Annotated in this window: 51 protein-coding genes and 1 riboswitch (1 of these 52 running past the window's edge); of the genes, 14 read left to right on the top strand and 37 right to left on the bottom strand. The window is 37.5% G+C overall.

The genetic code is table 11. From position 1 onward, the window contains the following. The first annotated feature begins 141 nt into the window (after nt 1-141). The 4 genes from nagA to AC3WJG_RS10810 are packed head-to-tail and all read left to right on the top strand — an operon-like array spanning nt 142 to nt 3,590. Nucleotides 142-1,326 carry an N-acetylglucosamine-6-phosphate deacetylase gene (gene nagA, locus AC3WJG_RS10795; RefSeq protein ID WP_337133473.1) on the top strand — a complete coding sequence of 395 codons (1,185 nt, stop codon included), beginning with the start codon at nt 142-144 and terminating at the stop codon, nt 1,324-1,326. Nucleotides 1,327-1,328: 2 nt separating this feature from the next. Continuing rightward, on the top strand, nt 1,329-2,066 hold the full coding sequence (gene nagB / locus AC3WJG_RS10800; RefSeq protein ID WP_114324297.1) for a glucosamine-6-phosphate deaminase: 738 nt from the start codon (nt 1,329-1,331) through the stop codon (nt 2,064-2,066). 57 nt (nt 2,067-2,123) lie between these two features. Then, nucleotides 2,124-2,849 (top strand): GntR family transcriptional regulator, encoded by a 726-nt coding sequence (locus AC3WJG_RS10805; protein ID WP_028407832.1) that lies wholly within the window; start codon nt 2,124-2,126, stop codon nt 2,847-2,849. A 15-nt stretch (nt 2,850-2,864) separates the two neighbouring features. Further along, a complete protein-coding gene (locus tag AC3WJG_RS10810; protein ID WP_337133475.1) occupies nt 2,865-3,590 on the top strand; it encodes an SIS domain-containing protein in 726 nt (241 codons plus the stop codon). 216 nt (nt 3,591-3,806) lie between these two features. Here the strand turns inward: AC3WJG_RS10810 and AC3WJG_RS10815 are convergent, their stop codons facing one another. The 4 genes from AC3WJG_RS10815 to AC3WJG_RS10830 form a co-directional block, all read right to left on the bottom strand. Further along, a complete protein-coding gene (locus AC3WJG_RS10815; RefSeq protein ID WP_328249283.1) occupies nt 3,807-4,292 on the bottom strand; it encodes a hypothetical protein in 486 nt (161 codons plus the stop codon). A 475-nt stretch (nt 4,293-4,767) separates the two neighbouring features. Next, complete coding sequence (locus tag AC3WJG_RS10820) at nt 4,768-5,226, bottom strand: GNAT family N-acetyltransferase (protein WP_337050976.1); 459 nt, start codon at nt 5,224-5,226, stop codon at nt 4,768-4,770. Nucleotide 5,227: 1 nt separating this feature from the next. Continuing rightward, nucleotides 5,228-5,506 (bottom strand): YesK family protein, encoded by a 279-nt coding sequence (locus AC3WJG_RS10825; RefSeq protein ID WP_337133477.1) that lies wholly within the window; start codon nt 5,504-5,506, stop codon nt 5,228-5,230. Nucleotides 5,507-5,646: 140 nt separating this feature from the next. Next, nucleotides 5,647-6,156: an SUKH-4 family immunity protein gene (locus tag AC3WJG_RS10830; RefSeq protein WP_225049769.1), complete on the bottom strand. Its 510-nt coding sequence runs from the start codon at nt 6,154-6,156 to the stop codon at nt 5,647-5,649. A 454-nt stretch (nt 6,157-6,610) separates the two neighbouring features. On the opposite strand from AC3WJG_RS10830, the gene AC3WJG_RS10835 reads away from it, so the two are divergent. Then, complete coding sequence (locus tag AC3WJG_RS10835) at nt 6,611-9,802, top strand: S8 family peptidase (RefSeq protein ID WP_337133479.1); 3,192 nt, start codon at nt 6,611-6,613, stop codon at nt 9,800-9,802. Between the two features lie 39 nt (nt 9,803-9,841). Here AC3WJG_RS10835 and corA read toward each other — a convergent pair whose 3' ends face one another. Beyond that, entirely contained in the window at nt 9,842-10,813 is a 972-nt protein-coding gene (gene corA / locus AC3WJG_RS10840) for a magnesium/cobalt transporter CorA (protein WP_013055874.1), read from the bottom strand. Between the two features lie 497 nt (nt 10,814-11,310). Between corA and AC3WJG_RS10845 the strand changes: the two genes are divergently transcribed. Both AC3WJG_RS10845 and AC3WJG_RS10850 read left to right on the top strand, forming a co-directional pair. Beyond that, complete coding sequence (locus AC3WJG_RS10845) at nt 11,311-11,682, top strand: PilZ domain-containing protein (RefSeq protein WP_028407825.1); 372 nt, start codon at nt 11,311-11,313, stop codon at nt 11,680-11,682. A gap of 76 nt (nt 11,683-11,758) precedes the next feature. Then, nucleotides 11,759-12,589, top strand: a complete 831-nt coding sequence (locus AC3WJG_RS10850; protein ID WP_337133481.1) for an LCP family glycopolymer transferase — start codon at nt 11,759-11,761, stop codon at nt 12,587-12,589. 50 nt (nt 12,590-12,639) lie between these two features. Here the strand turns inward: AC3WJG_RS10850 and AC3WJG_RS10855 are convergent, their stop codons facing one another. The 6 genes from AC3WJG_RS10855 to AC3WJG_RS10880 all read right to left on the bottom strand — a co-directional run bounded on the left by AC3WJG_RS10855 (nt 12,640) and on the right by AC3WJG_RS10880 (nt 19,172). Further along, on the bottom strand, nt 12,640-13,284 hold the full coding sequence (locus AC3WJG_RS10855) for a cupin domain-containing protein (RefSeq protein ID WP_274155875.1): 645 nt from the start codon (nt 13,282-13,284) through the stop codon (nt 12,640-12,642). A gap of 109 nt (nt 13,285-13,393) precedes the next feature. Beyond that, nucleotides 13,394-14,716, bottom strand: a complete 1,323-nt coding sequence (locus tag AC3WJG_RS10860; protein WP_337133886.1) for an MATE family efflux transporter — start codon at nt 14,714-14,716, stop codon at nt 13,394-13,396. Nucleotides 14,717-14,778: 62 nt separating this feature from the next. Beyond that, the gene (locus AC3WJG_RS10865; RefSeq protein ID WP_337133482.1) at nt 14,779-15,912 is read right to left on the bottom strand and encodes a DUF2087 domain-containing protein; all 1,134 of its coding nucleotides are present in this window, start codon (nt 15,910-15,912) and stop codon (nt 14,779-14,781) included. Nucleotides 15,913-16,138: 226 nt separating this feature from the next. Then, nucleotides 16,139-16,597, bottom strand: coding sequence for a VOC family protein (locus AC3WJG_RS10870; RefSeq protein WP_337133483.1), 459 nt, complete (start codon nt 16,595-16,597; stop codon nt 16,139-16,141). A 273-nt stretch (nt 16,598-16,870) separates the two neighbouring features. After that, nucleotides 16,871-17,734 (bottom strand): GRP family sugar transporter, encoded by an 864-nt coding sequence (locus AC3WJG_RS10875; protein ID WP_014461163.1) that lies wholly within the window; start codon nt 17,732-17,734, stop codon nt 16,871-16,873. 460 nt (nt 17,735-18,194) lie between these two features. Further along, nucleotides 18,195-19,172, bottom strand: a complete 978-nt coding sequence (locus tag AC3WJG_RS10880; protein WP_289578799.1) for a carbohydrate kinase family protein — start codon at nt 19,170-19,172, stop codon at nt 18,195-18,197. A gap of 455 nt (nt 19,173-19,627) precedes the next feature. Between AC3WJG_RS10880 and AC3WJG_RS10885 the strand changes: the two genes are divergently transcribed. Next, nucleotides 19,628-19,954 carry a cyclic-phosphate processing receiver domain-containing protein gene (locus tag AC3WJG_RS10885; protein WP_034653683.1) on the top strand — a complete coding sequence of 109 codons (327 nt, stop codon included), beginning with the start codon at nt 19,628-19,630 and terminating at the stop codon, nt 19,952-19,954. Nucleotides 19,955-20,170: 216 nt separating this feature from the next. Here the strand turns inward: AC3WJG_RS10885 and AC3WJG_RS10890 are convergent, their stop codons facing one another. From AC3WJG_RS10890 to nirB, 4 genes are all read right to left on the bottom strand, one after another. Further along, on the bottom strand, nt 20,171-21,007 hold the full coding sequence (locus AC3WJG_RS10890) for a formate/nitrite transporter family protein (protein WP_337133486.1): 837 nt from the start codon (nt 21,005-21,007) through the stop codon (nt 20,171-20,173). Nucleotides 21,008-21,031: 24 nt separating this feature from the next. Further along, nucleotides 21,032-21,802 carry a uroporphyrinogen-III C-methyltransferase gene (gene cobA / locus AC3WJG_RS10895; protein ID WP_337133487.1) on the bottom strand — a complete coding sequence of 257 codons (771 nt, stop codon included), beginning with the start codon at nt 21,800-21,802 and terminating at the stop codon, nt 21,032-21,034. Nucleotides 21,803-21,873: 71 nt separating this feature from the next. Next, nucleotides 21,874-22,200 carry a nitrite reductase small subunit NirD gene (gene nirD / locus AC3WJG_RS10900; protein WP_013055862.1) on the bottom strand — a complete coding sequence of 109 codons (327 nt, stop codon included), beginning with the start codon at nt 22,198-22,200 and terminating at the stop codon, nt 21,874-21,876. 18 nt (nt 22,201-22,218) lie between these two features. Then, nucleotides 22,219-24,633, bottom strand: coding sequence for a nitrite reductase large subunit NirB (gene nirB, locus AC3WJG_RS10905; protein ID WP_337133488.1), 2,415 nt, complete (start codon nt 24,631-24,633; stop codon nt 22,219-22,221). Between the two features lie 312 nt (nt 24,634-24,945). After that, a riboswitch (cyclic di-GMP riboswitch) is annotated at nt 24,946-25,030 on the top strand. Between the two features lie 18 nt (nt 25,031-25,048). On the opposite strand from nirB, the gene sinI reads away from it, so the two are divergent. Then, on the top strand, nt 25,049-25,180 hold the full coding sequence (gene sinI, locus AC3WJG_RS10910; protein WP_014461169.1) for a DNA-binding anti-repressor SinI: 132 nt from the start codon (nt 25,049-25,051) through the stop codon (nt 25,178-25,180). Nucleotides 25,181-25,191: 11 nt separating this feature from the next. On the opposite strand, the gene AC3WJG_RS10915 is transcribed toward sinI, so the two are convergent. Further along, nucleotides 25,192-25,365, bottom strand: a complete 174-nt coding sequence (locus tag AC3WJG_RS10915) for an anti-repressor SinI family protein (RefSeq protein WP_337133489.1) — start codon at nt 25,363-25,365, stop codon at nt 25,192-25,194. 277 nt (nt 25,366-25,642) lie between these two features. Here AC3WJG_RS10915 and AC3WJG_RS10920 point away from each other — a divergent pair, with 277 nt between their 5' ends. Beyond that, the gene (locus tag AC3WJG_RS10920) at nt 25,643-25,777 is read left to right on the top strand and encodes a hypothetical protein (RefSeq protein ID WP_337133491.1); all 135 of its coding nucleotides are present in this window, start codon (nt 25,643-25,645) and stop codon (nt 25,775-25,777) included. Between the two features lie 96 nt (nt 25,778-25,873). Here AC3WJG_RS10920 and AC3WJG_RS10925 read toward each other — a convergent pair whose 3' ends face one another. After that, the gene (locus tag AC3WJG_RS10925; protein ID WP_337133492.1) at nt 25,874-26,641 is read right to left on the bottom strand and encodes an SGNH/GDSL hydrolase family protein; all 768 of its coding nucleotides are present in this window, start codon (nt 26,639-26,641) and stop codon (nt 25,874-25,876) included. A gap of 469 nt (nt 26,642-27,110) precedes the next feature. Between AC3WJG_RS10925 and AC3WJG_RS10930 the strand changes: the two genes are divergently transcribed. Continuing rightward, entirely contained in the window at nt 27,111-27,602 is a 492-nt protein-coding gene (locus AC3WJG_RS10930; RefSeq protein ID WP_337133493.1) for a sigma-70 family RNA polymerase sigma factor, read from the top strand. Nucleotides 27,603-27,701: 99 nt separating this feature from the next. Here AC3WJG_RS10930 and AC3WJG_RS10935 read toward each other — a convergent pair whose 3' ends face one another. The 4 genes from AC3WJG_RS10935 to garR form a co-directional block, all read right to left on the bottom strand. Further along, nucleotides 27,702-28,181 (bottom strand): competence protein ComK, encoded by a 480-nt coding sequence (locus AC3WJG_RS10935; protein ID WP_337133494.1) that lies wholly within the window; start codon nt 28,179-28,181, stop codon nt 27,702-27,704. Nucleotides 28,182-28,322: 141 nt separating this feature from the next. Then, a complete protein-coding gene (locus AC3WJG_RS10940; RefSeq protein WP_050691774.1) occupies nt 28,323-29,681 on the bottom strand; it encodes a GntT/GntP/DsdX family permease in 1,359 nt (452 codons plus the stop codon). Between the two features lie 106 nt (nt 29,682-29,787). Continuing rightward, entirely contained in the window at nt 29,788-31,227 is a 1,440-nt protein-coding gene (locus tag AC3WJG_RS10945) for a four-carbon acid sugar kinase family protein (RefSeq protein WP_337133496.1), read from the bottom strand. After that, nucleotides 31,224-32,126 carry a 2-hydroxy-3-oxopropionate reductase gene (garR, locus tag AC3WJG_RS10950; protein ID WP_337133497.1) on the bottom strand — a complete coding sequence of 301 codons (903 nt, stop codon included), beginning with the start codon at nt 32,124-32,126 and terminating at the stop codon, nt 31,224-31,226. The genes AC3WJG_RS10945 and garR overlap by 4 nt, the downstream gene beginning before the upstream one ends. Nucleotides 32,127-32,419: 293 nt before the next feature. On the opposite strand from garR, the gene AC3WJG_RS10955 reads away from it, so the two are divergent. Further along, nucleotides 32,420-33,046, top strand: coding sequence for a GntR family transcriptional regulator (locus AC3WJG_RS10955; protein WP_337133498.1), 627 nt, complete (start codon nt 32,420-32,422; stop codon nt 33,044-33,046). A 23-nt stretch (nt 33,047-33,069) separates the two neighbouring features. Here the strand turns inward: AC3WJG_RS10955 and AC3WJG_RS10960 are convergent, their stop codons facing one another. The 5 genes from AC3WJG_RS10960 to AC3WJG_RS10980 all read right to left on the bottom strand — a co-directional run bounded on the left by AC3WJG_RS10960 (nt 33,070) and on the right by AC3WJG_RS10980 (nt 39,333). Further along, nucleotides 33,070-34,608: an FMN-binding glutamate synthase family protein gene (locus AC3WJG_RS10960; protein WP_337133887.1), complete on the bottom strand. Its 1,539-nt coding sequence runs from the start codon at nt 34,606-34,608 to the stop codon at nt 33,070-33,072. An 85-nt stretch (nt 34,609-34,693) separates the two neighbouring features. Next, complete coding sequence (locus AC3WJG_RS10965; protein WP_337133500.1) at nt 34,694-36,415, bottom strand: pyruvate oxidase; 1,722 nt, start codon at nt 36,413-36,415, stop codon at nt 34,694-34,696. Between the two features lie 100 nt (nt 36,416-36,515). Next, nucleotides 36,516-37,283: a tyrosine-protein phosphatase gene (locus AC3WJG_RS10970; protein WP_335707795.1), complete on the bottom strand. Its 768-nt coding sequence runs from the start codon at nt 37,281-37,283 to the stop codon at nt 36,516-36,518. A gap of 279 nt (nt 37,284-37,562) precedes the next feature. Then, the gene (locus AC3WJG_RS10975; protein WP_337133504.1) at nt 37,563-38,315 is read right to left on the bottom strand and encodes a tyrosine-protein phosphatase; all 753 of its coding nucleotides are present in this window, start codon (nt 38,313-38,315) and stop codon (nt 37,563-37,565) included. A 229-nt stretch (nt 38,316-38,544) separates the two neighbouring features. Continuing rightward, the gene (locus AC3WJG_RS10980) at nt 38,545-39,333 is read right to left on the bottom strand and encodes an SGNH/GDSL hydrolase family protein (protein ID WP_337133506.1); all 789 of its coding nucleotides are present in this window, start codon (nt 39,331-39,333) and stop codon (nt 38,545-38,547) included. Between the two features lie 196 nt (nt 39,334-39,529). On the opposite strand from AC3WJG_RS10980, the gene tagU reads away from it, so the two are divergent. Beyond that, the gene (gene tagU / locus AC3WJG_RS10985) at nt 39,530-40,480 is read left to right on the top strand and encodes a polyisoprenyl-teichoic acid--peptidoglycan teichoic acid transferase TagU (RefSeq protein WP_337133507.1); all 951 of its coding nucleotides are present in this window, start codon (nt 39,530-39,532) and stop codon (nt 40,478-40,480) included. 51 nt (nt 40,481-40,531) lie between these two features. On the opposite strand, the gene galU is transcribed toward tagU, so the two are convergent. The 4 genes from galU to AC3WJG_RS11005 form a co-directional block, all read right to left on the bottom strand. Beyond that, the gene (galU, locus tag AC3WJG_RS10990) at nt 40,532-41,413 is read right to left on the bottom strand and encodes a UTP--glucose-1-phosphate uridylyltransferase GalU (protein ID WP_337133509.1); all 882 of its coding nucleotides are present in this window, start codon (nt 41,411-41,413) and stop codon (nt 40,532-40,534) included. 46 nt (nt 41,414-41,459) lie between these two features. Then, nucleotides 41,460-42,227 carry a tyrosine-protein phosphatase gene (locus tag AC3WJG_RS10995; RefSeq protein WP_337133510.1) on the bottom strand — a complete coding sequence of 256 codons (768 nt, stop codon included), beginning with the start codon at nt 42,225-42,227 and terminating at the stop codon, nt 41,460-41,462. A gap of 212 nt (nt 42,228-42,439) precedes the next feature. Further along, the gene (locus AC3WJG_RS11000) at nt 42,440-43,150 is read right to left on the bottom strand and encodes a CpsD/CapB family tyrosine-protein kinase (protein ID WP_337133512.1); all 711 of its coding nucleotides are present in this window, start codon (nt 43,148-43,150) and stop codon (nt 42,440-42,442) included. Then, a complete protein-coding gene (locus tag AC3WJG_RS11005) occupies nt 43,140-43,898 on the bottom strand; it encodes a YveK family protein (protein WP_337133513.1) in 759 nt (252 codons plus the stop codon). The genes AC3WJG_RS11000 and AC3WJG_RS11005 overlap by 11 nt, the downstream gene beginning before the upstream one ends. 1,741 nt (nt 43,899-45,639) lie before the next feature. Here AC3WJG_RS11005 and AC3WJG_RS11010 point away from each other — a divergent pair. Next, the gene (locus tag AC3WJG_RS11010; RefSeq protein ID WP_337133514.1) at nt 45,640-46,827 is read left to right on the top strand and encodes a nucleotidyltransferase domain-containing protein; all 1,188 of its coding nucleotides are present in this window, start codon (nt 45,640-45,642) and stop codon (nt 46,825-46,827) included. Between the two features lie 913 nt (nt 46,828-47,740). Here AC3WJG_RS11010 and AC3WJG_RS11015 read toward each other — a convergent pair. From AC3WJG_RS11015 to AC3WJG_RS11045, 7 genes are all read right to left on the bottom strand, one after another. Further along, nucleotides 47,741-49,141: a right-handed parallel beta-helix repeat-containing protein gene (locus AC3WJG_RS11015; protein WP_337133515.1), complete on the bottom strand. Its 1,401-nt coding sequence runs from the start codon at nt 49,139-49,141 to the stop codon at nt 47,741-47,743. A 782-nt stretch (nt 49,142-49,923) separates the two neighbouring features. Further along, nucleotides 49,924-50,979 (bottom strand): acyltransferase family protein, encoded by a 1,056-nt coding sequence (locus AC3WJG_RS11020; protein ID WP_337133516.1) that lies wholly within the window; start codon nt 50,977-50,979, stop codon nt 49,924-49,926. Nucleotides 50,980-51,910: 931 nt separating this feature from the next. Then, a complete protein-coding gene (locus AC3WJG_RS11025) occupies nt 51,911-52,942 on the bottom strand; it encodes an SDR family NAD(P)-dependent oxidoreductase (protein ID WP_337133517.1) in 1,032 nt (343 codons plus the stop codon). Beyond that, nucleotides 52,917-54,293 (bottom strand): UDP-glucose dehydrogenase family protein, encoded by a 1,377-nt coding sequence (locus AC3WJG_RS11030; protein WP_337133518.1) that lies wholly within the window; start codon nt 54,291-54,293, stop codon nt 52,917-52,919. The genes AC3WJG_RS11025 and AC3WJG_RS11030 overlap by 26 nt, the downstream gene beginning before the upstream one ends. A 128-nt stretch (nt 54,294-54,421) precedes the next feature. Beyond that, complete coding sequence (locus AC3WJG_RS11035; protein ID WP_337133519.1) at nt 54,422-55,885, bottom strand: lipopolysaccharide biosynthesis protein; 1,464 nt, start codon at nt 55,883-55,885, stop codon at nt 54,422-54,424. A gap of 237 nt (nt 55,886-56,122) precedes the next feature. Next, a complete protein-coding gene (locus tag AC3WJG_RS11040; protein ID WP_337133520.1) occupies nt 56,123-57,109 on the bottom strand; it encodes a glycosyltransferase family 2 protein in 987 nt (328 codons plus the stop codon). Between the two features lie 67 nt (nt 57,110-57,176). Continuing rightward, nucleotides 57,177-57,671, bottom strand: the final stretch of a protein-coding gene (locus AC3WJG_RS11045) for a polysaccharide pyruvyl transferase family protein (protein ID WP_337133522.1). The gene runs 627 nt beyond the window's last position; 495 of the gene's 1,122 nt are visible here — the last part of the coding sequence; its start codon lies beyond the right edge, outside the window; its stop codon occupies nt 57,177-57,179.

The raw sequence follows: 57,671 nt of genomic DNA on the forward strand, positions 1-57,671 counted from the left end.
TTTCTTTTTAAAAACCTTTCTATATCAATGTTAAAAGCCCTTACAAAACTTTCTAGTTCACAAAAAAGAATCAACTGGTATAGACAACTATTCCAAAAAGCGTTACACTTAAATCAATACAACGAGCAAAGGAGTGTATGTATGGATACACATTCATCCATCATTATTTATAATGTAACCGTTTATAGTGAAAATCAGACATTAAAAAACGGGTATATTAAACTAACGAACAAAAAAATCACTGAAATCGGAGAGATACATCAATACGTACGTGAGCCAAAAGACCATGTAATTGAACTTTCTCCTTCCTATAAAGTTATTCCGGGTGCCATTGATGTGCATATTCATGGCGTTAACAATGCCGATGCGATGGACGGTACAGCAGAAGCATTAAAAACAATGGCGCGCACGCTCCCAAAAGAAGGTACAACAAGCTTTTTAGCAACCACTATGACGCAGTCGAATGAAGCGGTTGAAAAAGCGCTTCGCAACGCGGGCGCTTATATCGAAGAACAAACAGATGCGGATGCTGAAGTAGTTGGTATTCACTTAGAAGGTCCGTTTATTTCACCGAAACGTGCGGGTGCACAGCCGCCTACTCACATTCAAGATCCGAATGTGACACTGTTTCAAGAGTGGCAAAAAGCAGCCGGAGGACATATTAAACTTGTTACATTAGCTCCGGAGCAGCCAAACGGCTTAGCGCTTACTTCTTATTTAAAAGAAACACACGTCGTCGCTTCTATTGGCCATTCTGACAGCACATACGATCAAGTTGGTGAAGCCATCGAAGCAGGAGCGTCTCATATTACGCACTTATATAACGGCATGCGCGGTCTTCACCATAGAGAGCCGGGCGTATTAGGGGCCGCGTATTTGAGAGATGAATTATTTGTAGAGCTGATTACAGACGGCATCCACTGCCGACCTGAAATGGTCAAGCTTGCGTACGATCAAATTACAAGTGAACGCATGATTCTTATCACGGATTCTCTTCGTGCCAAATGGCTAAAAAACGGTACGTATGATTTAGGAGGACAGCCTGTTCACGTAAATGACACAACCGCTACACTTGCAGATGGAACATTAGCAGGAAGCATCTTAAAGATGAACGATGCGATTAAAAACACGATGAGCTTTACGAACTGTTCATTAGAAGACATCGTAAAAATGACTGCTGAAAACCCAGCAAAACAGCTTAATCTGTTCGATACAAAAGGAAGCATCAAAATTGGAAAAGATGCGGATATCGTAGTATTAAATGAAAACTTAGATGTTGAAATGACATTTTGCCGAGGCACATTGAGCTTTAAAAAGGAGGACTAACAATGAATATCATCCAAGTGAAAAATTACAGTGAAATGAGTGCAAAAGCAGCTGATATGCTGATTAGCAAACTTCATGAAAAACCAAATATGAATCTGGGACTTGCAACGGGAGGCACGCCGAAAGGATTATATGATCGTTTAATTCAAGATCATAAGGAGCACGGCACGTCTTACAAACACGTGACTTCCTTTAACTTAGATGAATATGTCGGAATGAAGCCGCAAGACCCAAACAGCTATCACTACTATATGGCAGATGCGTTATTTAATCATATTGATATTGACGTAAGCAACACGCACGTTCCTAACGGCCTAGCTGATACGCCTGAAGAAGAATGCCGCCGCTACGATGAAATGATTCAAAATCACGAAGGCATTGACCTTCAGATTCTTGGAATCGGCCAAAACGGACATATTGGCTTTAACGAACCTGGTACGTCATTCAACTCTCCTACTCATATTGTGACGTTAGAAGAGTCAACGCGAAAAGCGAATGCGCGCTACTTTAATTCTCTTGACGAAGTGCCTACTCAGGCTATTACAATGGGAATTGAATCGATTATGAAAAGTAAAGAAATTTTACTTCTTATCTCCGGGGAAGCCAAAGCAGAAGCGATGTATCAGCTGCTTAACGGAGAAATCACAGAAGACTTCCCTGCTTCTATTTTAAAGAAGCATCACTGTGTTACAATTATTGCGGACCAAGAAGCTTTAGCTAAAGTATCGACTACGGTTTAATTTATAGCCTCCTCGTCTTTTTTAGATGAGGAGGTTTACATAAAGGAGAGAACTTAAGTGATTGATAAAAGCTCACCTCTTCCGATTTATTATCAAATTGAAGAACAGTTGAAAAAACAAATTGAAAACGGAGAGTTAAAACCAAATGATTCGCTTCCTTCTGAACGAGAGTTTGCAGAACGATTTGAAATCAGCAGAATGACCGTTCGCCAAGCGATTAACAATTTAGTAAACGACGGTTATTTATACCGTCAAAAAGGCCGCGGCACCTTCGTATCTGAAAAAAAACTGGAGCAGCAGCTCGTTGGATTAACGAGTTTTACAGAAGATATGAAAGCGCGTGGAATGGTACCAAGCAGCAAGCTGCTGAGCTTTGAAATTATTGCGGCTTCAGAAAAAATTGCCGATCAGCTGCACATTTCTCTTCATGCACCTGTTTATGAAATCAAGCGTATTCGTTTAGCTGACGACGTGCCAATGGCGCTTGAAAGCGTGTATGTATCCGCTAACTTAGTCAAAGGCTTAACAGAATCCATTGTTAACGACTCTCTCTATCGCTATATTGAAGAAGAGCTCGGGCTGAAAATTGGTGAAGCCAATCAAACGTTAGAATCCATTTTAGCTTCTGAAACCGAAGTGAAGCATCTTGGAATCAGCTCATATTCACCCGTTTTATTGATTCAAAGAAATACGTATTTGCAAGACGGAACGCCGCTTGAAGTGGTGAAGTCTTCGTACCGAGCAGACCGCTATAAGTTTACGATTAACATGACACGATCTTAACTAAGGAGTTTTTTTATGTCTAGTTTATATCTACAGGAACTAACAAAACTGCTTGCTAAAGTGGAGGCGCATGAACAGCAGGCAATGGAATCCGCAGCCGAGAAAATCTCACAGCAACTAGCTTCTCATCACCTCATTCATTTATTTGGGTGCGGTCATTCTCATATTTTAACGGAAGAAGTGTTTTACCGTTCCGGAGGGCTTGCACCGATTCATCCTATTTTTGTAGAAGAACTGATGCTTCATAAAGGAGCTTCGCGCTCTTCACAGCTAGAGCGTAGAAATGACTATGCAAATACCTTTATGGAAAAAGAAGATATCGTACCAGGCGATATCATGATTGTGATTTCTACGTCGGGCGTAAACCCCGTTCCAATTGATGTAGCTTTAATTGCCAAAGAAAAAGGCGCCTTTGTTATCGGGCTTACCTCTCTTTCTTATGCCACAAGCCGGGCTTCGCGACATAAAAGCGGAACATACCTTCATGATGTCGTGGATCTTGTTATTAATAATCACATTCCAAAAGGAGACGTTCTTCTTCATCAGCAAGACATTTCTTTCGCTTCTGGTTCTACTGTAATTGGAGGCGCTATATTAAACGATGTTTTATCTAAAGCCATCCAAAAATTGCTCAGCCTCGGCATCACACCTCCTGTCTTTTTAAGCGGAAACATAGAAGGTTCAGATGAACATAACCAGCGGTTGATTGATGCTTACAAAGGAAGAATTAATGCTCTATAACAGCCCCTGCGGCTGTTTTTTTGCACAAAAAAAAGATGCTTGAAAGCATCTCATCAAAGTCGGACTGTACGATTTGGACTAGATCTCCTCTTTATCAGTAGAAGTCTTGTTCACAGCACCATAACCTACTTATCCGACATAATTACTATGTTTAACATAAGTATACTCTTTTATACCTTAGGTGTCAAATAAGTTATAAGAAATTTCGTAGTGCATTCATTTGAAGGTTTTTTTACGGTAATGTTCTAGCTGGCTTTTAGCTTCTTTCATAATTGTTGTATGTATGATTTCATCCGTAATGTTAAAATAATTGTCTCCGTACTGATAGTCATCTATCATATCACTAATTTCAAGCCAACCTACTAACTTCGTCGGACAGTCGAGTTCAATGAACATGTTGTATAAGTGATTGGCTTCTGTTAGCGCCCTCTCTTCATGCTGCACAATCGTTTGAAGCCGCGTATAAATCAGGTAATCTGTACATTCCTGTTCACTCGGTTTCAATAAGGAAAGCTCTTTTAAAGTACGCTGAAAATAATCTTCTATTTCAAAGAGATTATAAGGTGGTTGGAGAGAAGCTAAAATAGAAAGAGATAAAGAATCCTGTTCATGCTCCAGCATAGAAAGTGCCCATGGTAAATAATGTTTTTCCTCTGTGACACTCTTTTGATAAATATAATAAAAGAGCTCGCGTGTATCCATAGAACTCCTCCTTTCTTTTTCGTGCCGATACAATTTCGAATAGTTTACCATACCTATAAATTTTACATGTAAATCCCTGCCGAAGCTTTATATAAGTTTTATTGTGCATCTCACAAAAAAGAACCTGCATCAAAACTGATGCAGGTTCTTCCCTTCATATCATGCTAATTATTTCATGTTCATTTGCCCTTGTGAGGCCCTTTCGCTACGTATATCGGTTCAGAACGAGAGTGCCAATTGTCAGATCAGAATATCTGTTTTTCATGTGAGGTAATACGTTTGCTGAAGTTGCTGTTAAGTATTCCAAAACGAAACCAGTCCCTTCATGAAGCTAAGTATTTACCTTTCACAGTAGCCTTAGAAAAATTTCTATCGGCTCTGTACTATTTGTATACCACGTTTCAATTGAACTAAACTAAAAAATTCATTTTAATCAAAAAATTCTTATCACAGGGATACAACCATTAACAGCAAATTACAAATGGAGCTTTAATCCTTCATGAGAAGCAGTAAATCCGAGCTTTTGATAAAAACGCAATGCCTCTGACCGTTCTTTATCGGTTGTTAATTGTATCAACTGACAATTACGTTTTTTCGCTCGTTCAATCGCCCATGTAATCAGCTGATATCCAACCCCTTTACCGCGCTGTGACGAAGCGGTTCGAACTCCTTCAATCGTTGCTCTCCACCCGCCTTGTCGTGCAATGTGGGGCGTGAAGGTTATTTGTTGAACACCTATTACTTCACTATCTTTACATGCGACAATCAGTTCATTATTTGGATCCGCATCAATTGCCTGAAATGCTTGAACATAACAGGCGGGAAGCGGTGATTCGTAGCGCTCTCGTTTGCTTCCAAGCATATCATCAGCAAGCATTTCAACAATTTGATCTAAATCTTCCCGCACCGCTTCTCTAAAGGTTATTTCTCCCATTTCATACAGCACCTTTCCCGTGTCTATTTATGATATTAAAAAGAACGCTGACGAACAAGCTCAGAACCGATGCCAAGAACAAAGCAGCCGCTAAAGCACCAAGACCCATTCCTTCAAAGCCGCCAACTCCAAATATGCTATATAGAAATAGAAATATGCTTATTAGCATGCTGCTAAGTGAAATTCCGTACTGCATGGGTGAGTTCTTTCTATAGAAGAAATACGACGCACCAAAAATCAGAACAAAGAAAGCACCCATTAATCCAAATAAAGAAATCATTTGCACCCTCCTCCTTCTCCATAAAAGGAATTTATATCCATTATATACTATCATTTTTATTTATTCTATCTATATTAATAGCCCTGCAGCCACAACTAAATAGACATGACCAAAACGGCCATGTCTATTTTTCTACTATATTAAAAAGAAAGTTCTTTGAACCAAAAAGAATAAGGGGCTAAGCAAGCTTCATCAATTTCATTCATACGTTTTTTACATCGCTGCAGCACCTCAGCAGGAATGTGTCTCTCTAAGTATGCAGATTCTCCGTTAGCTTGAATCGTTTCTTCTACTAGCTCTTCAAATACATCTAAGCATGCTAAAAACTGCGGAAAAGTTGTATTCACGAAACGCTCGCAGTCATCGTTGGACGTATCGAGCAGCACAACCGAACCGTTTTTTTGATGAAGACAAATTGGATCTCCAGCGCCTGTTGTTCCTAAAAACCAATAGTGCTGGTAGCGAGATGATAACTCAAATGTTTCGCATAATGTTGTTAGCTTTCCTTTGGATGAAACGAACTCTAGAAATGGTGAAGCTTCTTTGGGCAATCCTTTTTCTGTTAGCAACTTCTTTGTCTCTTCATCAATATCAAGGGGTGCAAGCTGTTCGGCATCAAACTTCATTCGTTTTTCCTGTCGTTGCATCACATTTGACAACTTCTTTCACTCCTTTTCACCATTTGCTCTTTCTTTGCTTTTGTTTATTATAAAAGAAATCCAGCTCGTATTATATGCTACAAATGAACTTAATTAGACTGAAAATTTTTCCAATCTTTATTTATATAGCCCGATTTCCTCTTTATAAACACAGGTAAAAAGAAACCGATCAGATTTTCTCCAGTGAATTCTGCTTTGAAAAATAATTCTCATTCCCTTCTTCCCTTTTCAGCGTACTCTCGCCTCTTATAAACAGGCTCAATCTTTATTATTCCAATTTTTTCTACTTTTTGCAACTAGGACTTATCTCACCATTTCTTATGCGAGATTAATAACTTGACAAAATAATAAAATAAGCAACAGTAATTATTTACAAATTTTTAAACTTTATGGTTTAATAGGTATGTAATTCCTGTTTTTTACTATATTTTTTTGGAGGTTTAACATGAAAAAAGGGTCAATTTATCGTTTTATTGCTTTTGCTTTAATGTTCACCTTGTGTTTTAGCCAATTAGGCTTACTGAAAACACAAGCGGCAGGCAATCCACCTGCTAATGAAAAAACATTAAGCATTGGTAAAGCAGCAAAAGGAACATTTACAGAACCAGAACAAACACATTGGTACAAAATTAATCCTTCTAAGCAAGAGGTAGCAAAGTTTTCACACTACCGAATTAAGCTTCAAAGTGATGATGAAGTAAACATCACAGTTTACTCTAGTCTTGAAAATGCCAAAAACAACGTGGCATTTGACCGTTATATGGGATACTCCTACAAAGACGAGCCTGCTCAGCTTGATTTTCCAATCGCCTGGACTGGCCCTTATTATGTGAAAGTTGAGTATTATGGAGATGAAGATATCATCATCGAAGACGATACAGAAGAAGATGGAAAAACACCTTCTGAACCTCAACCGGAATTAAAAACAGAAGTTCCTTACACAATCAGCTATGAAGGCGCTTCACTTCCCCCTTCTCAAATGGAGGCAGAAGAATGCCCGGCTGAATTAAGTACAAGCCAAAAAGAAAATGGAAAAGGTATTTTAAAAGATTTGCGTACGATTCGCGACGCTGTGCTTTCAAAAACAGCAAGCGGAAAAGACCTTTCTTCTCTTTATTACAAAGCCGCTCCGTTTATCAGCTCTAAAATGATTATCGACAAATCAATGCGCGAACAAGTATACAAAGATTTAGTTCAGCTAAAAGGTCTATTTACAGATGTGGCGAAAAACGGCGCATCAAGCACGTACATGATTACAAGTGCTGATCAAAAAGCAATCAATGATTTATACAGCACCGCTTATAAATCCGTTCCGGCTGCTTTAAAGAAAGACTTAGAAAAAGTAGCAGCACAGACAAAATTAAAAGACGTAACGGACTTAAACGTATCGTCTGTATTAGTAAGAGCTAAGTTAGTCAGCGCAAACAGCGTTTCAACAAAAGCTGAAACTCGCTATATTGTTAAATTAAAAGATGGTGCAAATGCTAAATCATTCAAAACAAAAGCACAGTCAAAATCAGCAAGCATTGAATCTATTAATCCATTAAAACAATCAGCTGCTTCTTTTGATAATATGTTTGTTATTCAATTAGATGACAGCAATGCAAAAAGCTTCAGCACGTCATCTGCTCAAGGTAAAATGACGGCAAAACAAATTCAGGCACTTCCTGAAACTGAATTTATCGAGCCGGTTCAAGAGTACCACGCTCTTTCAATGGATTCACAATATCCGTATCAATGGTCATTAAACAATACGGGTAAAAATGACGGTACGCAGCATGCCGATATTCAATACGAATCACTTGAAAAATTACTAAACGGTCAAAAATTAAAAGATACGGTTATTGCCGTTGCGGATACGGGCGTCGATTCATCACTTGCTGATTTAAAAGGCGTAGTGGATACAAAAACAGGCTATAACTACGTGGATCGTTCGTCGAATGCAACAGACGACAACGGACACGGAACTCACGTAGCAGGTATTATCGCAGCCTCTGCAAACAATAACTATTCAATGGCCGGCATTAATTCTCATGCAAAAATTTTACCGGTTAAAATTTTAGACGCATCTGGAAGCGGAGATACAGAACAAATTGCGTACGGTATTAAATACGCGGTTGATCACGGTGCAAAAGTCATTAACTTAAGCCTTGGCGGATCTTACAGCCGCGTGCTTGAATATTCGTTAAAATACGCATACGATCATAACGTAACGGTTGTAGCTGCAAGTGGAAACGACGGTATGGAAGAACTCTCTTACCCTGCTTCATCTGCCTATGCGATTTCAGTAGGCGCATCAAACCGTTTAGATATCGTATCTGACTACTCAAACTACGGAAAAGGATTAGATATTACAGCTCCTGGCTCTGATATTCCAAGTCTTGTTCCAGACGGAAACGTCACTTATTTAAGCGGAACATCAATGGCAACGCCTCACGTGGCAGCCGTTGCGGGATTATTGCTATCACAAAACCCAGGCTTAAAGCCAAAAGACGTTGAAAAACGCCTAACGGATACAGCTAAAGATATTAAATTTGATGAAAAAGATGCTCCTGTATACGATGATGAAGAAAGTCCAGCAGAACCCCCTGCTCCAGGCTACGATTACGTATCAGGATGGGGACGTTTAAATGCGTACAGCGCGGTAAGTGCACAGCAGCTGCAAGCGCAGGTAAATACATTTGTCAGCACGCAAAAAATTGTTACAGGTAAAGCTCAAAGCGGTTCAACTGTTAAAGTAATGAACGGTTCAAAAACACTTGGCACTGCCAAAGCTGATACAAAAAATACGTTCTCTGTGAACATTCCAGCTCAAAAAGCTGATACCGTTTTACAAGTAGTTGTAACAAACGGAAAAGCAAGTACGAGCATTCGTGCAGTTGTTCAAAAAGCACCTGCCAAACCAGCGGTAAAAGCGGTGACGAATAAAGATGAGTACGTAACAGGAACGTCTAAAGCGAATTTTACGGTAAATGTTAAAAACAGCGCTAAGAAAGTGATTGCTTCAGCAAAAGCTGACGCAAAAGGCGCGTTCAAAGTAAAAATTCCAAAACAAAAAGAAAACACAGTCTTGTACATCACGGCTACAAACAGCCAACAGCAAGAAAGTGAAGAAGTAAAAGTAACGGTGCGTGACGTTATTGCTCCAAATGCACCTAAAGTGAATTCAGTCAGCGACGCGGATACGGCTATTAAAGGAACAACAGAAGCAAATACATCTGTTGTAGCGAAAGTGAACAACAAAGAAATCGGCAAAGTAAAAGCCAATGCAAAAGGCCAGTACAGCATAACAATTAAAAAACAAAAAGCAGGTACAGCAATCAGCGTAACAGCAGTAGACGCAGCCAACAACACAAGTAAAGCTACGACTGTAAAAGTGAGCGATAAAACGCCCCCTGCTGCACCAAGCGTCAATGCTGTTACAACAAAAAGCACAGCTGTAACAGGTAAAACAGAAGCAAATGCTACCGTAACGGTAACAGTAAACAAAAAAAGCATTGGCTCTGCTGCTGCTAACAGCAAAGGACAATACTCAGTAAAAATTAAAAAGCAAAAAGAAAAAACAGTCTTAAGCGTAACGGCAAAAGACAAAGCGAATAATACGAGTAAAGCAACAACAAAAACGGTGACAAAATAAAGAAAAAAGGCGCTTGGCTTATGGCCAAGTGCCTTTTTGTTATAAAAGCTGTTTGTTTTTAAAGTATTTCCACATTCCCCACGTTAACACAATTAACATAACAATAATAACAGCAGTAGCCCAGTGGGAATTTTGATATGGAATCGGTACGTTCATCCCAAAAAATCCGGTTACGAACGTCAGCGGAAGCATAATGGTTGAAATCAGCGTTAAGACGTTCAGCTTTTCAGATGAAGTTGCATTGGTAATAGAATAATACGTATCAAGTGCACTGTTTACAAGGTCTCTAAATGTTTCAGCAGAGTCTACAATACGCTCTAAGTGGTCAAGCAAGTCAATGTAGAAAGGAACATTTTCTTCTCGTATGTCGAATTTCCACTTTCCATTCACCGTTAAGAAAATTCGGCGCTGAGGCAGAATAACGCGCCGGATTAAGATAATCGTTCTTTTTAACGCCAAGAACTCTTCCGTCACTCCGCGCACTTCTTTGTTGTAGATTTCATCTTCTAATTCATCAATACGCATGTCAATTCGGTCTAAAATCGGAAAGTATTCGTCCGTGATGCCATCAATCAAAGCATACAGTAAAAAGTCGGCGCCGCGGTTCATAAACTTTGGATAGCGTGAGCAAACAGCATCCATTTTACGAAGCCAGCCCATTTTGTGTTTATGAATCGTCACTACGTAATTGGATCCGACAAAGGCATTTAACTCAAGCGTCGTAATCTCGTCATCACTTTCTTCGTTATAGCGAAGCGCGTGAAAAACGAAAAATTTATAGTCTTCGTAATCATCCATTTTAGCGCGAGGACTGTCGTGTAAGCAGTCTTCAATCGCCAATGGGTGAAAATCGAATAATTTAGCAATTTGAGCAAGCTCTTGTCCGTGGACATCATACAAATCAATCCACAGCAAATTATCAGGATTGCGCAATTTTTCATGCACGTCTCCTAAATCAAGATTCGTTACCATTTCTTTTGTTTCATCATCATATAAGTATGTTTTAATCATTGATTTTTCACCTCACATCATTGAGGCATTAAGGGGTATTTTCCTTCGTTGAAATGAGAGGAATATATACACCTTTGTTGCCCCTATCTTGTTTTGCAGTAACCTTCATCGAAATGGGGTCATCAGTGCCCATTCATCTCACCTCCTAATTAGTTGAAGGAACGCTGACTTGTAATACAGCTACTTCACAAAGTTTAATTTTAACATACAATCTAACTCTAGCGTAGCGCTTTTTTCAAAACCTTTTCCTCACCTTTTAAAGTTTCAAACAAAACTTCCGATACTATAAAAGCAGTTATAATCGGCAATCGATAACTAATAAAGCTTGAATCCTCCCGCAAAGGTCTAGAATATCTACCATGGCCGGTCTTTGGTCATGGTAGATATTCTACACCGATAAACATTATATGTGTGATGGGGAAAAACGTGTAGGAATTTTTGGACTTTCATCGAATACTTACTTAACAAACTTAGATTACGAAAAGGACTGATGATACATGCATTTTAAACGTGAAGAACCGTTTCGCTTTTTATTTGAGACCCCCATTGTTGGAACGTTTTCCATTGCTAAATACGACAACAAAGAAATCGATTCTAAGCCAGGTCCTTTGTCCGTTATCGACCTTTCACCAAAAGGAATCAAAATAATCACGCCGCTTGATTTACCTATTTTCAACCATCAAATTCAGCTAAAAATCAGCTTTTATTTAAATGAAAAACCCATCCATATTACCGGACTTTGCGTGTGGAAAGAAAAACGGCACACCGAATACCTTTATGGCATCGAAGCGTTTAACGATGTGGAAGAACAAGCGATTTTAATCACAGAGCTCAAAACCTATGCCAAGAAAAAGCAAGATAAGCAATAAAAATAGCGCTCATTTGTTTTACTCCCCTTTTAAGATGGCAATACTACGAACGACTTCGATAGAAAAAGGTGAGACGATGAGCAGCAAAGCAAAAAAAGAGTGGATTGGCGGTCTCGTACTATTTTTACTCGTCAGTTTTGTCAGCATCACATTTGCAGGCTATCATACGGTGAAAGCCGCCGTTGAACAAACATATGTACCGCTTGAGCTTGGTAACAAAACACACGTCAATTTAAAAAAAGGGCAACCGTTTTCCCTGCTTTTAATTCAAGAGAACCATCAAAATACGTCATTTGTATATATGACTGTCAATAAACAGCATGAATCAATAAAAATGACCCACTTGCCAGGGTCAACTCAGCTCGGCAATAAAACACTGCGAACCATTTATCACCGAGGAAATATGAATGCTGTCGTAAAGAACGTCGAAACGTATGCAAAGCTTCCTGTTGATTATTATGTCAAAATGGATCAGCAGTCAGTCGTCGATGCTGTAAATAAATTAGGCGGCATTATCGTCACAAACAAACGTGCTTTTGAACAGAGCAACATTGTTTTTCCAAAAGGATCAATTCGCCTTAACGGAAAAGAAGCGCTTGTTTTTTTAAAGGAGCGTAATGAGCAAGACATCTTTACTGCGCATGAAAGACAGCTGTCCGTCGCGAAAGCTATTTTCAGCCAAGCAGCTACGATTCCCAATGTTGCAAAGCTGCATTCTCTTGTATTTACGCTCGCTGATCACATTGAAACCAATGCAACCTTTAATGATATCAAACGGATTCAAAAAACCTACAAACCGGCCGTTTCTCACGTAGACAAGCAGCAGTTTCCGCAAAACGAATGGAATCAAAAACAAGTCACAACGCGGCTGTATAAGCATTTAGAACGTAAGGAGCTGTTTTTATAAAAAACGCTTCATGAAAAAACCATTGACCATAGGCTCAATGGTTTTTTATGCTACTTATCTTCAGCAGGCACTACTTTTTCATTTATTTTAACCACAATTCTTTCATCCCGTTCATCTTTGAGATAGCTCTTTTGATAAAAAGAATGATCATTAGGCGGTCCAATGATAACCGTATCCGTAATCGGAGCAACGGCTTCTGCTACTTCGCTTGCGCTTACTCCGTATGCTTTTTGAAACACGATCGGAGGCGTTAAGCGCAGCACGTCGGATCCTTCTGTAGACTCAAATTGATCATTGTTAAAAAAGAGATGAAGATGCGCTTCTTCCGATAAGGGCTCAATCCAATGCCACCAGCCCATCGGTATAAAAACAACTTCCCCTTCTTTTATCCGGTAATTGTGCATGCTGCTTGTATCAGGGTCCAAGATAGACACCTGCACTTCACCTGAAACGACGACATCTAATTCCCAAGCATTTGGATGCCAGTGCGGCTCTCTCATATGCCCTTTTGTCATATATAAATCAACAAACGCTCCTCCGAGCATGGCAGGCAACTGAGTTGAGGTTAGTTGATACGCTATATTTTGATCATTTCGTTTGAACAGGACGTTTTGCTTATAGTTCACTGACAGATTAGGCGTTCCTGAGCTTTTTTTGATATTTGAATTATCCGGCACAAATCCAGATTTACTCATAGTGTCATACCCTCTTTTCATTAAAAAGTTATATGCACTATCCTATTAAAACTTTTAGCTAAGGGTGTTTTAATTAGAAAAAATAAAAACGAGCGTTTCCGCTCGTTTTTTATCCGACAAGACGTTCAATTTTCTTTTTCTTCCATACAAATTGATAATAGCTGTACTGCAGGATTAAGCTGACCACAAACGCCGCTGGATACCCAATCCAAATCCCTTTGATTTCAAGAGACGTAAACTGCGATAACACGTAGGCTATGGGCACTTCCACACACCAAATAGCCATAATGCTAAAGACCGTAGGCCAAAGCACCGTACCGCTTGCTCGCATCGTAGCGGTAATAATTTGCGCATGACCGAAAATCAAATAGCTCCAAAGCGTGATCACTAACAGCTCTTCAGCAATACGGAGCGTATGCTGACTTGTTAAAAACAGAGCTAAAATTTGATTGGAAAAGAGATAAATAAGTAAAATCAACACGCTGCCAATGACGTAATTCAGCATAATTCCAGAGCGAATCACTTCTTTTAAACGCTCAAATTTATTGGCGCCAATCGACTGCGCCGCAAAAATAGAAACGGCAATTCCTAAACTGATCGCCGGCATTTGTACATAGCTTGCCACTTGGTTCACCGCTCCGTACGCGGCTGTAGCATGCGAGCCAAATCCATTTACAAACGTAATGACCGCAATTTCAGAAAGAGAAACTAAAATCATATTGATACTCGCTGGAATCCCTAAACGCATAAGCAGCTTTAAAAGCGTTCCGTCCATTTTTAATGAAATAGATGAGTCAAACTTTAGCGGATGATTTTTCTTACGCAAATAGATAATCATAATAATGAACGTTAATACGGTTGAAAACACCGTTGCGTACGCAGCTCCGTACACACCAAGCTTTGGCGCTCCGATCCATCCGAAAATTAAAACCGGAAGAAAAATGAGGTTTAAGACCGTACTCACAACTAAAAAGTAAAAAGGCGTTTTGGAGTCTCCGGTTCCGCGCATAAACGTCGTATAAACAAAGTATAAAAACAAAACAGGAATTGCCACAAACAAAATGCGCGCATAGTGCACCGTTACGTCAATAATATTAGCCGGCGTTCCCATAATCCGAAGAATATCCGGAGCAAATATGCTTCCCAAAACAGCAAGCACAATTCCGACTAAAAAGGTAAACATGAGCGTGGTACCGATAATTTCTTTCACTCGTTTTTCATTTTGTGCCCCGTACGCCTGCCCGATTAAAATCGAACTTCCTGAACCAATTCCAATTGAAAACGACACGAGCAGAAAAAACAGAGGAAAAAAAGCGGAAATAGCGGCTAATGCATCAACGCCAAGCGCTCTTCCGACAATAATACTTCCCGCCAGCTGCCCAACGGACTGCATGGCGTTGCTTAACATGAGCGGAATCAAAAACACAAGCATCAGTTTACTGACGGATTTTTCTGATTCCACTACTTCACTTTTAACATGTTGATTCTTCACACCTATTTCTCCTTTGTATCAGCTTTAGGCGAATGATAGCCTTTTTCGCCGTAAGGCTGCAGCTTCTCTAACCATTTCGCTTCCAGTTTCAGCAAATCCTTTTTTGAAAGTGCTTTTTCTTCTTCTCTTTTAATCGTTTCCAGCATCTCAATTGAAAAAGCATCCGCTCCGTACGTATTCCACTCGTTTTGAAGCTCTTTATTTTGATGAGTGTTCGTTTTTAACGTGAACTTTACGCCGTTTAACGTTTTAACGTTAGGCGTAGAGCCAATGTACATCTTATCGTTGTGAAGGTTTTTTATTTGATACACGCCGCCTTCTGTTTTTACTTCTTTCGCTAGCTGCTTCATTTGCTTTTTATAGTCTTTTGAGTCCATACTCATCCCCGTCTCTCCTTTTCTCCAGTAGCTGCTTCCATCTGCGCTGCGTTCTAAGAAACCGTACTCAATCAAATAGCGTCGCAGCACGGCGTAGTCGTCATAAAAAGGTGTTAACCTATCATTTACTTCTTTTTCGGTATACGTGCTACCAAACTCAAAATGCCCGCTTAATTCTTCAAGAACAACAAGACGGTGTTTTTCTTGCAAGTGAAAAGTACGAAGCGGTCCGTTTAAACCTTGCGGGAAATTCTTCGCTAAAATTTTTTCTCGTTCTTCATCACTTATGCTGTAGCGCTGACTTCTTTTAGGCGCTGCAGTTGATGCCGGTAGCTTCTTCTCTTCTTCTCCGTCGTTCAACAGTTCCATCAGCGTTAAAAACACTTTGGCCTGACGCTCCTTTTTCTTTAACGTAAAGCGGTGATTCCGAATGGTCGATGAACTGCCGATTCCCATTTCTTTTTGAATATCACTATCGCTTTTTCCTTCCTTAAAAAACTTCACTAAATTTTTTTGATGATCAGAAAGGCCGGTTACCTCTTTATCTAGCTCTATTAAATGATGAAACACAGACCCGTGCTGCTGTTCCACATGAAGCTTCATATAACGTTTTGCTTCATAAAAAACACCTTCCACCGGATAAATAATGCCTTTTTCAATGCTTTCACCGCACAGTAAGCAGTGATAGTGCTCTTCGCTTTCCCCGTATCCTTTTTTCATCTCTTCAAAAGATGATTCCCAAAACAAATCGTTTACCATATAAATAGACACCCTTCTATTTTGTTTATTAATTTATAAACAAATATATTATATGTTTATAAATATGTCAATTCTACGTTTATGATACATAAAAAGATGGAGACATAACGAAATGACTCCAATCAACTGCTAGAAGGAACAAAACAGATCAAACCTACGTTAACCATAACAAAAAAAACGAACCGCTAATCAAACACGTTGATCAATGGTTCGTTTTTCACTTGAGCTAAAATAATTTCGTCTCGGACTCTTTGTTCCATTCACTTAAATACGGAAAATCCTTAGATACGACAGGCTTATCATTCAAAAGCGTAATCAACTCCAAGCGGTTGCCGTCAGGGTCATTAAAATACACGCACGCCGCCGGCATCCACGTATGAACAATCGGCTCTGTTTGCGGCTTTCCAAACGACGTTTCTTCTGGTTCAATTCCTTTTGAACGCAGCCATGTTAACGATTCATGAATATCTGCTGCTTCAATTCCAAAAGCAAAATGACTTCTTTTCAGCGCTTTTTCATCCGTTTCCCAAAGCCCAAGCATCTGCTTTTGTTCACCTACAAAGAAAAAAGCACAGCGCCGCTCTTCAATTTTATGACCAAACGTCAGCCCAAGACGTCTATAAAACTCAATCGAATCCTCCAAACTCCGAACCTGCACATGCGTCTCATAAATACTCTTAATCATAGCCTTCCCTCCATCCTTTCCTACTACTATAAGCCATCTCACACCAAACAGCTTCCTAACAAAGAATGAAAAATCATCAGTCTTAAGAATGAGAAACCCCAACAGAAACATGCAGCCTTGAAATTCAGAAGAGCACTAAGATTTGTTTTTAACTAAGATTTTGACCTTCACTAAGGTTTTGAGGCTACCCCGCAAGGGGTGCCTCAAAACCTTAGGTCTAGAAAAACCCCCATGGCTGCACTCTAGCCATGGGGGTTTTTCTACATCGATATATTAAGCGTGGGCTTTTGCGAGGCCGATACAAATACCGCCTGAAATAATCAGCACACTCGCAAGAGATACATAGAACAATTGACGCTTTGTTTTCTTTTCTCCCAAGAAGACAATACCGCCAAAAATTGAAATAACGATACCCATTTGCGATAATGAAAAGCTTGTTGCTACGCCTAGTCTTGATTGAGATAAGAATAAGAACATATTTCCAGATGCCCAGATTAGGCCTGGTAAGATATTACGAATCGTATATTTGTTAAATGGCTTATGTTTGTATGTAATGATTAAACCGCCAATTAACATACCAATTGCTTGCGGGAATAGTGCTGCCCATGCGTCTACGTTGAAAATACGTGCAATAACGACGTAAACTAAGAATCCGAGACTTGAAATGATAAGAGTGATAACCCCTTTTTTCGTTTGTCCTGGAGTTCCTTGTGCTCCTTCTTTTTTACCGTCTAATGAAGAAAGCACAACGCCTGCTAGTATTAAAAGAATCGCAATAGATCCAAGTACAATCGTTTGAAGCGTTGACCATTCTTTAAATACAATAACACCAAAAAGAGCTGTTGATACTAATTGCATACCCGTTGAAATCGGCATTGACTTTGAAACCCCAAGGTATGGAACACTTTTAAACTGATTGCTTTGACCTACTGACCAGAACAAACCTGAAACAATCCCAACAATAACAAGCGTTGGCGTTAACACCGGCTGAACAATCATAAACTGAACAAATGAAAGAATTAAAGCTCCAATAATTGTTCCAAGCGTTTGACTGTAAGGTCCACCGCCCATCTTCATACTAACTAAAATCATGCTTCCCCACGCAACGGAAGGAAGAACACCTAGCAAAATATCCATCTTTCTCTTAACCTACTTTCCTATTTCTAATCTATGTACATCGTATGTAACGACCTGCTGCTTTTCTTTCATCAAGGGCAAAGAACCAAGCACTTATACTCCCTCGAATATCCCCCCAAAGGTCTACCTATGCGGATGCTGCCTACCCCGCAAGGGGGGCAGCAACCGCTTAGGTATAGAACATTTAATAGGATCGCTCTTTGATCCTATTAAACGTTCTACATCGATAAATATATAACGTTTTCATAAATGGTGGTAAAACTGCTATTCCTTGCTGCTCGTATTATACTAACACGAACATTTATTATTTAGCTAGAAATTTTTTTGATTATTTTTTAAAAACAGAAAAAATTTTTTTCTTCTTGCTCCGCAGCTCGCTCCTCTCTCTTATGTGATCTGCAACCAGCAGAAACGGACGCCTCTGCTGATTGAAAATAAGAAGAGATAAAGCCTTTTCATTTTAGTTAGCTACAGGCTTACAAAATTGCTCTACTACTTCTTTGGCTGGAATCGAACTGATCGCACCTTTTCCAGTTGTCGTTAAGGCACCGCTTGCATTTGCAAAGCGCAAAATAGCATCGTGGTCGCGGTCAAGAATAGCCGTTAAGTTTTCTTGTGACACATCGCGGCTTAATAGCTGATAAAGGAATCCGCCAATAAACGCATCTCCTGCACCTGTTGTATCAACAACCGCTACTTTGTAACCGTTTGATTCATAGACAGCTTCTTTTGTATAAAGCGTTGCGCCTTCTGCACCTTTTGTGAACACGACTACTTGAACGTCACCTGTAAATAGAGACTGAATCGCTTGCTGTTCATCTTCAATTCCTGTGATAAACGCTAGCTCGTCGTCAGAAATTTTGACAATGTGCGCTTGAGGAATAAATTCTAAAATCGTTTGACGGCATAGCTCATGGTCTTTCCACAGCGGAAGACGTACATTTGGATCAAAGCTGATAACTCCGCCTTTTTCTTTCATGCTTTTAATCGCTTTCATATGAGCGTATTTCATAGGGCTTTCAACTAAATCAACCGAACAGAAATGAAGAAGATCGTTGCTTGCAAACCAATCAGGGTTAATTTCGTCTTCTGTTAGCAATAAATCTGCTGAAGGATTACGATAGAAGCTGAAATCTCTTTCTCCGTCTTCACGCAGTGAAACGAAAGCTAAAGCTGTGTTTGCTTCTTCTGTACGATAGACCATATCAGTACCTACTCCTACTTCACGAAGCGTGTCTACTAGAAAGTCTCCAAACGCATCTTCTCCAACTTTTGTAATAAGCGCTGACTCATTACCGTATGTAGCAACAACTGCTGCAACGTTTGCCGGCGCTCCGCCTGGCACACGCGTAAACGATTCCACTTCTTTCAATTGAAGACCTTTTTGAGCTGGAATCATATCAATTAATACTTCACCGATACTAAATAACTTACCCATTCTATTCACCTTACTTTTCTTTTTTGTCATATTGTCATACTATGTTCCAAAAAATCCTTAAATCAAATTATACGTCCCAAACATCTTTTTCGTAAAGAGAAATTTCCAATTTATTTTAAAAAAATCGCAAATTATCGTTTTTTTCTCACAATCTTTTATTCATTAAACCTTTTCCATCCCTTGTCAAATCTAGGATTTAAATGACCTTGTTAAACAAAGATCACAGAATAAAAAAAGTTAATTTCCAGTTTAAACTGTTTATCTATTCACTTTTCGTTCGACATCTCTTTCCTTATTTCCTGTTTATTCGCCGTGAATATGCAAATAATGATAAAAATTCGTGTTTTTACCCCTATTTAAGAAGGAATAGCTTAAAACGTGTCGAATAGACTTAGGTAGGTATATGACATTATGTATGTTACACTAAATACAAGGCAAGGAAGGGAGAATCAGTCATGAAAATCAATGTTTTTCTAGACGACTATCGCAAGTGCCCTGACGGTCATGTTTTAGCCGAAACGATTGACGAATGTATTGATCTGCTAAGATCATTCGATGTTGAACATTTGTCACTCGATCACGATTTACTCAGCAAGACACGGAATGGATTAATGCTCGTGCATTTTATGGTAAAGCATCATTTATATGCCGATCGAATTACGATTCACTCCGCTAATCATTTAGGCAGCAAAGCAATGTACAACTGCTTTAAAGATGCTCAAAAAGAGCATAAAATGCCAAACAACATTAAAATTCTAAGATGCCCTCTGCCTCTTCGATGATATCTGCACCCTCACACATTCATTTCAACAGAATCTGTCCGGATTCAATTCTCACAGACTTCCTGTTTCTATAAAATGAAGAACAATACTGCTTGTTCGATACGTATAGATGTGAATACGCTTTAAGCAGTTTATATTATATAGAAGAAAACCGCTCTAAAATACCGTTATGTTAGCTTTAAAAGCAGACTATATGGTACAAAGAGCGGTTTTTTGCTATTTAGACAGTTTAGCAGAATCCAAATCAGCTGAGAGAGGAGCCGGCTGCTTTTTAGCTTCTTTTAGCTGCCTAGCGTTCACAAACCAGTAAATGCTTCCTACAAACACTCCTCCCCCCACGATGTTTCCGAGCGTAACAGGAATTAAATTATGCAATAGTCCAGCAGCCGAAATCGTATCTGGATGCGGAAGCAATAAAGCTAGGCCAAGAAACGTCATATTTGCCACGCTGTGCTCGTATCCTGAAGCAACAAATGCAAAAAGCATCCAAAAAATAAGCATGATTTTTGCCGCATCGCTTTTAGTGCGCGAAGCCGTCCAAATCGCCAGACAAACAAGCCAGTTGCAAAGGATGCCGCGGAAAAATAATTCACTGACCGGCAAATTCATTTTTTTAGCTGCCAGCGTCATGAGTAAATGGTTCGGTTCAATTCCTTTAAACAAACCGGTTCCGGTAATTAACAAACAAAGCCCAAACGCTCCTATCGCATTTCCGATAAAACACCACGTCCAGTTTTTGAACGTATCTTTCCATGTCGTGACTCCCGATAGCGTACTGACCGTATAAACCATATGATTCCCCGTAAACAATTCAGCTCCTGCAAATACAACAAGCAGGAGAGCAACAGCAAATGATAATCCCATCACAAGAGAAACGACCGGTAAAGAAGCAGAAGCTAAAGGCGCTCCTACCGATAGAGCTAATATAACGCCAAGTCCCACGTAAGCACCCGCAAGCACAGCTAACAGCAAATAACTCGGCAAATAATCATTCACAAGCTTCGTTTTTTCACGGGCTAACTCATTCATTGACTGCAGTGAATTCTTAAGCAAAAGCGTTTCCTCCTTTTATTCATACTAGACGCATACTTTTTCTTCTGTTTTTTCCAAAAACCAAGAAAGAGCAGAAGCTTGCTTCACCACTTCACCAATCACAATCATCGCGGGGTTGCTGACTTGCTGCTCCGCAGCCGTATCTACGATTGTGCCAAGCGTGCCTGTAACCGTGCGCTGATAAACCGACGTGCCTTGTTCAATAAGAGCGACCGGCGTATTCGCGCTTTTTCCCGCCTCTAAAAGCTGACGGCAAATATACGGTAAGTTTTTAACGCCCATATAAATCGCAAGCGTATCAACTCCTTTTGCTAAATGCTCCCAGCGAATACTTTCCGGCTTGCCGCTCAAACAGTGTCCCGTCACAACCGCAAACGAACGGCTGAGCTCACGATGCGTCACAGGAATTCCAGCATAGGCCGGTGCCGCGATGCCTGCTGTAATACCTGGAACGACTTCAAACGGAATTCCGTTTTGAACGAGTATTTCTGCTTCTTCTCCACCTCTTCCGAAAATAAACGGATCTCCGCCTTTTAACCGGACGACGGTGTTTCCTTTTCTTGCGTAGCATACAAGCAAATCATGAATATCATCTTGAGAAACGCAGTGATCACCAGGCTTTTTCCCGCAGTAGACGAGTTCGGCTCCTTCTTTTGCATACTGAAGAAGAACAGGGTTCACTAAGCGGTCATATAAAATAACATCTGCTTTTTCTAAACATTTGGCTGCTTTTATCGTTAGTAAATCTGGATCTCCTGGTCCGGCTCCTACAATGTACACTTTTCCTGTTCTCATTTTTGCTTCGCTCCTTTTAGTGTGTCCCCTTGAATTTTTGTGGCGCGTTGAAAATCAACGCGCCACGTTACTTATTCTTCAATTAAAAGATACAGCAAATCTCCTTCAACAGACGCTTCGTACGTGTCTACACAGCCGCTATCAGGCTCTTGTACGTTACCGTCATGCAGGCAAATTTTCCAGTCGTGCATCGGACAAAACACCGAGTCGCCGCTCACGATCCCTTCACTTAGCACCCCGCCTTTATGCGGACAGCGATTTTCAATTGCCCGTATTTTTCCGCTTGATAGCTTAAACACCGCAATTTCTTTTCCATTTACTTTCACTGTTTTACCAAGGCTTACTGGAAAATCATGAATCGACCCTACGCATACTTTTGTAATATTTTTATTCACCATCTTTATTTCCCCCCAGCTTTATGATGTGACAACTGTTTCGAACAGCTCTTTTTTCGTCTTTTTGCTTTCGACGATTTCTTTCCAAGGATCACGGTACGTAGATAACGCTTCGTCCATACGCATATTCAGCTCTCTTCTCGTCTCAGCGTCATCAAGCACTGACTGAATGTGCGAAAGTCCCATGCGCTCAATCCATGCAGACGTACGTTCTAAATAATTAGCCGTTTCTCGGTAATACTGTAAATACGCTCCTGTGATGTCCATCAATTCTTTGTCTGTTTTTACTTTATACAACAAATCTCCGCCGCGAAGATGCGTACCTCCATTTCCGCCCACGTAAATTTCCCAGCCGCCGTCAATTCCAATAAAGCCGATATCTTTAATACCTGACTCAGCACAGCTTCTCGGACAAGCAGATACAGCCATTTTCACTTTATGAGGCGTCCATAGTCCTTCAAATTTTTTCTCAAGCGCAATTCCAACGCCCATTGAATCCTGCGTGCCAAAACGGCAAAACTGTTCCCCGACGCATGTTTTTACGGTCCGCAGCGACTTGCCGTACGCGTAGCCAGAAGGCATATCTAACTCTTCCCATACGCTAGGCAAATCTTCTTTTTTGACACCAAACAAATCAAGACGCTGTCCACCCGTCACTTTTACAAGCGGAATTTCATACTTATCAACAACATCTGCAATTTTTCGTAAATCTTCTGCGTTTGTGACGCCTCCGTACATGCGAGGAACAACAGAATACGTGCCGTCTTTTTGAATATTTGCGTGCATGCGTTCATTCACAAATCGTGATTCGCGTTCATCAACGTATCCGGTTGGATTCACCATACCTAAATAATAGTTCAGCGCCGGACGGCATTTCGAACAGCCTTCTTCATTGTTCCAGCCGAGTACATTCATCACTTCACGCGTATGCGAAAGGCCTTTTGCTTTGATTTCTTCGACAACTTCATCTCGTGACAGAGTCGTACAGCCGCAAATCGCTTCTTTTTGAGCCGCTGCGTCAAAGTCAGCGCCAAGCGTATGCTGAAGCACTTCCGCTACAAGCGGTTTACATCCTCCGCAAGAACGAGAGGCACTTGTACAAGCTTTGATTTCATCAACTGATGAGCATCCTTGTTTTTGGATAGCTTCCACAATCGTACCTTTTGTGACGCCGTTACAGCCGCAAATAATATCATCCGCGCTCATGCTTGCTACTAAGCTTTCACCCGCGTTACCGCCAGACGGCTGTAAAATCGACACTTTCGCGACATCCGATACATCTTCTTGCTTTTGAATCATTGAAAACAGTCGATTTCCGTCGCTGCTGTCTCCAAAAAGAACGGCTCCTACGATTTGATTGCCTCGTAAAACAAGCTTTTTATAAATGCCGTCTTGTTCATCGAACACTTTGATCGCTTTTTTCTCTTCATCTTCCGTGAAGTCTCCTGCTGAAAATACTTCAACACCTGATACTTTTAGCTGCGTGGATAAAATCGATCCTTCATAAGGCACTTTTTCTGCCCCGCAAATCGCTTTGGCTAATGCTTTTCCTTGTTCATACAAAGGTGCCACTAATCCGTATACCATTCCTCTATGCTCTGCACACTCTCCAACCGCGTAGATGCTTGGGATGTCCGTTTGCATATAGTCATTTACAACAATTCCACTGTTTACATTAAGTCCCGCTTCTTTTGCAAGCTGGACATTTGGCTTAATTCCGACGGCCATCACGACTAAATCAGCGTCTAAAAACGTCCCGTCTTGAAAAGATAATCCTTCAACTCGCTCATCGCCGACGATTTCCGCCGTTTGTTTTTCAAGGAAAAACTTCATGCCTTGTTTTTCTAATTCATTTTGAAGCAATTTGCCGGCTGTTGGATCAAGCTGACGTTCCATTAAATACGGAGCTAAATGAATCACAGATACGTCCATCCCCAAATTTAACAGTCCGCGCGCTGCTTCTAATCCGAGCAGTCCGCCTCCAATAACCGCTGCTTTTTTATACTGCTGAGATGCCTGCAGCATTTCATCCGTGTCTTTTATATCTCGAAAAGCGGTAACTCCTTTTTTATCAGACCCTGGAATCGGAAGAATAAAAGGAAGAGAGCCCGTTGCTAAAATTAATTCATCATATGATTCTACTCTGCCGCTGTTTGTCGCTACTTCTTTTTTTACTGAATCGATACTCGTAACCGTTTCGTTCGTATATAATGTAATATTGTTTTCTTGATACCAGTTCCAATCGTTTAACGTAATGTCTTCAACATTCGTATCTCCTTGCAGCACTTTTGACAGTAAAATACGATTATAGTTCGGATGCGGCTCGCTTCCGAAAATCGTAATTTCAAACGCTTCGTTTGAAACCTTCAATACTTCTTCAATCGCTCGAACTCCAGCCATTCCATTTCCAATCAATACGAGTTTCTTTTTTTGCATCTTCCATTCCTCCCCTGACGTCTATACCTGCTTGTTTCAAAGATATATTTTCTATGCATCTTTAAAGATATATTTAAGATATATGAATTTTCTAAATCGTTCAACTTATATGTTAGATTATCTAACATATAAGTTTTATGTATGCGATTACAAAGTTGGAATATAAAGAAAAAACATTTATACGAAAAGTCTCCCATAGGGAATGGAATGCTTTTGAAGTTGCCTAAAATAACGGAAACTTAGTCTCAAAAACTGATTTTTTACATGTTTTTACAGACTAAGTATAGTAGAATATAACTTAAATTATATTATTACAGAAAAAGGCAAACTAATTGAAAAGTTAGGACGCAAAACTACAGATCTACGGTTTTTACACTATGATGGCTGAGTTTCCTTTATTAAAGGAGCAGACTTGATGGAAAAGCTGAATAAAGTATTTGATAACGAACTAGATAAAGAATGGCTACAACTTATTTATGAAGCAAAACAGCTGGGCTTATCTAGCAAAGAAATTAAGGATTTTTTACAACAAAATAAAGAACGATAATAAAAAAACCATTAGAACCTAGGTTCTAATGGTTTTTTGCTGCTACGTATACTTTTGTTTTCTAGAGATTTTTGTTTAAGAAACTCTTCAAACTGATTCTTCGTTATATTTGAATCCATTGCTTCCTTAACAAGGGCCATCCATTCTGGAGGAAGCAATCTATCATTTTTTTCATCAATATCCATTTTATCCCTTCTTTCAACCTTTCTAATTATAAATCAAATTCTGTTGCAATATAACCCTCATACCTATTTTTTTACGTTAATTTAATAAAATTATACTAAACTCCCTAAACTATTATGTCAGTAAAACAGACATTATTCTAGAGAAAAAACGCATTTTTGTTTCTGATAAAGAACATTTTTTTATTTTGTTCGTTATTAAGGTTTACCAACCGAGGATTTTTTTGTATAATTAACTCAAATTTTGTAATATTAATCCATTTTATTCAGGAGGAACATAATGCCCTTATCTTATTCTTTAAAACGAATTAAAACACCTTTGCAGTTTTTTGGTATTACGCTTTATAAATGCCCAAGCACCGGCTCTTATTATTATAAAAGCAGAACAAACAGGCACTTAAAAAAAGTAAAATAACACAATAACGTGAATGAAGTTTTCTATCTTTATCATAGAAAGCTTCGTTCAGCTATTTTTACCTAGTAGCTGCTTAGTATAACATCAGAAAATCTATTATTTAATCTCTTTTTTAGTATCGGTGAACCAATTCACTAAATAGTCTCCCCACACTTCACCTCCTTTATTTGTTAACCTTCCGTCGTTTTTATTAATATACTCTCCTAAATGAAACGGCCAAATGAGCGAATGATTTAGATAATGCACCCAATTTTTTTCTGCCACTCCCCGAATAGCTTCTACCCCTTCTTCATAGGATTCCGTCTGGGAAATATACGGCTGAGACGGCTGAAGGATCAGGGTTTTTTTCAAGTCTTTAAGCTGATAAATCAGCTCGTCTGTATTTTTAAGCGTATCGTCTAACGTAAGCTTCTGATAATCATTTTTAAGAGGTGCTTCAAATAAAATAATATTTGGCTGAAGTTGATTAATTTGATCCGCAATGTGTGAGGATAAAAGCTCACCAGTTGTTTGGCTGCCGTATGAGATTGTTTTAACAGTGAATACATCACTTCCATATGTAGCTTCTAGCTCTTTCTTTAACTGCTGTGGCCAGCCCGTTTCCTTCGCAGAAGTAGCAAGCACAAGAGTCAAAGGTTTTTTAGTTGCAATCGCCGACTCGATTTGCCCTGTAATAAAGTCTGGAAGATTTCTTGTATAAGTAGACACATCAGAAAACTGTTTTTCTTTATGCACAACATTCGCTTTCGTGTCACTTGCTTGAACCTGTGCCTCCGCTCTCTCCTGCCAGTGCTGTGTCCCTCCATATATAACCGCCCCGCACAAAACAGCCGCTGCCACATTTACCCCAACCATCGCCTTCATTCAATCTCCCCTTTACCCCTTTTTAAAAACAACTATATTCTCTCCACCAAACTCACATTCAATAGAATACATAAATAGATAACAAGAAAACACTTCACTGAATGTACCCTAGAAGGTTCACCTATGCGGCAGGCGCAAACCCGCAAGGGAGGGTGACTGCCGCTTAGGTCTAGCAACTCTACCATCACTGCTCTTCCGTGATGGTAGAGTTGCTACATCGATAATAGATATAGAAATAATTATAGATTAGTAGAAATTGGAATGGGGGACCTTTCGTACGTAAAATCTCTACAAATACACGTATACTTCGCATATTTCCTAGCGAAACGTGAAGTTTCCGGGGAAATTACGTCACGTTTCTTAAAAAGAAAACATAATGTACGTTCATTCGCGCATATGACATGTCCCTTGTACAGTAGAGATACCGGCGGAATACAGCAAAAACGCGTTTTTGAAAAAGGAATGCTATATGCAAAAAAGCTCGTTTGATCAAGTCGCTTCATCTTTCCATCCATTAATTGTGTCAATGATTAAGAGATTTCACATTTACAAAGACTTTGATGAATATTATCAGGTTGCTTTGATTGGTTTATGGAGAGCACACCAAAAATTTGATGAAAGCAAAGGTTCTTTTTCCGCCTATGCCTACACAACCGTGCGCGGTACGATCCTTTCTTATTTAAAAGGAAATGCATTGCGTGAAGAACGAGAAACTCCTGCTGAATATGGTTTACTTGCATTAAATGAAGACCCTGCTCCTATTGTTCCATTAGAAGCTGATACAATTAACCAATATATTGAACATCTCACCCCTAGAGAAAAAATCTATGTAATAGAATACTTGCTTGAAGGATATTCTTATAAAGAAATTGCATACAAATATCACGTATCAACAGGAGCCGTTAAGAACTGGGGAAAGACAGCCCGTAAAAAACTAAAGGTCCTGCTTCTTCAAGAATAAAAGAATAAGATAGAGGAAGCTTGTTTAAGCTTCCTCTCAACACACCGGGACCAAAATATTGACCGTATGTAAACAAGTGCGTTTGATAAAACGAACAGATTAAGAAAAAAAAAGCTGACTTTCTAAGCAATAGTTTCGAATAACGGCTGCTCTCGCTAGCTTTTTTTCTAAACTGTAATAGGAAAGTTTGACAGTAATGAACGTGTCATCTTTGAAGTAAATCACCGTAGAATTTGAACTAACTGAAGCAAGCGTATGTGAAGTATGAACATGAGAGGAAAAAATCCAGGCGCAGCTATAGTCGTTTGGTGAAGATGTCGGAAACGCAATGATAGCTTGTGAACGACTAATGACAAGAGGTGTAAGCTGTTTGTACGGAAACATTTTTCGCACGGCAGCAATGGAGCCCTTAAACGTACTTAATTCTCGAATACACGCTTCTTCTAATAATTGCTTACAGGTCTTGCTTAACATGTATTCTCCTGCTTCATCTAGCACCTTCGTTCGGTAAATAGGATCATTCACCGGAACCAGTGCTTTTGTTGTCAAACTAATTCGATAATTTTCATTACTTGTCATACATCTACCCCCTTTTGCTACTTTATCACTATTCTATACTATCGAAATAAGGAAAATCTAGTATTTTTTTCTCATTATTTGAAATTTTTTATATTTTCATATTAACAAGTAAAAAAAGCGCTGAAGCCAGCGCTTTTTCTCTTAAATGAAAATGTCTAAAATAAGAACCATTGCAAACGCCGCAAATGATAGAATTGTTTCCATCACTGTCCACGTTTTTAACGTTTGAGCCACTGACATATTGAAGAATTCTTTGATTAACCAGAAGCCAGAATCATTTACGTGCGATAGCATCACAGAACCTGCGCCTGTTGCCAGTACTAGCAGCTCTGGGCTTACGTTTGGCATGGTTGCTGCAATTGGTGCGACAATACCTGCTGCTGTTGTCATTGCTACTGTTGCTGAACCCACTGCTGCACGAATTAACCCTGCAATCACAAACGCCAGTACGATAGGAGAAAGATGTGCATCTTGAGCAAATCCTGCAATCGCGTCACCTACACCGCTTGCTGTTAAAATTTTGTTAAAACCGCCCCCTGCACCGATGATTAAAATGATCGAAGCAACGGGTCCAAGACATTCATTTGTGAATTTTAATAAATCATCTTTGTTGTATCCTCTTGCAAAACCGAACGAATAAAAAGCAAATACTAACGCAATCAACAGCGCTACGATTGGACTTCCGATAAAGTTTGTTACGTAGCGAATCGTACTTGTTTCTGGATAAACAAACCCAGTGATCGTTGCTAAAAGCATTAATAGGACTGGAAGTAAAATCGTGAATAACGTAATTCCGAAGCCAGGAAGATCTTTATGCTTTGACTCTGTGAACTGCTCCATAATTTCACCCGTTGGTTCTACGTGAACACGGCGTGAAATGAACGATCCGTAAATAGGACCCGCCACGGCTGCAGCTGGAAATGCTACAACTAATGAATACAAAATTGTTTTACCTAAATCTGCTTTAAAGATATCCACTGCTAGCATCGCTGCCGGATGCGGAGGTACTAAACTGTGAACAACGGCTAAACCGGCAATTAATGATAAACCAATTTTAATAAGTGACGTACCCGTATGCTTGGCAATTACAAACACAAGCGGAATTAATAGTACAACACCAACTTGGAAAAAGACCGGGATACCGCAAATAACGGCTACAACCATCATTGCCCAGTGTACGTTCTTTTCACCGAATACTTTAATTAACGTGCGGGCAATACGCTCGGCTCCGCCTGACTCTGCCATCATTTTACCTAACATCGTTCCAAGACCAAGAACAATCGCGATAAATCCTAAGACGCTCGCTACTCCTTCTTGGAAAGCCGTTACGATATCAGGCAGCTTCATTCCTGAAATAAGACCCATAAACAAAGCCGCGAGAATTAGTGCTACGAACGGATTTGTTTTAAATTTAGCAATTAAAAAGATAAGTCCGACAATCGATACAATTGCATACAGCAAAAGACTTGCTTCATGACTTAATCCGAATACTGAATTCATATGTTCATCCCCTTAGTGTGACCATTTTTCATGTACGTACATCCAAATAATGTATACGCTTTCAAATATTTTCTAAAGTGAACGCACCTCGTACGTTCACTTCTTCCTATTTACTTAGTAATTCGACCGTTTCACGAAGCGTTGTTTTAGCTCCGACGTTTCCAGGGAAAATGATGTACGCAATGCCTGGAAACTTGCTTTCCTCTCCCGTTACCCATACCGGAATGCCTGGTTTGATTTGTCCAGCAACCGTCGCGCGCTTTACGGATAAGCCGTTTACGCCGATATCGCTTGACGTAATGCCGCCTTTTGCAACGATAAAGTTTGGACGAACGTTCAAGCGGCGAACAATGCTTGTAACCGCATCTGAAATTTTCACCGATAATTTAAGCTCTTCTTCTTTTTTCCCTTCGCCAAGATCTAAGCGCTCGCGTCTTGTATACACAGCTACCGTTTGACCTTGTGAAATAAGCTTCTCTGCTTCATTGATAATACGGTTCACTTCTTCTTCAAACTTTTCAGGTTCTAAGACAAGATGACAATCAAATTCAATAAATTCAATGAAGCTGCATTTCTTTAACTCTTCTAACTGCTCTGTTGTTTTTTTAACGTGCGAACCAACCATAATTAATCCGCCGTTTGACGACTTTTCTTTAATGAGCTCTTCTTTTGTTAACAAATCTTTATCGCTCACGCCTCCCATCACCTTTGTTAGAGCCGCAGCGCTTCGATACATAAAGTGCTTTCCAAGCTTCATCGCGCGAAGAAGCGCAATCGTCACAACTTTCACGTCTACATAATCCACTGCGTTCACAATCACTTTGTTAAAGTCTTTCACTTCCATTAACTGATTTGTAATCGTTACTAAATCAAGTGCACGAATGCTCCTAAGCGAAATATACGTCGTATGACTTGCTTTGAATTTCCCTTCTGACTTTTCTTCTACCCATTCGCCTAAATGAGACTTCCTGTAGCCAAACGTACGGTCTTTTGCAAACTCCGTTTCTCCTGCCGGCACTAAGTAGTCTTCATCCTGCACGTAGTGAATGTTATCAACTGTGAATCGTCCGCCTTCTTTAAAGAAAGGAAAAATCACTTCGCCGTCAAGCACTTGATTTGAGTGCTGTTCAACGGTTTTCTTTAATACTTCCGTTTCTAACGGGTAGTGACCGCGAAGAGTCGAATCACCTCTGCTGATAATTAAAAACTCTTTATCTACTTCAGCCGCTACCTCTGTAATAACAGCAGCAATGTCCGCGTGGGCTTTTTCCGTTTCAGAAGCGGTAAATCCGCGTGAATTTGTTAGAATAAAAAACATGGAGTTTTCTTCTAAAAATCCTTGCTTGATGCTCTCTTTGCCCCAGTCTGTGTACACGGAAATACCATTAACCGTTTGAACACCCGTTGGATCATCGTCTAACACAATGATTTTTTGGTTGAACGTCAGAAGCTCATCGTCGAGCATTTTTTGGACAAGTGCTTCATCGACCGCTGGAATGTTTTTAAACACATCGCTTACAAGGCGTTTTTCCTGTTGTTTAATCATGCTTCCACCTTCTTTTTCACTTCAACGTTTGCTAACTTTTCATAGTACTGTACAATTCCGCCGTGATCATCGCTTGCTTTTCCGTCTACTTTTAACGCGTGGAAAATTTCCACAAGCTGACTTGAAAGCGGAAGCGGTACGCCAATGTCATGAGCCGTTTCCATCACGTTTGTCATATCTTTTAAGTTAATATCAATGCGTCCGCCTGCTACAAAGTTGCGGTCTAAAATAAGCGGCACTTTTGCATCTAATACAGCGCTTCCTGCTAATCCGCCGCGAATCGCTTGATACATTTTTTCAACGTCAATGCCTGCTTTGGCTGCTAATACAAGTGCTTCAGACATTGCTGCAATGTTTAAGTTTACAATGACTTGATTTGCAAGCTTAGCCGTTACGCCGCTTCCATTGTCTCCAACAAGCGTTATTTCTGCTCCCATCGCATGAAGAATAGATGAAACGCTTTCAAAGATTTGTTCATTTCCCCCGACCATAATCGCAAGCGTGCCGTCAATTGCTTTTGGCTCTCCGCCGCTAACCGGAGCGTCTAGCATGTGAATTCCTTTTTGTGCAAGTTCAGCGGCAATTTCTTTTGATGCTACCGGCGAAATGGAACTCATATCGATGATAACGCTTCCTTCTTTTGCGCTATGAATTAACCCTTCTTCTCCAAGCACTACGCTTTTTACATGATGTGAAGCCGGAAGCATCGTGATCATCACGTCGCTGTTCACTGCAACTTCAGCAAGGCTTTCTGCTCCAAATCCTCCTGCTGCTTTCACTTCTTCTACTGCTGCTTTATTAATATCGTAAACCGTTACCTCAAAGCCTGCTTTTAATAAATTGAGCGTCATCGGTTTTCCCATAATTCCAAGTCCAATAAATCCAACGCGTTTTGTCATTTTCGTTTCCTCCCCTTGTTGTATACGTTTTCAAATACGTTTTAAAAAAGAATGTATACGTTAAAATATTTTTTGTATACATTTCTGATAATTTTGTATACACTCATCATATTCGCATTTTATTTATTTGTCTAGCCTTTTTTTTAATGAAATTTATTTCCAAAACCGAAACTTTCCGTCCCACCTTTTCACAAGTTATAGTATGATTTGGGTATACGCGTACAAAATGATAAAAAATAAAGAGAGAAAGAGACGAGATTTCCTCGTGTCGAATGCTAGAGGTGAAGTAGAGTATGTTAAGAAATCAAGGTTCTCGTTCGTCTCATCACCCTTCTTATGAGATGATTCGAGATAAAATTTTAAACGGTGAGCTTGAAGGCGGTACAAAAATCGTCGAAGAAAAATTAGCGAGCGAGCTTGGATTCAGCCGAACGCCGATTCGTGATTCCATTAGACGCTTAGAATATGAAGGACTGATTGTTCGAAAAAAAGTGGTGTCGCCGACAGAAAAAGATCTACGCAACTTGTTTGAAGTGCGAATGCTGCTAGAAGGCTCAGCTTCTAAAGCTGCTGCAACTTTTTTATCTGACAGCGAATTAGAAGAATTAAAGGAATGCGTAGACATCGGAAGAAACGGCTCGTTTGAAGAAATCATGAGCGCGAATGAACGTTTTCACGCCACCATTGTGAACGCAAGCAACAATGACGTAATGATTAATATTATCGACCGCATGCAGTCGATCATTTACTTATTCCGTCACACTGTGGTGTTTTACAACCGCCCGTTTTTAATTGACGAACATGAAGACATTTATAAAGCTATTAAAGAACGCAATGCTGAAAAAGCTGAAGCGCTAATGCAAGAGCATCTTCAAAAAGACTTAGAGTTTTGCCTGCATTTGCTTCAGCGAAGACAATAAAAAAGCTGCCAATCGGCAGCTTTTTATACATACATCTTTTCTTTTACAGAAATATCAGCTAACTGTCCGCTGCTGTTTTTGAACACCACGTGTTTTTTTGAAAACTTCGTTGGCGAATCAATACCGGCAGCTGCGGCTAAATTAAACAATCCTTCACGTAATGACAGCACGTAGTTGCACACGCGGTATGATTTTTCTTCAATAATAAGCGCTTTTTGCAGCTTCGGATCTGTTGTGGCTACGCCTACTGGACAACGGTTGTTGTGACAAACCTGCGCTTGAATACAGCCAACAGAGAACATAAAACCTCTGGCAATATTAACGCAGTCGGCACCTAATGATAAAGCCGTCGCAATTTTATCAGCCGTTAACAGCTTGCCCGATGCAAAAAGTTTTACTTCATCACGAACGCCATACTTTTTAAGCAGTTCATCCACAAAAGGAAGTCCTGAAAACAGAGGTACGCCCGCTCCGTCCGCTAATTCCTGAAACGATGCGCCTGTTCCGCCTTCTGCTCCGTCGATTGTAATAAAATCAGGACCGCTTCCCGTCTCTTTCATATACGCCGCCATTTCTTCAAGATCATTTGTGTTTCCCACAACCATTTTAATGCCTACTGGCTTGCCGCCTACATCTCGAAGCTTTTCAATAAACCCAAACATTTCAGGATACGAAGCGAACTCTTTGAAACGGTTTGGACTGTCTACCGATTCTCCTGGCTTTAAGTTGCGGATTTCGGCAATTTCTTCCGTTACTTTTGAACCGTCCACGTGACCGCCTCGCGTTTTAGCTCCTTGGGCAAGCTTAATTTCAAACGCTTTGATTTGTTTCATTTCACTTTTCTTTTTAAATTCTTCCCAGGAAAATTCGCCTTCTTTTGTCCGAACGCCAAAAAGCCCGGGCCCAATTTGAAAAATGATATCGACGTTTCCTTTTAAATGATACGGTGACAGTCCGCCTTCTCCCGTGTTCATCCACGTGCCGCCTGCTCGACCTAACCCTAGGGATAAAGCGGTAATCGCATGGTCGCCAAGCGCACCAAAGCTCATGCCTGATTGACCGATTAATCCTTTTACAACAAACGGATTCTTGCATGAAGGCCCTATAACGACCGCTTCTTCATCTCGCAAATAAAACGGATCTGCTTCTTTTTCTTCTCGGTGCTCTCTTCGGCTGAATAAGTTATCCGCGTCCATTTTATATACTTTCGTTTTAATTTTTTGCGTGTTATCCGCTTTCATTTCGTCGCGCTGCTTTGGAAACACCGCATTTCGAATATAGTAGCCCGGTTCGTTAAAATCACGCTCTGAGCCAAATCCCATCATTCGGTTGAGGTATTTACCTGACTTAACGGTTTGCTCGTATTGATTTCTAGAAAACGGCTTGCCTTCATTATTATTCAAAAATAAATACTGACGCAGTTCAGGCCCCATTTTCTCAAAAATATAGCGCATCTTCCCGAGCAGCGGATAGTTTCTCAAAACCGAATGCTCTTCTTGTTTTTCATCTTTCATCCAAAGAATAATAGCGATAATAACCGGCACTATAATCACAAGCATCATGACCGCACCAAAAATAAGTAAAATGATTTCAAACACTCCCACGATATCCCTCCTAAAAAGACTCTCCTGTAAGGAGAGTCACTGATTAAAGCATTCTGCTTAGTCCTTTTCGAAGCGGCGGCATTTCGAGCTCATGTTCTTTAAAGAACTTTTTCATGATGTGCTTCGAATAATTGGCCGCTTGTCCGAATGAAATTTTGCCTGGAAGCGGCGGTTCATCAGCAACAACGACATCAATCACTACAGGAACATTCGCAAGCGCTGCTTTTTCAAATGCTGTTTCGAGCTCTTCGTATTTTTCAACGCGGTAGCCGATTCCTCCGCATGATTCAGCGAACTTCGCAAAGTTCATTTCACCAAGCTGCGTTTGGTAATCCAAGTGACCTTGAATAGCTTGTTCATATTTAATCATCCCGATTTCACTGTTATTAAGGACGACGACAACAATTGGCAGCTTGTACTTCACAGCAGTCACAAAGTCTTGCATGACCATCGTAAAGCCTCCGTCACCGCATACGGCTACTGATTGTTTTTCAGGATGAGCAAGCTTTCCTGCAATCGCAGCTGGAAGTCCGCAACCCATCGTTGCCAGCCAGCTTGAAATCACAAATTTTTGATTTGTCATGCGGAAATGTCTCGCCATCCATACCGTCACGTTTCCGACATCAACAGATACAATCGCATCATCATCAACGATTTTTTGCAGCTTAGGAATAACTTGCTGCGGCTTGATTGGCGTGCTCACTTCATTTTCTTCTTTTTCTACGTGCTTCCACCAGTTTTCCATATTAACTTGACACTCTTCTAAGAAACGGCGGTTTTCTTGATAATCTAAATTATGCGCAAGCTGCGACAGGGTCGTTTTAGAGTCTCCGACTAATCCAATCGATACAGGATAGCGTCTGCCGATTTGTGTGGCGTCAGAGTCCAGCTGAATCGCTTCAACCCCGTCCGGTAAAAACTCACGGTACGGAAACGATGTTCCCACCATAATCAATAAGTCGGTTTCTTCCATCGCTTCATACGCCGGTTTTGTCCCAATTTGCCCGAGCTGACCTAGGTTATAAGGATGATGATCAGGCAGTATTCCTTTGCCCGGAAGCGTAAAGATAATCGGCGCCGCAATTTTTTCCGCAAACTGCGCTAACTCAAGCTTGGCGTGCTTGGCACCTGTTCCTGCTAAAATAACTGGTTTCTTAGCGTATTTAATCGCTAGAAGCGCTTTAGCTACATCTTCTGGATCACTGTGAGAAATGGATTTTGACACATTAGCAACTGGCGTTTTTTCATCAATTTTAATTGTTGAAGACGGAATATCATCTGGAATAACTAATACCGCGACGCCTTTTTTCGCGTAAGCCGTTCGAATGGCTTGCTGCAACAGATGCGGAAACGATTCAGGCGAATCTACTCGGTGATTAAACACAGACACATCGTCAAAAACACGTTCTAAATTCACTTCTTGAAATGATTCATTACCAAGCTTCGCACGAGGCACCTGTCCCGCTAGCACTAGCACTGGTGCACCATCTGCTTTGGCATCATACAATCCGTTTAACAAGTGAATCGCACCCGGCCCCCCAATTGAGAGACACACGCCGATTTTACCCGTGATTTTAGCGTAAGAAGATGCCGCAAGTGCGCCTACTTCCTCGTGACGGACTTGAATAAACTCAATTTCATCTTTTTCACTCCGCAGATTGTCCATAAAATGATTGATTGAATCTCCCGGCATACCGAAAATGTGATCGATCTTCCATTCTTTTAATACCGACATAGCTGCTTTTCCAGCTGTAGTTTTTATCATATTCAGCCTTCCTTTCTTTAACTTTGTTTCTATTCCATACCACAATGAAAGAAAGACAAAACAAGGGACTTTCCCGTTTTTATGGAAAAGTCCCTTGTTTTTAGCTAAATAATTTAAATAAACTAAATTTTTTCATCGGCTCAGGCTCTAATTGATGCACCGGACGACCGTCGATAATTGCTTCTGCATTTTCGATAAAAAAATAAAGTTCTGACGCACCATACATATCGGAAATATAATCATACGCTTTTGAAAGTGAATAGTCGTGGTAATTGCGAGCATGAACGCCAGAGGCAATCACGTGGGCGAAGCGGTATTTAATAAACGTACAGGCCGCTTTTCTTTCTTTTTTTCCGTTTAAACCGAGAATACTAGCAGCGCTTAGCTGAACGAGCACGCCTTTTTTAACGAGCTCATACAAACGCTCAGGATGATCTCGGAAAATTGGATGACATTCTGGTGAACGTAGAATAGGCACAACGCCTTTTGTGAGAAGATCATACAGCGTTTTTTCAAAATAAGGTGAGATATCATAGTCAGGCAGTGAAAGAAACAAATATTTATCGGTGTGATTAAGCGTAAGAAGCTGATTTCGCTCATAGTTTCGCAGAAGTTGAGGCGATAAAGGGACAAGCTGACCTGGTAATACTTGTAGAGGAACACATGAATTTGTAAGCCATTCATTAGCTGCATTTACATAGAGAAATAAATGGTGTTTCATAAACTCTTGATCGCTGTCATAAAGCGGCGTCGCCACAACGGACTGAACGCCTTGATCCGCTAAGGAGCGTGCCATCTTCAAAAAGCCGTCTACTTCCTCAGGTCCGCTATCGATATTAGGCAATATGTACGTATGAATATCAATCACTTTATTTCCCTCCCTGCGTTTTGTATAGCTCTATTCTACGACGATTTTAAATGTGAAACTATGTATTCTTCTCGACATTTACCACCACGAACCCCGGAAAACCGCGCACTTTCCTGTCATCTACTTAACTAACAATATTTTACTATCACTCTATGTGAAAACGCAAACATAATTTGTAAAATAACTCCAAATAATGATGATAAAAGAAGGGATTTAAATAGGTCTTTGTATGCAAATACCCTGATTAAACAGAAGTTAATCAGGGTACAAAGGGAAAAGTTAAAAAATTCCTAGAAATTTTGTTTTTTTGATGCGCTCAGGCTCTTGTTTATAAACAGCCTTCCCGCTCGCAATGGCTTCAGCATTTTCCATAAAATGATAGAGCTTGCTGTTGCCGTATTTTTTAGAAACGGCAGAATAGGCTTTTTGCAGGCCGTACTGCTGATAGTTTTCACGATTTACACCTGATGCAATAACGTGTGCTAATCCGTGATCAATGAACTGATAAGCTGCTTTTTTAGCTTTACTGCCGTTGCCGCCTAGCACACTTTGTGCAGACAGCTGAACGACTGCTCCATTTTTTACGAGCATATATAAGTTCGCAGGATTCTCTATAAATAACGGATGGCGTTCAGGTTCATTTAAGACCGGCACTACTCCCTTTAGCTGCAGCTCATATGCAATATTTTCTACTACTTCAATTTCCATATCTTGCGGAATCTCCAAAAACATATATTTTTCATTTTCATTTATAGTCATCTTATAGAAATCTTGATTAAACAAAGTCATATGATTGGTTGCAGTTACTTTTTGTCCCGGTAAAATGGTTAGCAAAATAGAAGCTTTTCGCAGGTATTCATTCGCAAACTCTACCGCTGATGTACAGCTTGAAGCAGGCTCTTCATATTTGGGCGTCGCAACCACTTTTGTTACTCCTTGCTTCACTAATGCATCTGCCATCTGCAAAAGTTCATCTTGGCTCTTAGGTCCATTTTCCATCTCCGGTAAAATGTATGTATGTAAGTCAATCATTCGTTTGTCTCCTCTTTCTATGTCTCATTTCATGGGTAATATTCCATAAATTATATTATAACACACGTACTGTACGAACTTTTCCACATACAGGAAGACATCTTCTTATGTGCATGTTTGAAGTCTTAAAAGCTATATTTTCGTCTTAAAATGCACAATATAGTCATTTTTAGTTCATTATACCTATAAAAAAATAAGCAGATTAGCCGAAGGGGCCTTCTGCTTTTTCTTATGATTCTGATGATGAATTAGTAAAATACCTTTCCAAATACTGAGCCCATCGTTTTTCTCCGTCGTCGTTAGGCTGACCAGGAGTTGTTGCTAAAAACGTTAAAATATCTTTGGAGCGATAGTCAGGCCAAGTCGTCCAATGATTAAGATATTCATATCCGTTTTCTTTAGAAAATTTCTCTAGTGCCTTTACGTCGTTGGGGTAGTTTTCTGCATTATATACTGGGGCTGATGGCTGTAGAATCGTAACTAGCTCACTGTTCTGATCTTTTAAACGGCTTATAATGACGTTAATATTTTCTAGCGTATTATCGATACCCACTACTCCATTATCATTTAATAGGAACGGCTCAAATAACAAAACGTTTGGCTTTTCATCCAAAATTTGTTTATAAGTTCCGTTGTTTATAAATTTCAACGTCGTCATATCTGTATATTCATATACTTGTGTATCCATTAAATCTTCACCATAAGTGCTTTTCAGGTTTTCCTTCAGTAAAGTACCCCAGGTTTTCTGTACCTTTTCTTTAGGAGCAGAGCCTACAATCACTAGCTTCATAGGTTTTTTCGTTTTTTCTGCTTGCTCTATTTTTGCTATTACCGATTTCGGAAGGTTTTGCGCATACTTTTTCCAAGAAGCTTCTTCACCTTCTGTATAATTAGAACCTTCTATTTTAGTTGGCCTTACCGCTGACTGCTCAGAAGCTTGATGATTCCAATACATTTTACCTGTGACTAAAGATGCTATAAGCACAAGAAAAGCTAGAATATTAATCCATATTTTCATAAATTGTCTCCTCTACTATATCTTTCTTTTTTGCTTTTATTATAATATAATTTGAGAATAAGTGGATAAAAATAAGTCAATATGTCATGTTTTTATAGGCTTACTGTTATGTATAAAAAACAGATAAGAATTAATGAAGTACATAAGTAGTTCATTTGTTTTATCAATATATTAAGTAAAGGAAGAGAAACCGATTATGACAGAGCCTCAAACTCGACGACGTAAAAGAAGAAAACCAAAGAAAAAACGCACTTTAAAAATTACAATGGCCATTATTTTAGTACTAATTCTTGGCATAGGTGCTTATGCCTACAGCATTTGGCATTCAGTTGAAAAGACTTTTACACAAACGCACGAGCCATTAAACCGTGATGTTTCAGAGAAACGCTCAGAAAAGGTGTCATTTAGTAAGCGTGATCCTATCTCCATCCTGCTTCTAGGAGTAGATCAACGCGCTGGAGATCGCGGCCGTTCAGATTCGTTAATCTTAATGACCGTAAATCCAAAAGACCAATCAATGAAAATGGTTAGTATCCCTCGTGATACGCGTACGGAAATTGTAGGAAAAGGCACTACAGATAAAATTAATCATGCCTATGCATTTGGAGGCGTAGATATGGCTGTTAATACTGTAGAGAAATTTTTAGACGTGCCTGTGGACTATTACGTACAGGTTAACATGGAAAGCTTTAAAGACATCGTAGACGCGGTTGGAGGAGTTACAGTTAATAACGACTTGAACTTTGATTATGATGGATACAGCTTTAAAAAAGGAAACCTTACGCTTGATGGAAAAGAAGCTCTTGCTTACTCACGTATGCGTAAACAAGATCCTCGAGGAGACTTTGGCCGTCAAATGCGTCAACGCCAAATCATTGAAGGAGTTATTGAAGAAGGAGCAAGCGTTCAATCCCTTGCTAATTACGGTACAATTCTAGATACAATTGGAACAAACGTTAGAACAAACCTTACATTTGATGATATGAAACAAATTCAATCTAATTACAAGGATGCACGTCGTAACGTAGAACAGCTGCAAGTGGATGGTAAAGGTGAAAAAATCGACGGCATTTACTATTATGCCGTATCAGATGCTACGCGCGAAGCGCTTTCTAGCAAGTTAAAACAACATTTAACTATTAACTAATAAAAAAAGTGATGAAGGAAACTTCATCACTTTTTTTATTAAAAATGAATGTTATACGCGTACTTTTTCTTGCTTCAACAATTCTTCCATAAATACAAGGAGATTTTCACGTAAATCTTCGTGCTGAAGAGCAAATTCCAAAGATGTTTGAATAAAGCCTAACTTTTCTCCTACGTCATAACGTTTTCCTTCAAAATCGTAGGCAAATACGCGCTGAATTTCATTTAGCTTTTGAATCGCATCCGTTAACTGAATTTCACCGCCCGCTCCTACTTCCTGCTCCTCTAAGAACTTAAAGATTTCCGGTGTAAACACATAGCGACCCATAATTGCTAGATTAGAAGGTGCAGTTCCTGGCGCTGGCTTTTCAACAAACGAATTAACCTGGTAACGGCGGCCTTTACTTGAAGTTGGATCAACAATACCATAGCGGTGTGTTTCATTATCAGCAACAGTTTGAACACCAATAACAGATGATAATGTTTGTTCGTATTCATCCATCAACTGACGTAATCCCGGCGTTTCTGCTTGTACGATATCATCTCCTAGCAATACCGCAAAAGGCTCATTGCCAATAAAGTTACGCGCACACCACACTGCGTGCCCTAATCCTTTTGGATCTTTTTGGCGAATGTAGTGAATTTCCACATTTGAAGACTGACGAACTTTCTCTAGCAGCTCAAATTTTCCTTTTTCAGCTAAGTTTTGCTCTAGCTCAGGTGCATTGTCAAAATGATCTTCAATTGCACGCTTGCCTTTACCCGTTACGATGATAATATCTTCAATACCTGATTCAATTGCTTCTTCGATAATATATTGAATCGTTGGCTTATCGACGATTGGAAGCATCTCTTTTGGCATTGCTTTTGTTGCTGGTAAAAAACGAGTTCCTAATCCTGCTGCTGGAATGATGGCTTTTTTTATTTTTTGCATGTTCATTTCTCCTTTTAGATAAGTAGTTTAGTATAAATAAAGCACTTTAAAAGATGCCTAAAAACTTTTTCTTTTTAATCATCTCTGGCGGCTCTTTATAGCACATTTGACCTTGTATAACATATTGAGCATTCTCTAGAAACGTATATACTGTATCCTGTCCATGCTCCCTTTCTATGACTTCTAAAGCTTCTCTCATATAAAACGAGCGGCCTCCAAGATTATGGGCATCAGAGGATACAAAGTGCACGAGATTTGCTTGGATTAACTGATGAGAAAACTTTTTAATTTTTTTCCCAAAACGCCCCGTCACGCTTCCAGCTGTTAGTTGAGCAAGCGCTCCGTTTGTTATAAATTTATAAAGCAGTTCAGGCTCCTCGAGCAAACGACTATTCCTTTCGGGATGCACAATAATTGGAATTAGCCCTTTTGATTGAACGTCAAACAACAATTGTTCTGCATAATGCGGCACCTGACTCGATGGAAATTCTATAAATAAATATTTCCTTGTATCATTGAGCGTCAAAATTTTATCTGCTCGATAATCTTCAAGAATTTCACCGTAAAGCCGTATTTCCTGTCCAGGTAAGATTGTTAGAGAAACCTTTTCCTGCTTCAATAGCTCATTTAAATTCTGAACATATTTTACGATATCTTTTTTCTCATTAAGATAGTGACCATTCTGATGATGAGGTGTAGCTACAATTGTATGAATACCTTCTGAAACGGCTTTTCGGGCCATTTTTAAACTAATTTTTTCGTCTAAGGCGCCATCATCTATCCCCGGTAGAATGTGACAATGCAAATCAATCATCTATCATCCTCCTTTCCAATACCCTACCTAAAGACCTAATTAAAGTAGTGTTATAGTAGCATATTTTTTTCTTTATTTCTATGTGTTTTTTGTTAAATTCTTCATATTGTTGATAGATTACATTTGCTAACTTCATACATAAACAAGACCCCGAAACAATTAGGTTCCGAGGTCTTATTGCATATGACCAAAATCTAAAGTACATTGAAAAATCAGTTATTACCATAATAGTAATAATAGTTTCCACTGTCTGCTTTACGATTGTTTAAAACTGCTCCAAGTAGCTTTGACTTGGCATGAACTAGTAATTCTTTTGCTTTTAAAGCCGGCTCTTTTTCTGCTTTTCCGCTGCTGACCACTAAAATAGAAGCATCTACTTGATTAGCTAAAATTTGAGCATCGGCAACTGCTAAAATAGGCGGCGTATCAAAGATAATCATATCAAACTGCTGCTTCATTTCTTTTAATAGTGCTTCCATTTGAAAAGAGGCAAGAAGTTCAGACGGATTCGGTGGGACAGGACCACTTGTTAAAACATACAAATCACTAACTTCTGTTGCCTGAACCGTGTGTGCCAAACTAGACTGTCTAGTTAGAACGTTTGTAAGCCCACTGTGGTTTTCTAGGCGAAATGTGTAATGAGCCGTCGGTTTACGTAAATCTGCATCTACTAATAATACTTTTAGGCCCTGCTGAGCATAAACTACTGCTAAATTTGAAGCAGTTGTTGATTTCCCTTCAGCTGTTCCACTTGAAGTTAAAAGCAGCGACTTTATATCTTGATCCACACCGGAAAATTGAATATTTGTACGAATTGTTCGGTACTGTTCTGCAACTGGATCTTTCGGGCTACTATGAGCAAGCAATCTTCGCTTTAAGGTTAGAGCTTTATCATTTTTATTTTCTTTCCCTTTACGAGCCAAATGTCTCACCTCTCTTTGGTACACGAGCCTTCATATTGGGATGCTGAGCGCTTGTAGTTTTAGGTACATCCTTGATATTCGTAATAACGCCAATTACTGGAACCCCTAAAATACTTTCAATATCTTGCTCTGTTTTAATTGTATTATCTAAATATTCTAATAAGAATGCTAGTCCTACACCTGCTATTAATCCTACAACTAATGCAATTGTCATGTTTAAGGTAGGCTGTGGTTTGACTGGACTTTTGCTAGCTGCTAGCTCAGCCTTCGATAAAATACTAACATTATCAATATCCATATTCATAATCTTAGGCACTTTTTGTTGAAAAACAGATGCTGTCGTATTAGCAATTTCGGTTGCACGTTTTGCATTTGTATCTTGAACTGTAATTAAAGCGACCTGGGAATTTTCAGCACTGGTCACTTGGATTTGTCCACTTAAAGATTTAGCTGAGCTATTTAATTTTAGTTGCTCGATAACTGTATCTAAAATAGCAGGGCTTTTAATAATATCATTGTACGTATTAATTAATTGGACATTGGTTTGCATAGCACCTGCATTATACAATTGCTGCTCTGACTTAGCCTGATTTACAAGAATTTGTGTGCTAGTTTGATATACAGGTGTTAATACAAAAAAGCTAATAACTGCGCTAATTGTTGTTGCGATAATTGCTATTAATGCAATAAGCCATAAACGCTTACGCAATAGCTGAAACAAGTCTCGCAAACTAATTGTTTCTTCCATGATTGACCTCCGAACGTAGTAGCTTGTAGTAAAATAGACATCTATTTTATTATACTTGACAAAATATACAATTACTATATGGTTTCGTCAATATAGTAATTATTTTACTACTATTTTTCTGTATAAAGACTTTATTAAATATTAAAGTTGAGTTAAATTGGGTAATAATTGAAATTTATATTTAACTATAAACAAGAAAACACATAAGATTTTATTCTAAAGATTTTTTACATAATAACGATTAATCATTAAAAGAATATCGTTCTTAATTAAGGTTTACTTATTTTAATTTGTTCTTTATAATGTTTCATTAGTATAGTATGAGAAAATGATTATACTTTTAAAATTAGGGGGAAAATGGAGTATGAGAAATATACTTTTTGTTCTTTATTAAGAACTTTCGGTACGTGTTATACTATGAAATAAGAAAGAATAATTTTAATATCTAATAATTCCCCTAATAAAAATGTACCTATATATTAACTCAATATTACTGATAGAGTTGATTACTTATTAACACTGCTTGAAAGCAGTAGCTAATATACAAACAAAAAATGTGGAATTTGTAATAAATATCAAATAGAATATGATAAAAGCCACTGGACATGATTGTAAGAAAAAATAGCAGTTGCAGTAGACCAAATGATTACGAATTATAAGGGCGGCTTATTAAATAAGTCGAGTATTAAAGGACTTACTTTCATGCTGCTGCATTGGATAAATTAGTTTATATTTAGGAGGCCCCCTACCCATAGAACTTTTATTTTTTCAAGAATGGTGAAAGATCTGCTTTGTATACTGCTATTTCTCCTTTATTTCCTCCAGCTTATGTAAAAAAATGATAGTGATAAGTAAAACATATTATATCTTAAAGAGTTCTTAGCCGTATCAATAGATTTTAAGTCTACAGATTAACCTTTAACAGTTTTTAAAAATATTAAACAAATTCTTTTTGCATATCCAATGACTATAGATAAAAATCAAATGAAACTCAGTAGATATTGGACCCCACTTTTGAAAGGAAATTAAATTTAGAACATAAAGAATCTTTTAAGTGTTTTTCAAGCCATAGTAAATTTAGGCTAAATGACTTTAAAAGCTAGTCACCAAAATTAGGGACCAAGTGAACAATCCTCTTCTAGTAAAACTATAGTTAAATGTGTAGGAAGAAGTAACAGGTACAACTATCTTCGCTTTGAGGTTGAGAATTATTCATTAAAATTGATTAGTGTCTTAACATATTAGAAATGCCTCATAATTTTTATATAAACAGTTTTCTCTTAAAGCAATTTATAAATATGTTTCTAAATGAGTAAGGATCTCTACCAAATAATTAAAGCAGATATATATGAAAGCTTATTGGCAATCTAACTTATTTAATTAATGAGCTTATGGCTAATTATGATTTGAAGAAAGAAAAGTGAAGAAGTTGTTTCTTTCAAAATACCAATGAAAAAAATCTAGTTAACATAAAGGCTATAAAAAGTAAGGTCTATTAAAGTCCTTTCTCAAAGATTTTCTTCACTATAAGAAAGCAGATAAAAGGACCTTTTAATATCAAAGAATTATTAGACTTTGATATTAAAAAATTGGTTACTGTAAATGATTGAGGGGGTACCTTACATAAGCACAACGAGTAATGAGAAAAGTAATCGCATATATCTAACTAAAAATTGACTTAATATATATTATTGAATCAATTTCCCACGAATTTTGCCAGCAAGGAAAGTAGGAAAAAGTTATGAGAAAAAAAGTACTGGTAAATCACAAACCTAAATCTAAAGAGTTAAGTCTTTTATTGCGCTTGTTGAAAGCTGAAGAAGAAATTAATATCAATAGTAGTAATGAGCTTATGCTTTTAAATAATATTAATTGGTGTTTTTTCCTAGAATTAGTAGATCATCATCGTTGTTATCCGTTAGTTTATTCTAAACTGAAAAACATTGATGAAAATTTAGTCCCCTCTCATGTCATTGAAGCATTGTACCATGAATACAAAAAAAACACTTTTAAAATGCTTCAGTTAACGGGAGAAATGGAGCATCTGAGTAAAGTATTTGACAAGAAACATATTCCTCTTCTCTTCTTAAAAGGTCCAACAGTTGCTTATGACCTATTTGGAGATATTTCCTTGAGAATGTCAAAAGATTTAGATATTTTAGTTCAAGAGAAAGACTTAGAGGGAACAGACAAGATACTTTTAAGTCTTGGTTATAAAAAAGAAGAAGTACAAACCATACTAAATGAAATAAAATGGCGTCATCATCATATTGAATATTACCATCCAGAGAAAAAGATACTAGTTGAAATTCACTGGAGATTGCATCCCCGTTCGCTGAAAGGAGCAAGTTTTAAAGAACTGTGGAGAAGAAAAAGAAAAAGTACATTAACTGATCAGCCAATATATTTTATGGGAAAAGAAGATTTGCTTTTATATCTTATCTCTCATGGGTCTCGTCACGGCTGGTTTCGCCTACGGTGGTTAAAAGATATTGATCGCATAGTAAGAATTCATAATATTGATTACAAACATTTTAATTCACTTGTTAGAAAATATAGACAAAAACATTTAGTAGGACAGGCTTTCCAGATAGCAAACACACTTCTAGATACACCTTTACACGAAAATATTCAAAATTTGGCAGTAACAAGGCGTGCTATAAGTTTAGCTAATAAGGCTCTTCCCTATGTTAATGAAATGGTCCAATTCCATAGGGGTACTATGCCAAGAGAATTAGCTAAATCTTATAGAAACTATCTACTTTCTATAAAAACTAATCGCCAAAGATTAATGTATTTTATTATATTATTCTATCCTAATCCCCTAGATGAAAAAACTATAAAACTACCTAAAAGACTATATTCTTTATATTTCTTACTGCGCCCTTTTTTACTGTTTTGGAGGAAGTTTAAAAAAACACATTATTGAAATAAAATTCTTTTTTAACGATAAAGGCAAGTATAGTTTGTAGAATAAATTAATAGGAATTATTATTGAACTATAGAAATAAATTATTAAAGATAACATACTAATTAATACCTTTAATTCATTTTTATAGTTCTTCAATATCTAAAATTATCTTTGGGTTTAAAATCTTAGATGCTACTTATAACTTAACTGTAAGAAACATTTTATAGAAAAGAATTAATGTATAGTTTAATTGTCTCATTTGGAAAGGGGAATCTTTTTTAAATTACGGCCTAACCTTTTTAATTTATTAACTCGCCGTGCCTCACGTCGAGCTTTATTATTCTACTTGAATTTCTGGTGTTTTGTTCTATTTTCGAATCTATTTGAAAAAATATTCCCTTTCAATAAAATTGCCAATAAAAAAGCTTATTTATATCAATATCTAAAAAAGAAATTGCAACTGCAATAATTGAAGAAAATTAATAGATTTCCTAAGAACTCTATATTTAATTTTTCATCAAGGACAGATAATGCATTTAAACTTATATTCTTTTGAAGATCTAGAATAAGAATAGAGTGCATTCCCACCTAAGAAAAATTCAGACAGATAATTTTGATCTTAGAAAGAATAGATTTACAAGCAAATAATACTACGAATGCTCTAAAAATCTAGACTATCGAACATCATTATCGTGAATTTAAGATAAAAAATATCAAATCGTCGCTGGTACTAAAAATAAGACATTCTAAATGCAGTTAAGGTTGGTCCAACTACTCCTTCCAAAACATACGCGTGCACAAAAGCTAGTGGAACTGGATATAGTAATACCTTTTACTATATCCAGTTCCACTAGCTTCGTTTTGCTTAACATTATTTAATTGCTCCAACGACAACACTAACATATGTTAGATTTTTAAAAAGTAGCTCTGTTTAAGTTACTGGTTGTACCATTATTTCTGATGTATTAGTACCACTGGCTTTTTTTTCACCTGTTATATTACCTCTGTAATAATTATTGTACCCTAATACAACATTAGTGACTGATGTTTTGTTACTAACCAATAAACCATATCTTTGTGTGGGAGTAGCTTGAGTATCAATAAACTGACACTGATTAAATGTAATACGATCAATTACATTTCTATTATCAAAATTATCTATAATACATCCATCGTATTTATTTGCCGATTCTTTTCCATTGTTTTTAAAGACACAAAAATCAAATAGTATATTTTTAGTGCCCATTCCCCCGTTCAATCTCTGTCGTGTGGTTGTTAAATTTGCGCCATGACTATAGGAATCTAAAAAGTTACATGTATATAAAGAGATATTGTTGTTATCTCTGGCCATCATTAAGCCGTTTCTATTACTACTCATTGTACAACCTCTTAACGTAACATCTATTGCATGCGTTATGGAAACTCCATAATCTCTATTGTTATTAAACTCAGAATTTACAACATTAATTTTACTTGTTTTTTCATCAATACCAAGTATTTGTAACCCACTTCTATTACCTGTGCATTTGATATTATCAAGAACAATATTCTTAGTGTAGTTATTAGGATTGGGTTCAATATCTATACCCGCTTCAGGTAAAGTTCCTACTGTATTAATGAATGCGCTATCGCGTATAACTACTCCATCAGCATAAGTTATAGATATTCCCTGCCTTCTGTTTTGGTCACATACAACATTGTAAATTTTACTATTCGTAGAAGCATACGCTCCTCCCATGTAAATACCGTCCCCCCACATTTTTGATATCTGAATGTTTCTTAAGACCGTGTTTGCGGCCTGAGAGCCTATAACAATACCGTGACCATGTTCCCCCCTTGTTCCCAAATGGGTATCTTTATCACCTTCTAAATATCCACCTTCTATAGTAACGTCACTCACATAAACTATGTCGAATATTCGATATGAATCGCTGTTGTTTGGGATAACTTTAAGTTTTGTATTTGGGGACAATATTATTGTTTGTTTAGATTTAGGTTTTATTCCTGTTACAGCATTGATCATATAAGTACCATTAGGAATATAAATTATCCCGCCGTTTGGAATACTATTAATTGCCGCTTGAATAGCCGATGTATCATCTGCAATCCCATTACCCTCAGCTCTGAAATCTTCTTTAACATCTATCCATACATTAGTTTTCTTTTTTGGTGCCTTTTCTGCCAATTCTGACGTATAACTACTTAAACCTTTCTGTAAATCACCCATTTTATCATCAATCTTAGAAAAGTTAGGGTTCAATTCAGCGCGCTTTAAATAGTCATCGGGTGCCCATATATCTAAGTGTAAATTTGGTGTCTTATTTGATGTCATCTTTTTCCCCCTCCTGGTACACTTATTTGCTAATCCCCTTAGAAATGTGTCTTTCTAATTCGCTAAAGTTTATGCGGTTACTCGTTTTCATATACCTTTTTAATATAATAAAAAAGCCGCTCCTTAAAGGGCAGCAGTTATGTTTATTCGTTTATTTTTTCTTTATTGAGAATCTGATATGTATACTACTTCAACAATCCGAATTCTTCAGAAGTCAACAAAATGACTTAAAATATATCTTTTAACCATTTTAGGCTGGGAATTTAGAGAGTGTAAGTGAATCCTTAACCCTTATAAAGAATACAATAACTTTTACGAATAATGAAGAAAAGAGTTAAAAGAGTATACAGATATCGTTCTGTAGAAAAAATAACTTCAAGTAATTCTGATAAGTTTATTATTTCTTTAGTCTTATTTCTTCATTAGAAATATAAAATGCTTAGAGTGGTTAAGAAGCTAATGTTACTAAATCTTATTTAAGCAACATAGAGCGTAACCTTAATACCAATCTAACGATTAAATTCGTAGAGAAAGGACGACTAGTTATTAGACCTCGCACTTCTGCGAAGTTTGTGCACAGAATCTGAGAGAGCTTTAATATTTTGTTCATCGTTAAAACCATTTTAAAGCAAAATAAAAACGCCCAGCAACAATATGCGAGCGTTTAAGATACATTTTTATCAATGCTAGTGATAGATAATTTTACGATTAGTTGGCTTTGACATTAAAAAATCGTTGTTACACAGTATCATCTAATTATGGCATGGTTTTATTAGTAAACCTCATTTGCTAACCACGTTTTTTCCTGAATCAATATTTGATTTTTTAATTGAGATAGTAGTCCCCTTAAATAAAAATGACAATAATGGAATTTTATTTATACCAAGACCTAAACATAAAGAAATTGAAATTGCAATAATTGAAGAAATTAATGGGTTTCCTAAGAACCCTATATTTACTTTTTCATTAAGGACAGATACTGCATTTAAACCTATACTTCCGTGAAAACCTAGAATAAGAATAGATTGCATTCCCATATAAGAAAAAGTTAGAGAGACAATTTTAATCTTAGAAAGAATATATTTACACAAAAATAATACTACGAATGCTCCAGAAATTCCCCCAACATAAAACAAAAAAAGATTTCCATATATTCTATTATTCATGTCAACATGTGTGTTGTATATTAAAGAAATAATAAATACAACTAGTGATAAAAACGTAGCTGAAATCATTATTTTATGATTATATAAAACACGAATTTCTTTCAATACCCCCCCTAAATAAACAAAAGGTAGTGCGACTAGAGCAACATCTAGCCCCCACGGCATCCAGGAGATTTTACTGATAAGATATCCAGCAATACCGATTAATGAAAATATTATTATTTTAGCCGGTAAAGAATTTTTGATTAGTAATTTTTGAATCAAAACGAAAATTACTAATGTACAAAATAAACAAGGCAAAAACCAAATAGGTATATTACCTATGATCCAATTACCGTTCCCATAAATCATTCCAAAAATTGGCTTACCCCATTGAACATCAACATTTTGAATTGAGGATAAAAAATACCAAACTATCGCTGACATTAAACAAAAAACAAAATAAGGTAATATTAAGGTTCTAATTTTATCTACCAACAATAATTTGAAATTATTCAGGTATTTAGAATTACTAAATAAATATCCTGACACTAAAAAAAATAAAGGCATTCTAAATGCACTTAAAGTCTGTCCAAGCATTCCTTCTGAAGCACCCGCATGTCCGAAAACCACCAAAAATATAGTAATACCTTTTACTATATCTAGTTCAACTAGTCTTTTTTTATTTAACATTATTTAATACCTCCAATAACAATACCAACTTTACATGTATATAAAGAGATATTGTTATTATCTATAGCCATCATTAAGCTGTTTCTATTACCCATGCAATTAATATTATCAAGAACAATATTCTTAGTGTAGTTATTAAGATTTGGCTCAATATCTATACCCGCTTCAAGTAAAGTTCCTGACGTATCGATAAATTCACTATCACGTATAACTACTCCATCAGCATAAGTTATAGATACTCCCTGCCTTCTGTTTTGGTCACATAAAAAATGTGAATTTCACCATATATAGAACCGTATGCTCGTCCCACGTAAATACCGTCCTCCTACATTTTAGATATCTGAATGTCTCTTAAGACCGTGTTTGCGGCCTGAGAGCCTGTAACAATACTGTGACCATATTCCCCTGTTGTTCCCGATGGGTATCTTTATCACCTTATAAATATACACCTTCTATAGTAACATCACTGACATAAACTATGTCGAATATTTGATATGAACCGTTGTTGTTTAGAATAACTTCAAGTAATCGTAGTAATTTTATTATAGAATAAAATTCAATAATAAACGGATGAAAATAACTTTATTCGTTTATTATTATTTTATCGCCTTAATCTTATTTCTTTATTGAAGGTATAAAATGCTTAAAAAGGTATTAAAATATTTTCTCATATAACTTACTAATTGAGTCAATCACATAATATTTAAATCAACAAATAAACATAAATGATAAAGAAATACAGAAACAATACTGTTCACTTATAAGTGAACAGTATTGACTTTATGAGATTGTTAAGTTTGTTTAAATTGATAAGGTTATGACTTATGAAAGTGATCTAATTAAATAATAAAAAATTTATAAAATTTCCATATAATAACAAACAGCTATCCAAAAATTTTATGATCTGAAAGATTAAATGAACGGAAATAATCTATTTTACTTTGTAATAATCCACATACCAATTAGAAAATCTTTGTAAACCTTCTTTTATCGATGTCTCTGGCTTAAACTTTACAGCCTGTTGTAATAAATCTGTAGATGCATAAGTAGCTGGCACATCACCTGGCTTGATAGATTCAAATATTTTCTCAAATAGCACCTGTCTGCCTAGAGCATTACCCAAACACTTTTCCAAGGTATCAATAAAAACCATCAGTTTCTCTGGATTATTGTTTCCGATATTGAACACTTTATGAGGCACATTGTTTTCTTCAACAGAAGGATTTGGAAGTAAGAGCTCAATTCCTTCTACAATGTCATCAATGTATGTGAAATCTCTATATAAGTCTTTCTCAAAATCACCGTTATTGTATATTTGGATTGGCTCATTTGCGAAATACTTGTTTGCAAATCCAAAGTACGCCATATCTGGCCGGCCCAATGGACCATACACTGTGAAGAATCGAAGTCCTGTAGCTGGAATATTATACAAATGGCTATAAGTATGAGCCATCAGCTCATTGGATTTTTTGGTTGCTGCATAAAGCGATACTGGATGATCAACAAAATCTGTTTCTTCAAATGGAACCTTCTTATTGGAACCATATACAGAACTTGAAGAAGCATAAATTAGATGATCTACTGGATAATGTCTGCAAGCTTCAAGAATATTGTAGAAACCAATAACATTACTTTGCATATACACACTAGGATTTTCAATTGAGTAGCGCACCCCTGCTTGAGCAGCTAAGTTTACAACAATTTCTGGTTTATATTCTTTAAACACATTAGTAAGAGCTTCTTGATCTGAAATATCTACTTTTAGGAACGTAAATTTTTCGTATGGTTCTAATTGCTCAAGACGAGTATGTTTAAGATTTACATCATAATAATCATTAACATTATCAATTCCAATAACTGTGCATCCTTGCTCTAGTAATTTCTTTGATAAGAAGTAGCCAATAAACCCTGCTGCTCCTGTGATAAGATATGTTTTATTAAGATCTAACTGATTGTAGGTCACGTTGGTTTAGCTCCTTCATGGTTTGTCTTTCTACTATTTTTCTTCCAATAGAATGATACTCTACTTGTGCTTGTTCCATTTCATCTACACTATAGATATTTCGTCCATCGTAAACTAAAGGAGTTCTCATTAATTCCTTATACATGCTTGGCTTAACTTCTTTTATTTCACCCCACTCTGTAAAAATGAAACAAACATTGGCATCTTTAATTGCCTCTTCTACATTAAACACATAAGTAATACTTCCTTTACTATAACGACCTTCAGGATGTACTTTCGCAAAGTTGTCTGCTCCAACTGGATCAAAAGCATAAATGTCTGCGCCTTGGTCTAATAATAAAGGTATATTCTCAAGAGAAGCGGCTTCGCGTAAATCGTCTGTTCCCGGTTTGAATGTTAAACCTAATATAGCAACTTTTAGACCATTAAATGTAATAAATCGACGACTTGCTTTTTTATAAAGCATGGTCTTTTGATCTTTATTTACATCAATAGCAGCTTGTACTGTTTTCAGCTCGTAACCATTTTGTTTTGCGAGGTAATCTAATGCTTTTGTATCTTTAGGAAAGCATGATCCGCCAAATCCAATGCCTGCATTTAAAAACTTACTGCCAATACGCTTGTCAAAGCTCATCCCTTTTGCAACGTCTTGGATATCAGCTCCGACTAACTCACAAAGGTTCGCAATATCATTCATATAGGAAATTTTTAATGCTAAAAAGTCATTTGAAGCATATTTAATCATCTCAGCAGATCTTCTGTTTACTGAGACAATCGGAAGATTAAATGGTTTATAAATATTTTGTAAAATTTTTTCAGCCCATCTACTTTCTGTGCCGATGATAACCCTTTCTGCATGTAACGTATCATGCACTGCAGACCCTTGCGCTAAGAACTCTGGGTTTGATGCAACTTCTACTCTCACATCATTGATTAAGAAATCTTGAATAAATTGTTCTACTTTATCATTCGTTCCGACTGGCACTGTTGACTTAACTATAACTAAGCAATTTTTTTCTACCGACTCAGCAATTTGTCTTGCAACTGTGGCAATATAAGAAAGGTCTGCAGATCCATCTGGTTTTTCCGGCGTTCCCACCCCAATAAAGATAGCGTCTGCCTCTTTATATGCAGATTCATAGTCTGTTGTGTAATTAAGGTTCCCACATCCATAGTTTTTTATCATTAAATCTTGTAAGTCTGCTTCATAGATTGGTGAAATGCCAGATTTCATTAATTCTACCTTGTTTTGGTCAATATCTACACAAGTTACTTGATGACCCATTTCAGCAAAACATACGCCTGCTACTAGACCAACATACCCTGTTCCTGCAACTGCTATTTTATACATAATTTCATTACCTACCTTCATATACTACATATAAGGAATGTCTTATATATCTCTCTACCTATATTAGTTTTAAAGTACCAAGATGATTTTTTGTGATATAACTATTCCAGAAATATAGATGTTATATATTATATTTTAGATTTATAACGTTTATATAATAATTCCCTAATTATGTTTTTGATATAGATGTAACTTTCGAGCTTTAACAAATGTGCAAGCCCTAGATACACAACTAGACCTATTACAATTTGAATAAGCAATATCATTAAAGTACTATAACTAAATAATGTTACACTAAAAACTGTGCACCCCATTATTATTGATAATAATAGAGGCGGAACAATATCTTTCATTTGTTCTTTATATCCGTAGTTTAGTAATTTCCTACTAGGATAAGAATTAATGAATGTAAAGAACACAGAACTAAGAGCTCCACCTAAAGCTATGGCATATATTCCGAAGAATGAGGTGAAAATTAATATTGAAACACCTATAATTTTCTTATAAATCTCTAGCTTAAGGAAAATATCACTGCGACCTAAAGCATTAAATGCTTGTAAATTGGCTGTTTGAATAGGTTGGAAAGCATAAAACAAGCAATATATTTGTAGAAATGTAACAGCAGGTAACCATTTATCACCAAGAATAATTGATATAAAAGACTCTGCGCTCGCTGCTAAACCAGCCATAGCAGGAAGTATAAGAAAAGCACTTGTCTTTATAGATCTCCGCATCATCCTTTTCATTTTTTCAAGGTCCGCTTGATGAGAGGAATATGCCGGTAACATGACTGTTTGAATGGAACTATCAATATTAGAAACTATTAAACTAGGAAACTGTTTTCCTCGGTTAAAAAAACCTAATATATCCGACATATATTTCTTACCAATAACTAAAGCGAATACCTCATTGTATATAGTATTTATTAAATTAGAGACCATAAGTTTCCATCCGAATGAAAATAGTATTTTTAATCGTTCAAAAGAAAAAGCGAAAGTAGGACGCCACTTTACACTAAACCACATAACTAGACAAATGATTATACTGCTGGATAATTGCTGTGCAACAATTGACCAAGGACCAAACTGATAATAGGCCAAAGTGATACCTATAGTCCCGGAGATTATAGTTGCAATAAAGTTACTTATAAAGAGAAATCTAAATTGCATTTTTTTAATAACTATAGCACTTTGTATCGCATTTAAAGAGAAAGGAAGTAATGTAAGGGATAAAACTCTTATAACAGGAATTAGTTCATTCATAGCAAAAAATTTTGCAATTAAAGGTGCAATTAAGTATAGAATAGTGTATAAGAGGGAAGCAATCAGAAGACTAACATATAGTACTGTAGAAAAATCTTCCTCTTTTACATCTTTTCGTTGGATAAGTGCTGTGCCTAATCCACTTTGGACAAAAACGTTTGCTATAGTAATAAATACTGTAATGAGAGCTATCAATCCAAAATCGGATGGAGCAAGTGAGCGAGCCAATACTATAGAAATAATAAGCGAAATCCCTTGCGTTCCTAACCTTTCTGAAAATTTCCACAAAAGACTGTTAATTATCTTTTTCCTCTGATTATTGCTATTCATTTAAAGTTCTTCCTTCAGTAATATTATATAAAGCTCTTTAAGTGAATCAATTTCATAACTACTAAATCAAAAGATGAAAAACGAACGAATAGTGAAAATTAAGAAGCCGTAATATTCACCTTTGAATAAGCAATGTTGGCGATATTGATTTTTAAGTTCGTTTGTATTGATAAGATCCTGACTTATGAAATTGACTCAACTGTATAGATTCTAAGCTTGATCAATAAAAGTAAAGATCTACCTTAGTTTCTCTAGTAAAAATTTAAATTTGAAAAAGTTAAAAATAAGTTTAGTATTTCTAATTCTTAATAAATTATTAAATATGCGATAGTCTCCTCTTGAGTGTTTTGCATTTTTAACTGCTAAAACAATATCTGCTTGGTTTATATACTTTTTAATTATTCTAATTGCATCTTTTTTATCCATAAGCTTACATACATCTCTATAATATGCGTGAACACCTAGAACACTTTTGTTGTATAAAAATGTTTGTTTGTATCGTTGACCGTAAAGTTTATCGCAAAATTCAAATACTTTCTTTTGATTACTGAGAAAGACATCTAGCCTGTCCTCCCTAAATTTCCGGTTTAAAGATTGTTCGTTATCAAGACACACATTGTATAAACAATCGGGAATTGATAGTACAGTGTTAGTATTTTTTAAATAGTCTAAGTTAAACCTTAAATCTTCTCCAGCTGTAGTTTTCGTATCAAAACATTCTGTTATCAGTTCCTTTTTATATAATTTGTTACAAGGCGAAGCTAATATCTTAAAAAGTTCAAAGAAATCCTCAGGATTTGTATGCACTGAATACTTTTTCTCTGGTAAATGAGGGGTTCTCAGAAGTTTTTCATGTTTAATTACATTTAAACCACAGACAATTTCATCCACTTCTTGAGACTCCATGTATTTTACTAAAGTTGCACAGGCATTACTCTCCAACCAATCATCACTATCGACAAATTGAATGTATTTGCCTTTAGCCATCTTTAGTCCAACATTTCTTGCTACAGAAGGTCCTTGATTTTTCTGATGTATTACTTTAATTCTACTATCTAAATTTGAATATTTTTCGCATATATCTCCACTCTTATCAGGCGATCCATCATTAATCAATATAATTTCAAGTTCTTTATAATTCTGTTTAGTTACACTCTCCAGACAACGAGACAACCACTTCTCAGATTTATATACCGGAATAATAATAGTTACTAATGAATTCATTAATTAGCTCCCTTTTGTTTTCTATTAAAAAGAAACGTAATCAACATTATCTTTTCAATATATATTTTCAATTTAAAACTTCCTTAGAGTCTTGAATATTCATTTTTTCAATAGACTCTTCTAGAAATTCATAAGATTTCGCTTTCTCATTATCCAATCTTTTTAAAACATTTTTATAATCTATTGAATTATAAGTTTGGGTCTCACCATTGACAATCTGACGTTCCCCTAAGTTTAGCTTTGCTACTAAAGTTTCTATTCTAGAATTATTATTTTGAGGTTTAACATCTAATTCAAAAAAGAAATCCTTCTCAAATAGTATAGAGAAGCATATTCCATGAAAAGAACTCGATAAAACAAACTTTGCATTTTCAACGTAGTTCAGAAATTCTGTTGGCGAGCAGTCCCTAATGTTTTTTACTCCTTTCTTAGGTATAGGTGAATTATGTATACATATGACTTCGCAATTGTATTTTCTCCCTAATTTTTTTGCAAATTCAATAATTGAAGGAGTAGCTGCAATAATATAGACTAAAATATATTCTTTATTATTGCTTTTCTT

The sequence above is a fragment of the Priestia sp. FW507-14D1A genome, assembly GCF_058781295.1.

What these genes read in the sequence shown, in the direction of transcription:
- AC3WJG_RS10860 (WP_337133886.1), bottom strand. Translation starts at nt 14,716, where the DNA reads ATGCTTGTGTTTTTGATTCCGCTCATGTTAAGCAACGCCATGCAGTCC.
- AC3WJG_RS10960 (WP_337133887.1), bottom strand. Translation starts at nt 34,608, where the DNA reads ATGATGCTTGTGATTATAGTGCCGGTTATTATCGCTATTATTCTTTGG.
- AC3WJG_RS11030 (WP_337133518.1), bottom strand. Translation starts at nt 54,293, where the DNA reads ATGTATAAAATAGCAGTTGCAGGAACAGGGTATGTTGGTCTAGTAGCA.
- nirB (WP_337133488.1), bottom strand. Translation starts at nt 24,633, where the DNA reads ATGCAAAAAAAGAAACTCGTATTGATTGGAAATGGAATGGCTGGAGTT.
- AC3WJG_RS11020 (WP_337133516.1), bottom strand. Translation starts at nt 50,979, where the DNA reads ATGTTAAATAAAAAAAGACTAGTTGAACTAGATATAGTAAAAGGTATT.
- cobA (WP_337133487.1), bottom strand. Translation starts at nt 21,802, where the DNA reads ATGAGAACAGGAAAAGTGTACATTGTAGGAGCCGGACCAGGAGATCCA.
- AC3WJG_RS10940 (WP_050691774.1), bottom strand. Translation starts at nt 29,681, where the DNA reads ATGAATTCAGTATTCGGATTAAGTCATGAAGCAAGTCTTTTGCTGTAT.
- AC3WJG_RS10855 (WP_274155875.1), bottom strand. Translation starts at nt 13,284, where the DNA reads ATGAGTAAATCTGGATTTGTGCCGGATAATTCAAATATCAAAAAAAGC.
- AC3WJG_RS10955 (WP_337133498.1), top strand. Translation starts at nt 32,420, where the DNA reads ATGTTAAGAAATCAAGGTTCTCGTTCGTCTCATCACCCTTCTTATGAG.
- corA (WP_013055874.1), bottom strand. Translation starts at nt 10,813, where the DNA reads ATGATTAAAACATACTTATATGATGATGAAACAAAAGAAATGGTAACG.
- AC3WJG_RS10995 (WP_337133510.1), bottom strand. Translation starts at nt 42,227, where the DNA reads ATGATTGATTTGCATTGTCACATTCTACCGGGGATAGATGATGGCGCC.
- AC3WJG_RS10930 (WP_337133493.1), top strand. Translation starts at nt 27,111, where the DNA reads ATGCAAAAAAGCTCGTTTGATCAAGTCGCTTCATCTTTCCATCCATTA.
- AC3WJG_RS10925 (WP_337133492.1), bottom strand. Translation starts at nt 26,641, where the DNA reads ATGAAGGCGATGGTTGGGGTAAATGTGGCAGCGGCTGTTTTGTGCGGG.
- AC3WJG_RS11040 (WP_337133520.1), bottom strand. Translation starts at nt 57,109, where the DNA reads ATGAATTCATTAGTAACTATTATTATTCCGGTATATAAATCTGAGAAG.
- AC3WJG_RS10885 (WP_034653683.1), top strand. Translation starts at nt 19,628, where the DNA reads ATGAAAATCAATGTTTTTCTAGACGACTATCGCAAGTGCCCTGACGGT.
- AC3WJG_RS10980 (WP_337133506.1), bottom strand. Translation starts at nt 39,333, where the DNA reads ATGAAAATATGGATTAATATTCTAGCTTTTCTTGTGCTTATAGCATCT.
- nirD (WP_013055862.1), bottom strand. Translation starts at nt 22,200, where the DNA reads ATGGTGAATAAAAATATTACAAAAGTATGCGTAGGGTCGATTCATGAT.
- AC3WJG_RS10845 (WP_028407825.1), top strand. Translation starts at nt 11,311, where the DNA reads ATGCATTTTAAACGTGAAGAACCGTTTCGCTTTTTATTTGAGACCCCC.
- garR (WP_337133497.1), bottom strand. Translation starts at nt 32,126, where the DNA reads ATGACAAAACGCGTTGGATTTATTGGACTTGGAATTATGGGAAAACCG.
- AC3WJG_RS11015 (WP_337133515.1), bottom strand. Translation starts at nt 49,141, where the DNA reads ATGACATCAAATAAGACACCAAATTTACACTTAGATATATGGGCACCC.
- AC3WJG_RS11035 (WP_337133519.1), bottom strand. Translation starts at nt 55,885, where the DNA reads ATGAATAGCAATAATCAGAGGAAAAAGATAATTAACAGTCTTTTGTGG.
- tagU (WP_337133507.1), top strand. Translation starts at nt 39,530, where the DNA reads ATGACAGAGCCTCAAACTCGACGACGTAAAAGAAGAAAACCAAAGAAA.
- AC3WJG_RS10875 (WP_014461163.1), bottom strand. Translation starts at nt 17,734, where the DNA reads ATGGATATTTTGCTAGGTGTTCTTCCTTCCGTTGCGTGGGGAAGCATG.
- AC3WJG_RS10870 (WP_337133483.1), bottom strand. Translation starts at nt 16,597, where the DNA reads ATGATTAAGAGTATTTATGAGACGCATGTGCAGGTTCGGAGTTTGGAG.
- AC3WJG_RS10975 (WP_337133504.1), bottom strand. Translation starts at nt 38,315, where the DNA reads ATGATTGACTTACATACATACATTTTACCGGAGATGGAAAATGGACCT.
- galU (WP_337133509.1), bottom strand. Translation starts at nt 41,413, where the DNA reads ATGCAAAAAATAAAAAAAGCCATCATTCCAGCAGCAGGATTAGGAACT.
- AC3WJG_RS10920 (WP_337133491.1), top strand. Translation starts at nt 25,643, where the DNA reads ATGCCCTTATCTTATTCTTTAAAACGAATTAAAACACCTTTGCAGTTT.
- AC3WJG_RS10835 (WP_337133479.1), top strand. Translation starts at nt 6,611, where the DNA reads ATGAAAAAAGGGTCAATTTATCGTTTTATTGCTTTTGCTTTAATGTTC.
- AC3WJG_RS10935 (WP_337133494.1), bottom strand. Translation starts at nt 28,181, where the DNA reads ATGACAAGTAATGAAAATTATCGAATTAGTTTGACAACAAAAGCACTG.
- sinI (WP_014461169.1), top strand. Translation starts at nt 25,049, where the DNA reads ATGGAAAAGCTGAATAAAGTATTTGATAACGAACTAGATAAAGAATGG.
- AC3WJG_RS10825 (WP_337133477.1), bottom strand. Translation starts at nt 5,506, where the DNA reads ATGATTTCTTTATTTGGATTAATGGGTGCTTTCTTTGTTCTGATTTTT.
- AC3WJG_RS10850 (WP_337133481.1), top strand. Translation starts at nt 11,759, where the DNA reads ATGAGCAGCAAAGCAAAAAAAGAGTGGATTGGCGGTCTCGTACTATTT.
- AC3WJG_RS10965 (WP_337133500.1), bottom strand. Translation starts at nt 36,415, where the DNA reads ATGATAAAAACTACAGCTGGAAAAGCAGCTATGTCGGTATTAAAAGAA.
- AC3WJG_RS10810 (WP_337133475.1), top strand. Translation starts at nt 2,865, where the DNA reads ATGTCTAGTTTATATCTACAGGAACTAACAAAACTGCTTGCTAAAGTG.
- AC3WJG_RS11005 (WP_337133513.1), bottom strand. Translation starts at nt 43,898, where the DNA reads ATGGAAGAAACAATTAGTTTGCGAGACTTGTTTCAGCTATTGCGTAAG.
- nagA (WP_337133473.1), top strand. Translation starts at nt 142, where the DNA reads ATGGATACACATTCATCCATCATTATTTATAATGTAACCGTTTATAGT.
- AC3WJG_RS10815 (WP_328249283.1), bottom strand. Translation starts at nt 4,292, where the DNA reads ATGGATACACGCGAGCTCTTTTATTATATTTATCAAAAGAGTGTCACA.
- AC3WJG_RS10915 (WP_337133489.1), bottom strand. Translation starts at nt 25,365, where the DNA reads ATGGATATTGATGAAAAAAATGATAGATTGCTTCCTCCAGAATGGATG.
- AC3WJG_RS10880 (WP_289578799.1), bottom strand. Translation starts at nt 19,172, where the DNA reads ATGGGTAAGTTATTTAGTATCGGTGAAGTATTAATTGATATGATTCCA.
- AC3WJG_RS10865 (WP_337133482.1), bottom strand. Translation starts at nt 15,912, where the DNA reads ATGGTAAACGATTTGTTTTGGGAATCATCTTTTGAAGAGATGAAAAAA.
- AC3WJG_RS11010 (WP_337133514.1), top strand. Translation starts at nt 45,640, where the DNA reads ATGAGAAAAAAAGTACTGGTAAATCACAAACCTAAATCTAAAGAGTTA.
- AC3WJG_RS10820 (WP_337050976.1), bottom strand. Translation starts at nt 5,226, where the DNA reads ATGGGAGAAATAACCTTTAGAGAAGCGGTGCGGGAAGATTTAGATCAA.
- nagB (WP_114324297.1), top strand. Translation starts at nt 1,329, where the DNA reads ATGAATATCATCCAAGTGAAAAATTACAGTGAAATGAGTGCAAAAGCA.
- AC3WJG_RS10945 (WP_337133496.1), bottom strand. Translation starts at nt 31,227, where the DNA reads ATGATTAAACAACAGGAAAAACGCCTTGTAAGCGATGTGTTTAAAAAC.